Here is a 57,148-nt window from a genome sequence, read left to right on the forward strand (position 1 = left end):
ATCATGGGCCTGGCCTCGCCCGAGTCCGCGATCCTGTCCGCCGTCATCTTCAACGCGCTGATCATCGTGGCCCTGGTGCCGCTCGCCCTCAAGGGAGTGCGCTACCGGCCCTCCAGCGCCGACTCGATGCTCCGCCGCAACCTCGGGCTGTACGGACTGGGCGGCCTGATCGCCCCGTTCATCGGCATCAAGATCATCGACATCGTCCTCTCCCTCATCCCCGGAATCGGCTGACCACGATGAACAACTCCGTAGGAAACACGGGCCGCGTGCTCTGGGCCGGTCTGCGCGCCCTGCTCGTCCTGACCGTGATCACCGGCGTGCTCTATCCGCTCGCCGTCACCGGCATCGCCCAGGTGGCGTTCCCGGGCCAGGCGAACGGCTCCGAGGTCAAGGACGCGAGCGGCAAGGTCGTCGGCTCCGAGCTCATCGGCCAGACCTACAACCTTCCGCTGAAGGACGGCGAGGAGACCCCGAGCGCGGACCTGAAGTGGTTCCAGCCCCGCCCCTCCAACGGTCTGGGCGCCAACAGCGTCAACACCCAGTACAAGCTGATCCTCTCCGGCGCCACCAACCGCTCCGGCGACAACGCGGACCTGATCAAGTGGGTCACGGACGCCAAGGCGGCCGTCGTCAAGGACAACTCGGTCGGCGACTACCAGGTGAAGCCCTCCGACGTCCCCGCCGACGCCGTCACCTCCTCCGGCTCCGGCCTGGACCCGCACATCTCCCCGGAGTACGCCAGGCTCCAGGTCCACCGGGTCGCGGAGAAGAACCACCTCACCGTCGCCCAGGTCGACGCGCTCGTCGCCGACCACACCGACGACCGCATCCTCGGCTTCATCGGCGAACCCCGCGTCAACGTCCTCGAACTCAACATCGCGCTCAAGGAAGTGGCCAAGGGTCAGTAGGGCAGGACCCGGGACTCGACCGTCGGAAGCCCCTTGACCCACCAGTGGTCGTAGCGGCGGTAGACGTGCGGGTCCCGGGCCGCGATCAGGCGCCCGAGCGACTCGGCCTCGGCGGCGAGGGCCTCCCACGCCCCGGCCGGGAGCGGGTGGAACGCCGAGGCCTCGATCCCGCGCTCGACCGGCCGCCAGACCCCGGCCACGTACCCGTCGACCAGGAGCGTCGGGAGCGTGTCGCCGTTCACGCGGATGACGTGCTTGCGGTACTCGGGCGGGATGACCCGGCTGCGGTCCGCGTAGGCCAGCAGGACGCTGTCCCACATCGCCATCAGCCGGGGCGGCGCCGGGACGTCCTCGTCGGGCCGCTCCGCTCCCGGTACGTCGTAAAGGACGGTCCCGTCGGGCCCCTCCAGGCGGTCGAGCTCGCCCTCCAGTGCCTTCACCGCCGCCCGTATCAGGCCGCGCGGGGCCGTCGTGAACTGCGCCATGTCCGGTACGGACGCGGGCCCGAAGCCCTCCAGATAGCGCCGGAGCAGGGCCGTCAGGCCGGCGGCGGACGCCTCCGGGTCGCGGAGCACCGGCAGTTCGCTCGCCGTGACGAAGGCCTGCGCGGTGCCGAACGACCACGGCGGACCGGTCGGCGCGTGCCACAGCGGGGCGTACTGCCGGACCATCCGCCAGACGACGTTCTCCACGGGTCCGCCCCGGCCGGCCTCGATGTGCTCCTTCAGCTCGGCCCCGGTCCGCGTGCTCCCGGCGTACGCCAGGAGGCCCGGCAGCAGCGCGTCGGCGTCGGCCGCCGTGAACCCCGCCTTCGTGAACCGGGGATCGTGCAGCCGCGAACCGCGCAGCGTCGGCTCCATGCCCTCCCGGAAGGCCCGGTAGTCCTCGGCGTGCACCAGGTGCAGCGTGAGCCGCATCAGCGTCGACCTGACCAACTCGAAGCCGCTCACGGCCCCGTCGAGACGGTCCGGGTCGAAGCCGGCGACCCTGTTCCACAGGGCCACGTACGGCGAGCCGGGATGCTGCGCCTGGAGGCCCACCACCCGCCGCACCGCGTCCGCGACGCCGACCGGCGCCCGCTCCAGGAGCAACTGCCGGTGGAGGGTGGAGCGGTTGAGGGCGCGCGCGGTGATGACCATGGCGCGATTCTGCCTCCCCGCCCGGAGGACGGGGGAGGGAGCCTCCTGTCGCGGGTCGGGAGCCCGCCGAGGAGCAGGGGGACAATCGTGGTCATGTGGAGACGGAGCAAGCGGCACCAGGCCCAGCAGCCCACCCCGGCCGCGCGGTTCACCGCCGCGCTCGTCGAGAACATGCCGAACGCCGGGGACTTCGGCCACGAGGCGATTCAGCAGATGGGGAACCCCGTCCCCCTCCTGGTGCAGAACGACGGCGACGAACTCCTCGAACTGTGGCTGGAGCCCTTCGGGCAGGACTACTGGCTGCGCCCCGGGGAGGCCGTCAGGGTGACCTCGTACGGGCGCTGGGACGACCACCCCTTCGAGACCGCGCACGAGCCGGGGCGCATCACGGTCTGGGCCACGTCCTTCTTCGCCACGGTCACGGACGCCGACGGCAACGAGGTCCCCGGCGCCCATCAGCGGCCCGAGGGGAAGTACGTGACGTAACGGGGGTCCGGTCCACGGACGCCGCCGGTTCACCCGGATTCCCGACGCCGCCGGTTCACCCGGGTTTCCCGACGCCGCCGGTTCACCCGGCCCACGTCCGCGGGTCACGCGGTCCTCACCCGCGCTCGTGACCATCGGCGCATGACCTTCCTGCCTCGGGCCACGCGCCCGGCCGCCGTCGGTTCCGCCGTCGCCCTCGCCGTCGCCGCCGCACTGCTCGCCCCGACCTCGCCGGCGTACGCCGCGGCCAACGCCGTCCCGACGTACGAGGTGAAGATCAACCTCACCGCGGCGGCGCTCGACGCGAGCTTCGCCCCGAGCACGGCGGTCAGGTCGGCCTTCGGCATCACCGGTTCGGCCAAGGCCCGCTCGTACAGCTACTACGACACCGACGCGCTCGCCCTCGACGCCCAGGGCTGGAGCGTCCGCCTGCGCCACAAGAGCGGTTCGTCGTTCGAGGAGACGTACAAGAAGCGCTTCCCGGTGACGAACGGCGACATCGACGCCGCCCTCACCACGGCCAACGCCGCCGGCTTCGACAGCGGCGACACCAACTACGACGCCGAGGTCGACTGGGGCTACGCCAAGCAGACCCTCAGCTTCTCCAACGAGAAGTCCCACAGCTCCAGCGGCTACTCGGGCACCGCCATGCCGACGAGCACCACCGGCCGCACCTGGCTCGTCAACGACATCCCCGGCAAGCTGGAGAACTGGAACAGCACCGGCTGGGGCAAGACCACCCTCCAGGCCTCCCGCGCCCACGGACCGGTCACCGCCAAGGTGTACGGGGGCACCTGGGGCCCCTCCGACGACGCGAGCATCGAGGTGCTGCCGGTCGTCGGCGCGGGCGGGACGGGCACGGAGTACGTCGTCGAACTGTCCTTCAAGACCGACTCGTACGCCGACGCGGCCGACCTGCACGCGGACGCCATCGCCGTCGCCGAGGCCAACGGCTGGCTGTACCACGGCGACATCCTCAAGACCCAGCTCATCCTCGACCGTTACTGAGCCGGGTGTGCGCGGAGGCGCGCGTTCACCGAGGACTCCCCGTGCCGTCGCGGACACGTCGCCCCGTGTTGCGCGAAGGACTGGACCATGAGGCCGCCCTCACCGGCGACTTTCCATGTCATCCAGGGAGTTCAGATGAATCCGCGCCTCCTGCGCCGGCCCGCCCTCGTCGTCCTGCCGCTGTCCGCCGCGCTCGCGTGCTCGGTGGTCGTGGGGACGGCCGACGCCACGCCGGCGCACCACGGCGACCCCGACGCCCGGGTCGTCTCCACCTCGACCCTCCCCGACATCCCGCTGGCCGCCTTCAGCAACGGCCTGCTGCCGGGCAGCGTCGCCGACGACCGGGGCGTCGACCTCGGCGGCATCGGCAGCGACCTCTCCCCGGCCGGCCGGCGCGGCGAGTACTGGACCGTCACCGACCGCGGCCCCAACGGCCAGATAGCCGTCGGCAAGGACAAGCGGCGCACCTTCCCCGTGCCCGGCTTCGACCCGGCCATCGTGAAGATCCGCACCGTCGGCGACCGGATCCAGGTCCTGAAGTCCCTCCCGCTCACCACCGCCTCCGGCGCTCCCGTCACGGGCCTGCCGAACCAGCCGGGCCGCGACGAGGCCCCGTACACCTACGACGCCTCCACCCCGCTCCCGTACAACCCGAACGGCCTGGACACCGAGGGCCTCGTCCGGGACCGGGACGGCAGCTTCTGGCTGGTCGACGAGTACGGGCCCTCGCTCGTGCACGTCTCCGCGAAGGGCCGGGTCCTCGCCCGCCACGTCCCCCAGGGGCTCCACCTGACCGGCACCGACTACCCGGTCGTCGAGTCGCTCCCGGCGATCTTCCTCCAGCGCAAGACCAACCGCGGCTTCGAGGGCCTCGCGCTGCTCCCCGACGGCGACCTCGTCCTCGGCCTGCAGAGCCCCCTCCTCAACCCCGACAAGGTCTCCGGGGAGAACTCCCGCACCACCCGGCTGCTGCGCTTCTCGCCCCGCGAGAACCGCGTCACCGCCGAGTACGCCTACCGCTTCGACGCCGTCGACGTCGTCGAGCCCGGCCAGACGAAGACCTCCGAGCTGAAGCTCTCCGCGCTCGTCGCCGTCGGCGGCGACCGGCTCCTCGTGCAGGAGCGCACCGACAAGGCCGCCCGCCTCTACGAGGTCCGCCTCCGCCGAGGCTCCGACATCCTCGGCTCGACCTGGGACACGGCGGCCGGACCCACCCTGGAGCAGCTCGACGACGCGGCGGCCGCCGAGGTGCCGGTGCTCGACAAGCGGCTCGTGATCGACCTCAACACCGTCGAGGGCGTCCCCGGCAAGATCGAGGGCGTCGCCGTCGAAGGCTCCTCGACCCTCGTCCTCCTGAACGACAACGACTTCGGGATGACGGACGGCCCGGCGGCCTTCGACGCGGACGGCCGGCTCGTCGACAGCGGCGTGGAGACCACCCTCGTACGGGTCAGGCTGGACCACCCGGTCCGCTGACGGCCGTCCTCAGCGGATTGGCCATGGGTACGTAGCGGGCGTCGGCGCCGTCCACGTCGAGCCAGCGCAGGAGCAGGTTGGTCTTGGCGGGCACGTGGGGCGAGCCGAGCAGCCCGGTGATCTCCGCCGGGCCGCCGTGCTCCGCCGCGTACCCGCCGAACACCGCCCGCGCCCGGGGCCACAGCTCGCCCGCGAGCTCCGGGTGGCGGTCGGTGAGGGCGCCGGCGATCTCCGAGAGGTTGTTCGTCACCAGGCAGTACACGAGCCGCTCCCAGCCGTGCGCGGCGTCCAGGACCGGTGCGGGCCCGCGGGACGCGTACCGCTCCAGGAGCGCGCGGTGCCGCTCGGCGACGATCCGTATCCCCTCGTGGTCCCGGAAGACCACCTGCGCGGGAAGGCCGTCGGCGTCCACGCCGACCAGGACGTTCTGCAGGTGGCACTCCACGACCAGGCCGTGCGCCCGCCAGGCGTGCAGCACCGGCGGCACCAGCTGGTCGAGGTAGCGCCGCCACCACAGGAGCGCCCGCTCGGGGGTGAGGCCGTCGAGCGGGTTGCCGGGGAAGCCCTCGCCGATGCCCGCCGCGAGCAGCGGGGTCACCCCGGGCAGCAGATGCGGCCGCAGACCCTCCCGGGCGATCACCGCGAGGCCCTCGTAGGCGTGCTGCCCGCCGAGGTCGGCGGTGCGATAGCCCCGGTCGGCGAGGAAGCTCGCGGTCGGGAGCGGCTCGAAGGCGGGCGCCAGGAGTTCGCCGACCGTCCGCAGCCAGAGGAGGTCGCGCAGCTCGAGGCGGCGGTTTCCGTTGGTGATCTGCACGTCGAGGCTGAACTTGCAGAACGTGTCGATCTCCGGCAGGTACACCGTCCGCACGGAGGAGGTCGCGACGGCGTGCCCCGCGCGCGGGGCGCCGGGACCGAGCCGGAGCAGCCGCCCGTCCCGGAAGGCGGGCAGGTCGCCCAGGAGATCGAGCTCCCAGGGGTGGACGGGAAGAGGGACGTAACCGTCGGGGGACGCGGCCAGGAGCGGGTCGAGGAGCGACAGATCACCGTCCTCCGCGACGACGTCCGCACGGACGCCGAGGAGCTCCAGCGGGAAGCGGGCGTACGCCTCCGGCGCGTAGGGCAGCCAGCTCTCCGGAGCGCCGGTGCCGCGGGCCTTGGGGGCGGGGTGGTACCGGTGCCCGGCGAGCAGCGCCTGCTCGGACCGCAGATACGGGTCCTCCGGGGGACGGGCCGACGCGCGCGCGTGCTGGAGCGCGGCGACGACGTCCCGGCTGTCGGTCATCTCGCGGAGGACGGTCCTGTTGGTGACGCCCGTGCGGCGGCCGAGCTCGTCGGCGGTCAGCGCCACGAGGGCGTCGAAGGTCAGCGGCAGCCAGCCGCCGTCGGTCCGGACGCAGGGCTCGGTGGGCCGGCGGCCGGCCCGCACCCGCAGCAGCCGGCCGGTCGCGGGGAGCCGGTGGACGACGTGGTCGGCGCCAGGGTGCGGCCCGGTCTCGGCGACCTCCCGGATCAGGCAGTTGAGGAGGGCGGTGGCCGACAGGGCGTCCGCCCGACCCTTGGCTTCGCTCACGACAGCGCCTTCCACCCGTGCCCCGGCGGGTCGTCCACCGGTACGGACATCCTGCGCAGGGTAGTGAGCCTTCATGCACTCCGCTCCGGATCACGATACGAGCGCCCGCGACGAACCGCGCGCGGTCTCGGGCGCGGGCCGCGCCCCCGAGGCGGCCCTCGGTTCCGCCCCCGGCGCGGGGCTCGGCCTCGACGAGACCTCCGGTCCCGAGACCGCCTTCGCCGCCGAGCTCGCGGACGTCGCTCCCCGGCTCCTCACCGCCTGGCGGCGGGAGCGGGCCCCGGCCCGGGCGGCGGTCCTCGGGCGGCTCTGGCGTGCCCTGCTCCACGAGCCGCTGCCCGGGGTCGCGGCGCGCGACGCGGACACCGGGCGCGTGGAGCTCGCCGACGGCCGGGTCCTGAGTGGGCCGCCCCGGCTCCCGTACGACCTGGTGGTCCCCGGCGAGGACCTGACCGTACGGCTCGACGGCCGCGCCCACGACCACCCGGCCGCCCTCCTCGCCGCCCTCGGTCTGCCGGGCGCCGAGCCCCTCGTCGCGGAACTCGCCCACGGCGTCGCCTCGCTGGCACTGTCGCGGGCGGGGGCGGGGGGAACGGCCGCTGGGTCACTCCTGGGCGACTCTCTTGCCTCCGGCGCCCCTCGCGTCTCCGGCGCCCCTCGCGTCTCCGGCGACCCTCGCGTCTCCGGCGACTCTCTTGCCTCCGGCGACCCTCTTGCCTCCGTCGACCCTCTCGCCTTCATCGAGCAGAGCGTCGTCGACGGGCACCCGTACCACCCCTGCTGCCGCAGCCGCCCCGGCCTCTCCGTCGCCGAGCAGTTGGCGTACGTGCCCGAGCACCGCCCCGTCGTCCGCCTCGACCTCGTGGCCGTGCCTGCCGACCGGTGCCGGGTCGCGGGGGAGTGGCCGGACCGGCTGCGGGACGGCGACCGGCTGCTGCTGCCCGTGCACCCCTGGCAGACCGCGCACGTCCTGCCAGGCCTCGGACACGAGCCGTACGTCACCGGAGCGATCCCCGCCCGGCCGCTGATGAGCGTACGGACCCTCGCCCCGCTCGCCGGCGGCCCGCACCTGAAGACGGCGCTGAGCACGCGGATGACCAGCGCGATCCGCGACATCTCGGCGAGCGGCGTGGAGAACAGCGCGCCGCTCTCGGCCCTCCTGGCGAGCGTCGTGGCCGACCTCGCCGACAGCCTGCGCATCACCCGCAACCTCGCCGGGGCCTCCGCGCTCGTCCGCGGGAAGCCCAGCGCCGACCTCGCCGTCCTGCTCCGCGAGTCACCGGCCGCCGCGGCGCGCCCGCGCAAGGGGGAGACGGTCCTCCCGGTGGCCGCGCTGGCCGCCCGCCCCGCCGGGGACGGACCGCCCCTGATCCGGACCCTCTTGGACTCCGTCGGCGCGTCCGACGCCGACTGGCTGGCCGCCTTCGCCGACCTCGCCGTCCCGCCCCTCGTCCGCCTCCTGAGCCGGGGCGTCGCGCCCGCCGCCCACGGCCAGAACCTCCTGGTCGTCCTTGACGCGCACGCCCGCCCCCGCCGGCTCGTCTACCGGGACCTCGCCGACGTGCGGCTGAGCCCGAGCCGCCTCGCCCGGCACGGTTTCGACGCCGCGCCCGTCGGCGGGAAGGTGATCGACGACGACCCGGACCTCCTCCGCACGATGCTTTTCGGCCACCTCTTCGGTACGACCTTCGGCACCCTCGTCTCCGCCCTCGCCGACCGCGACCGGGCGACCGGGACCCACCTCTGGTCGCTCGTCGCGGCGGCCGCCGACCGGGCGTACGACGCCCTTCCCGCCACTCCCGAGAACCGGGCCGACCGCGCGGCCCTCTTCGCCCCGGAACTCCGGGTCAAGGCGCTCACCCTGATGCGCCTGCGGGGAGTGGACCGTGACGCGTGGATCCCGCTCCCGAACCCCCTGACCCGTACGCCTCACAGGAAGTGCACGTCGTAGCGGTCCTGTTCGGACGCGGGCAGCAGCTCGCCGAAGGTCCCCAGGCCGTGCTGGATGCGCCCGAGCGCCCGGAAGTAGCCGAAGCGGTCGACGCCCGGGGTCAGGACCACGAGCAGCTCCGCCGCCGAGCCGGGGGCCGCGCCGAAGGAGTGCGGCATCCCGGGCGGCACGGAGACCAGGCCGCCGGCGGCCACGGTCGACGTCACGCCGTCCAGGGTGAACCGCATGACCCCGTCCAGTACGTAGAACAGCTCGGTCGACAGCGCGTGGAAGTGCGAACGGGCCCCGGCCGCGCCCTCCCCGAGCGAGAGCCGGTTGGCCCCGAGCGCGCCGCCGGTGTCGCGGCCGTCGGCGAGCAGGCGGAACCCGCCGCCGTGGGGGAGGCCGATCCGCTCGGCCTCCTCGGCGTGCACGACCAGCGCCTTCTGGATCTCGGACATCGTCGGTCCTTCCTTCTCGGGAGTCGGCATCCATTCGATCCGGGGAAGCGAGCCCGTACCACAGGCGGTTGAGGACGACAGAGATCACCGTTCGTGATGAATGACAGACCAAGGGGGGCCGTGATGGAGCTGCGGCAGCTGCGCTACTTCGTGGCCGTCGCCGAGGAGGGCGGTTTCGGCCGGGCCGCCGAGCGGCTCGGCATCGTGCAGTCGGCGGTCAGCCAGCAGATCCGCCGGCTCGAACGCGCCTGGGGCGTCGAGCTCTTCGAGCGCACCACCCGGCACGTGCGGCTCTCCGGCGCCGGCGAGCGGCTGCTCCCCGAGGCCCGCGCCGTCCTCGTGGCAGCCGACCACACCGCGCGCGTGGCCGCCGACATCGCGGCCGGCGCCGACGGAGTGCTCCGCCTGGGCGGCATCCACGGCCCGGGAGACCGCGTCAACCGCGTCCTCGCCGAACTCGCCTCCGCGGCACCCCGGTTGCAGGTGCGCCTGCACCGGCTGCCGGTCGCCCGCCGACTGGAGGCCGTACGCACCGGAGAGCTCGACGCGGCTCTCGTACGGGCGCTGCCGGACGAGCCGGGGGCCGCTCCCGGACTCGCACTGCTCCCGCTGTGGAGCGACCCGCTGTACGCCGCCCTGCCCGAGCACCACCCCCTCTCCGCCGCACCGGAGCCGCGCCTAGAGCAACTGGCCCGGCTCCCGCTGCGGCTCGCGCCCCGGGAGGCGAATCCGCCCTTCCACGCCCTGGTCACCGGGGCGTTCCGGGCGGCCGGGCTCCAGCTGGTCCAAGGCCCGGAGTTCACCGACCTCCAGGCCACGCTGACCGAGATCGGCACGGCCCCGGAGCCCTCGTGGACCCTCTTCTACGAGGTGCGCGGACTGCCGACGGTCCCCCGGGTCGCGGTGCGCCCGCTCGCCGGCCTCACGGTCGCCACCTCGCTGGCCGTACGACCGGGCCCGCCGGGCCCGGCCCTGCGGCACCTGCTGGGGTCCCTGCACGCGGTCGCGCCGGATCAGCTCCCGGGGAAGGGTGCCGCCCAGGTCTCCTCCTCCAGGAGCAGCCCGTTGGCGAGGTAGCTGATGGTCCGGTACCAGCCGGCCAGGACGAGGAGTTCGAGGAGCTGCTCGTCCTCGTAGTGGCCGCGCAGGGCGGTCCAGGCGGACTCGGAGAGGCGGGCGGTGTCGTGCAGCTCGTCGACGGCGGCGAGGAGCGCGGCCTGGCGCTCGGACACCAGGGGGGTCGGGTCCGTGGCGGCGGTGGCCCGGAGCAGCTCGGGGCCGAGCCCGGCCCGCGGGGCGAGGGTCGCGGCGTGGACGCCCCACTCGTACGCGCAGCCGCTGCGGGCGGTGACGCGGGCGATGACGAGCTCACGGTCGGCGGCCGGCAGCAGCCCGTGGCCGAGGAGCCCGGCACCCAGCGCGAACATGCGGGAGGCGAGCTCGGGGCTGCGGTGGAGGACCCGGAAGAGCAGGAGCGGTTCGTGGGGGACGCCGGGCGGCATCCAGCGGCGGAGGGCCTGGTCGACGGCGGGGGAGTACGGGGGGACGAGCGGTTCGATGCGCGGCATGGGCGACACCTCCTGCTTCGTTTTCAGAAGCGCCACTATGCTGCTTCTGAAAACGAAGCGCAAGGAGGGGGAGAGGCATGGGGACGGGATCGACACCACGCCCCGGCCGTCCGGTACGGGGATCGGCCTCGGGCCGTCCGGTCATGGCCGCACTCGACCTGCTGGGACGCCGCTGGGCCCTGCGCGTCCTGTGGGAGCTGAGCCAGGCGCCGGCCGGCTTCCGTGAACTCCAGCGCCGCTGCGAGCGGATGTCGTCCAGCGTGCTCAGCACCCGCCTGGACGAACTGACGGAGGCCCGTCTGCTCGCCCGCCGGGACGACGAGTACCGGCTCACCCCCCTGGGGGCGGAACTCGTCAAGGCGCTGGCCCCCTTGGAGGCCTGGAGCGAACGATGGGCGGAGGAGACGGAAGGCGCTACGGAAGGCCCTACGGAGAGGGACGCGTGACGACGACGTCCCCGCCCAGCTGCAGCACCCCCGCGTCGGACACCCCGGCCCGGATGGTGGCGGGGCTGCCGAGGGAGTCCCCCATGTCGACGGCGATGCGGTGGAAACCGTGACCGGCCAGGTGGGCGGCGAGACAGGCGGTGCTGTTGGCGTTGGCGATGTCCTCGGGGACGCCGATCGACGGGGCGAACATACGGGCGGAGGCCCGCCCCGAGGGCGACGGCGCGGAGTACACGTAACAGCCAAGGAGTCCGAGGCGGTCGCATGCCTCGCGAAGCCGCTCCATGTCCGGGGCGAGGGCGGCGAGTTCGGCGCCTGAGGCGACCGGAACGAGCAGTCGGGGTCGCCCGACGGAGGCGACCCGGACCCCCGGCCCGAGGGCGTCGGGGCGGATACCGAGCGCGGGCAGGACGAGTTCGGACTCGCCCGGGGCCGGCTCGCGCAGCTCCACGGACCCGTAGGCGAAGCCGGCTTCGACGTACGGCCCCCTCCGTACGGCCCAGGCGGGGAAGGTGCGGCCCGCGACCCGGAGGGACACCCGGGAGGAGTCGGTGCCGGCGCGTGCGGCGAGGTACCCGAGGGCGGCGATCGTCCCGTGCCCGCAGGAGGGCAACTCCCCGGCGGAGGTGAAGAACCGGAGGGAGAAGAGGGGAAGCCCGTTCTCCTCGGGGCCGGGCGAGACGAAGACGGCGTGGGACGCGCCGGCCTCCCGCGGCAGGCGCCGCCGCTCGTCCTCGCCGAACGGCCCGTCGTCCAGGACGACCGTGGGACTGCCGCCCCGGCCGTCCCGTACACAGGCACGGACGACGGTCGGGGACGGCTCTCCGAAGAACATCACACGACCCTCCGTACCCACTGTCGGACGGATCTCTGCACGAACGCCCTGAGAGGTTCAGAGGCTGCGCGCGGTGATGTCGCCGTAGGAGGTGGTGGCGCGGATGCTGAGCCCGGCGCCGGCGCCTTCGGCGTTCCGGAGGGAGTTGCGGATGCGGCCGTAGGCGGTGCCGGCGTCGAGGGAGGCGGAGACGCCACGGGCGGCGCCGACGCTGATCTCACCGGCCTCTGTGCGCAGCACGACCGTGCCGCGCATGGCCTCGTCGATCCGGAGGTCACCCTTCCGGGTCTGGATCTCGGCGTCGCCGCCGAGGCGCCCGACCGCGATGTCGCCGGCCTGGAGGGTGAGGCGGGCGCTCGCGGTCTCGTCGAGCTTGACGGTGGCCTGGGCGCCCTCGAAGGTGACGTCGCCGAGCCGCCCGACCCCGCGCAGCTCGGCGGCGGCCGCCTTCGCGTCGACCCGGGACCCGGCGGGCAGCTGGACGGTGACCTCGACGGCCCCGGAGGGACCGAAGTACTGGTTCTTCGCCGGGGGGACGGCGATCCGCAGCACCCCGTCCGAGAAGGAGACCCCGGTCTGCTCGGCGGCCTTCACGTCCCGGCTCTTGGAGGCGTCGGCGGGCAGGACCTCGACGGTGGCGTCGTTCCGGTCGGCGGCGATGAAGCGGATGCGGCCGGCGGGGATGTCGAGGACGGCGGAGACGGGGGCGGTGGTGGCGAAGGTCTGCATGGTGCTTCTCCTTGGAGTCGTTGTTTCCGATGAAGGAAAAGCTACGTTGCATTCACGAGTCTGGCAACGCCAATGTTGCGCGAGTAGCCAATAACTGCAGGTTAAGGCAGGGATTTCATTGCAATGGGCCAGCAGCTAATGCAACGCAACCACCTCGCCTCATTGCAATGAATGAAGGTGAACGCTATGGCCGGCAGCTGAAGGGCGGCGAACCGGCCGCCCCGGGTGATCCGGCGGACGCGAACTGGGCCAGGCGGGTCTACGCGGTCGTGGCCCGGCCGCGTCCCTGCCTAGCCTGTGGGCAGGTTCCGTCGGCGTTCGGCAACTCACGTCCCGGGAGGCCCCTTGTGGCGCTGTGGATGCTCAACCACCTGAGTACGTTCGTCCTGGCCCTGCTGATGGTCGGATCGATCGTGCTCGTGGCCGTCGCGGGCAGCGCGCTCGCCCGCCGTAGGTTCCCCCGCCTGGCCGAGGGCGAGCACAACGAGATGGTCGGCGTCGTCCTCGGCATGTTCGGCGCGATCTACGGGATCATCCTCGCGTTCGTGGTCGTCACCCTGTGGACCCAGCTGGACCACACCCAGACGGTGGTCTCCCAGGAGGCCACCGACATCTCCCTGGTCGTCCGCGCCACCCGGTCCTTCCCGCCCGCGGAGCGCGCCCGGGTGGACGAGGCCGTGGGCGCGTACGTACACGCCGTCGTCGAGGTGCAGTGGCCGAAGATGCGCGAGGGCCGGCCGAGCTTCGCGGCCACGTCCGAACAGCTCGGCGCCCTGTACGAAGCACTGCAGGCCTACGACCCGCCCACGCCACGCGACCAGGCGTTCTACGGGGAGGCCGTCAACCGGCTCAACGACGCGGCCGCCATGCGGCGGGAACGGGTCAACATCGCCACGAACGAACTGCCCGTCCTGCTCCAGGTCCTCGTCTACGGCGGGGCGGTGGTCATCATCCTGCTGACCTTCCTCTACGGCCTGCGCAGCCTGAAGATGCAGTTCCTCTTCGTCTCCACCGTCGCCGGCCTGATCGGCTTCAGCCTCCTCCTGGTCCTGGTCCTCGACCGCCCCTTCGCGGGCGACCTCACCGTCAGCTCCCAGCCGTTCAAGGAGTCGTCCCTGTCCCGGTTCTGGCAGGAGGGCACACCCGGCTCACCATGACGACACGACCGGGAACGACGCCTCGGTGGCCTGCGTGTTCATGAGGCGCGCCTGGACCTGCCGCCCCGACCGGGTCCTGCTGGTGGCCGTCTACTACCGCACCAACCTCACCATGCGGCAGCTCGCCGCGCTCTTCGGGATCTCCCCGGCCACGGTCTGCCGGGTCATCCAGCGACTCCGTCCGCTGCTGGTTCTCGAGCGGGCTCCGCGGCCGGTGGCGGACACCGAACGGTTGTGGATCGTGGACGGCACTCTGATCCCGGTCCGCGACCGGACCGTGGGAGCCTCGTCCCGCAACTACCGGTTCTCGGCGAATGTGCAGGTCATCATCGACGCAGACACCCGCCTGGTCATCGCGGCGGCCCGGCCGGGGCCGGGCAACAAGGCCGACGCACATGTCTGGCGCGAGTCGGACCTGCCCGCCCTGGCGGCGAGCACGACCGTGATCGCGGACGGCGCCTACCTCGGCACCGGCCTGATCGTTCCGCACCGCAAGAGAACCGGTCGCCCCCTCCTGCGCGGGCAGGAGGAGGACAACGGCGAACACCGACGCGTCCGTGCCCGCGTCGAGCAGACCTTCGCCCGGATGAAGAACTGGAAGATCCTTCGCGACTGCCGCCAGCGAGGAGACGGCCTCCACCGTGACGTCCAGGCCGTCGCCGCCATGCACAACCTCGCCATGAGACGGTGAAACACCAGGTCAGACGCCACTTCAGCCTGACCCAGCCGGACCTTCTGCAACACCCTTCAGGTGCGCGTTTCGGCGGTCATTCCCGTGAGGACCTGGTGGTTCACCTTCCGCAGGGTGATGACGGGGGCGACGAGGACGGAGGTCCAGGATGACGACGGAGGCCAGCGGGGGGAGCCGGAGGGTGACGGCGCCGGCGAGGGCCAGGGCCAGGCGGGCGAGGAGGCGGGTGCCCCAGGCTTGTCCGGTGGAGGCGTGGTACCACCAGGCTTGGGTGACGATGTAGAGGATCGGGCCGCCGAAGAGGAGCAGGCTGCGGGTGGTGCTGCCGTGGCCGGTGGGGTGGCTGATGGCGAGTTCGGCGCCGACCGCGAGGGCGAGGTCGGCAAGCAGTGGACGAGCACGGGCGAGGTCCGCGAGCAGCGCGGGCTCAAGGGGCGGGCCGCCGACGACACGCGCACGGTTCCCTGCCGTCCTGCTCTGACGCGTGCTCACTTCGTACGAATTCGGGACCCCGCTCGGTCGCCGCGTGTACGACCTCCGGCGCACGTGCCTGACGAACTGGCTCAACGCCGGCGTCCCGGCCGCGACCGTGGTCGAGTGGGCGGGCAACAGCGTGCACGTGCTCCTGACCACGTACGCCCGGTGCACCGACGGGCAGCTCGACGACCTGAAGCGCCGGATCGAGAAGGCGGGGGGCTCCCGGGCCCCGCCTCGGCGGGGGTCTGAAAACTCCACCGCGTATTCACCGCAGCCACCCGCAGAAAGCCGGAATCAGCCGGATATCGCCAGACGCGCCTCGACCCCGTCAAGGGGTGCGTCCGGCACCTCCGCCGTTCAACCGAAACCGCCCCTGACCAGCAAAAAGGACCCTCCCGAAGGAGGGTCCCGGTGTTGCGCCCCCGGCAGGACTCGAACCTGCGGCCAAGTGCTTAGAAGGCACCTGCTCTATCCACTGAGCTACGGGGGCCGGGTGGTGGCCGTGTGGCCAGGAGCCCCTGGTGGGTGGGGTGTGCCTGCCGGGGACAAGGATAGGGCTCCGATCGCCTTGACCCGGTTGCTTCACCTGCGTGGCACGATGTGGAGGTTCGGTGAAGCGAACCGATAATCGCAGGCAGGTGCGATTCGCGCAGCGCTTTTCGCGCCGCTCGCGGCGGGTGTTGTGCACTCGTTATGCCCGACCTTCCGGTCGCCACCCTTCTCTTCGGCGCGCAGGGTCGCAATAGGCTTCAAAAACACTCATAAATTGGGCATTCTTCGCATGTGGTGACCTTGGACGAACGGCCTCAGCTGATCGACGCACTCTCCGCCCTGCGCGACCGAGTCGCCGCCGTGCGTCTCCCACTGCCCCTCCCCGACACGCCCCGCGCCCGCCAGACCCGGGCCGAGTTGCTCGCCCAGCTCGACGACTACCTGGTGCCCCGGCTGAAGGACCCCGACGCCCCGCTCCTCGCCGTCGTCGGCGGATCCACCGGGGCCGGGAAGTCCACCCTCGTCAACTCCCTTGTCGGGCGCCGCGTCAGCGAGTCCGGGGTGCTCAGGCCCACCACCCGTACCCCCGTGCTCGTCTGCCACCCCGAGGACCACCACTGGTTCGCCGGCATGCGCGTCCTCCCGCAGCTCACCCGCGTCTGGCTGCCCCAGGCCGACGAGGACCACCCCGTCGACGAGCCCGCCCCCGAGGAGAACGCGCTCCGCGTCGAGACCGCCGCCTCCCTGCCCCGCGGGCTCGCCCTCCTCGACGCCCCCGACATCGACTCCCTCGTCGTCGAGAACCGGCTCCTCGCCGCCGAGTTGATCTGCGCCGCCGACATCTGGGTGATGGTCACCACCGCCTCGCGGTACGCCGACGCCGTGCCCTGGCACCTGCTCCGTACCGCCAAGGAGTACGACGCCACCCTCGTCACCGTCCTCGACCGCGTCCCCCACCAGGTCATCGGCGAGGTCTCCCGGCAGTACGAGGCCCTGCTCGACAAGGCCGGCCTCGGCGACGTCCCCCGCTTCACCATCCCCGAGCTGCCCGAGTCCGCCGGCGTCGGCAGCGGACTCCTGCCCGACAGCGCCGTCGCCGCCCTGCGCGGCTGGCTCGCCCACCGCGCCGAGGACCCCGCCGCCCGCCAGCAGGCCGCCGACCGCACCGCCTCCGGCGTCATCGACTCCCTCGACGCCCGGCTGCCCGAGCTGGCCGGCGCCGTCGCCGCCCAGTACGCCACCGCCGTCCGCCTCGGCGGCGTCGTCGAAGCCGCGTACGGCGAGCAGGGCAAGCGGGTGCGCAAGGAGCTCGGCCGTGGCGCCGTCCTCGCCGGCGACGCCCGCACCCGCTGGCGCGGCTACCCCCGCGACAGCACCGCCGACGAGCTCCTGGACGCCCTCACCGAGTCCCTCGCCGCCCTCCTGCACTGCGCGGTCTCCGCCGCCGAGGAGCGCGTCCGGGACACCTGGCGCCGCGAACCCGCCTCCGAGGCCCTCGGCCCGCTCCGTACCGGCGGCGACCGGGAGACCGTCGAACGCATCGGCGTGGAGGTACGCCGCTGGCGCCGCGTCCTCGAAGAGCTCGCCGAGGAGGAAGTACGGAACGTCGAGCGCCCCTCGGGCTCCCGCACCGCCGTCCCCGAGCCCGACACCGTCGCCGCGCTCCTCGCCGCCTCCCTCCTCGGCGGCCGCCGCGCCCGCGCCGCCGGCGAACGCCTCGCCGAACTCCTCGGCGCCCAGGCCGCCCTGCGGCTGCGCGACAAGGGCGGCGAACTCGTCCTCTCGTACGTCGACCGCGTCCTGCACGCCGAGCGCGACCGCCGCCTCGCGCCCCTCGACGCCCTCGACGTCACCCCCGAGCCGCAGGCGGAGCTGATCGCCGCGCTCTCCGTACTGCAGAAGGAGAAGTGACGTGGTGGACGACGTTCGAGACCGGGACCGGGGCCGAGACCGGGACCAGGACCGGGGCCGCGGGCCGGCCTCGGAGCGTAGTTCTGAGCCGGGCCCGGTGCGCGGCCGGGAGGGCAGCCCTGTGCTCAGCCCTGCGCGCGGTCCCGAGGGCAGCCCCGCGCTCGGTCGTGAGCGTGGCACCGACGCCGGACTCGCGTTCGGTTCCGAGCGGGGGCGCGAGCCCGGGCAGGCGGACGGCCGGCAGCGTTGGGACGACGGGCTCATCGCTCGGCGGGTGGCCGAGCGGGCCGCCGCTGCCGTCGCCGAGGAGAAGCCGCGTCAGCCGCAGGAGCAGGACACCCTGCCGCCCCTCGGCGGCAGCTTCGGCGGGCCGTTGCGCAGCCGCCTCGACGCCCTTCACGAGCTCGTCGGGCTCTCCCGTACCCGCGTCGAGAGCGAGGCCCTCGCCGAGGCCGGGCGCGTTCTCGACGAGGCCGCCGCCCGCCAGCGGCTCTCCTCCCGGCACACCGTGATCGCCCTCGCCGGAGCCACCGGAAGCGGCAAGTCCACGCTCTTCAACGCCCTCGCCGGCGTCCCCGTCTCCGAGACGGGACTGCGCCGCCCCACCACCTCCGCGCCCATCGCGCTCAGTTGGTCCGAGGGCGCCGCCGGGCTGCTCGACCGGCTCGCGGTCCCCAGCCGGCTGCGCCGCCGCCCCCTCGCGGGCGGCGCCGGCGACACCGAGCTCCAGGGGCTCGTCCTCGTCGACCTGCCCGACCACGACTCCGCGGTCACCGCCCACCGCGACCAGGTCGACCGGGTCCTCGGCCTCGTCGACGCGGTGATCTGGGTCGTCGACCCCGAGAAGTACGCGGACGCCGCCCTCCACGAGCGCTACCTGCGCCCGCTCGCCGGGCACGCCGAGGTGACCTTCGTCGTCCTCAACCAGATCGACCGGCTCGGCACCGAGGCCGCCGACCTCGTCCTCGACGACCTGCGCCGCCTCCTCGACGAGGACGGCGTGGCGCTCGGCGAGCACGGCGAGCCCGGCGCGACCGTCCTCGCCGTCTCCGCGCTGACCGGCGAGGGCGTGCCCGAACTCCGCGAACTCGTCGCCCGGTTCGTCCAGGAACGCACCGCTCCCGAACGCCGTCTCGCCGCCGACGTCGACGCCGCCGCCGCCCGGCTGCGCCAGGCGTACGTCGCCGACGGGCGGCCCGGCCTCGACGAGCGGGCCCGGGACGCCTTCACCGACCGGCTCGCCGTCGCCGTCGGCGCCCAGGCCGCGGGCGAGGCCGCCGAACGGGTCTGGCGCCGGGGCGCCATCCGCGCCTGCGGCACCCCCTGGCTGCGGCTCTACCGCTGGTACGAGCGGCTGCGCGCGCACGGCTCCACCGACCCGCACCTCGCCAGCCCCGTCGAGGACGAACTGACGGCCCGCCAGCGCGTCGAGCAGGCCGTACGGATCGTCGCCGACGAGGCCTCTCGCGGACTCCCGGCGCCCTGGGCGCAGGCGGTGCGCGAGGCGGCGGCGCGCGGGGCCGAGGGGCTGCCGGAGGCCCTGGACGAGCTGACGGTCTCCATGGGGGACCCGGCGGCCCGGCCGCCCCGGCCCGCCTGGTGGCCCGCGGCCGTCCTCGCCCAGGCGGTCATGACGCTCCTGCAGATCTTCGGCGCCCTCTGGCTGGTGGCGCAGATCGTCGGGGTCGTCCAGCCGGGCCTGCTGCCTCCGGTCCTGGTGATGCTCGGCGGGATCATCGGCGGCCCGCTCGTCGAATGGGCCTGCGAGAGCGCCGTGAAGGGCCCGGCCCGCCGGTACGGGCAGGAGGCCGAACGCCGCCTCCGGGAGGCGACCGCCGCCTGCGGCCGGGCCCGGGTCCTCGACCCGGTGGCGGCGGAGCTCGTGCGCTACCGGGAGGTCCGCGAGCAGTACGCGACGGTGGTCGGCTCCCGGCCGTCGGCGGCGGCCCGGGTGGTGGGCGGCAGCCGCGTGGGGACGACGCGTCTGGGTGCGACGAGGGCGGGGGTACGGGGGAGGTAGGGGCCCTTCCGAGGTCCCGGTTTCACCCTTCCGGGTGAGGGAGTTGTCCCCAGGCCCCGGCCCCTCCACAAGCCCGAGCGAGATTCTCGCGACCGCCCGAGCATGGTCCCCACGGGGTGTCCACACCGGGGACACCGGAACAGCAGGACAACAGGGACAGTGGGGGCGGAACCATGAACGACACGACCGTGACGCTCGTCGGCAACGTGGCGACGGCGGTGGAGTACCGGGAGACCGTGGCGGGCGGCGTGGCCCGCTTCCGGTTCGCCGTGACCGCGCGGCGCTGGGACCGGGAGCGGGGCCTCTGGTCCGACGGGAACACCAGCTTCTACACGGTGTCGGCCTGGCGCTCGCTCGGCGCCAATCTCGCGGCCTCGGTCTCGGTCGGGGAACCGCTCGTGGTGCACGGGCGCTTGAAGGTCCGCGAGGAGGACCGCGACGGGCAGCGCAAGACCTTCGTGGACGTCGACGCGGTCGCCGTGGGGCACGATCTGAGCCGGGGCACGGCGGCCTTCCGGCGGGCCCCGAAGGCGGAGCGGACGGAGCTCAAGCCGCCGCCGGAGCAGGACCCGTGGACGGTCGCGGCGGACGAGGGGACGGCGGTGACCCCGCAGCTGGTAACCGCGTCCTGACCATGCGTCATGGCGATTTGTCGACCAACTCGCGCGGGTGATAACGATTCCGAGTCGGAATGGTTATCTGACCGTACGGCAGGGCACGGCGGCGTTCCGCGTCCCTAGGATTCCCGGTACTCGTGTGGCACATGAGCCCATCGAGTCTGTGAGTTCTGCTGGCGTGCGCTCCCCCCACGCGAATCGACCAAGTTCGCGGAGCGTCTCGCCCGGAGGGGAATCCAATGTTTTCAGTTCGTGGGCGTGGCGTTGCCCGCCTGGCAGCCACGATCCTGGTGTCCGGCCTCGTCGCGACCGGTGCGATAGCGACCGCCGGTCCGGCCCTCGCCGATGACGCCCCGGGCGTCGGCGGCGTCACCGCGAAGTTCGGCGGCATGACCGACGACGCCGGTGCCGTCGAGATCACCGAGAAGGACGGCACCAAGTGGCCGGTCAACGGTGGTCTGTTCAAGATGGAGGTCGAGGGCGGGGGCACCCTCTTCACCTACTGCATCGACCTGCGCACCGGGGCGAAGCGGGACTACGACTACAAGGAAGTCGGCTGGGACGAGTCCTCCCTCCACAACAACGGCAACGCGGGCAAGATCCTCTGGATCCTGGAGCACTCCTACCCGAAGCTGTCCGCCGAGACCCTCGGCGGCACCGTGGGCGCCGACCTCTCCAAGCAGGAGGCCGCGGCCGGCACCCAGGCCGCCATCTGGACCCTCTCCGACAACGTCGTCGCGACGCCGAAGGACGAGGACGCCGAGAAGCTGAAGGAGTACCTGCTGGAGAAGGCGGTCGAGCTCGACGAGCCGACGGCCTCCCTCAGCCTCTCCCCGTCCACCGTGGCCGGCAAGGCCGGTGACAAGCTCGGCCCGATCACCGTCACCACCAACGCCACCGCCAAGCTCGCGGCCGCCGCAGGCGCCCCGGCCGGCGTCCAGATCGTCGACGGCGCCGGCAAGCCGGTCACCGAGGCCAAGAACGGCGACAAGATCTACTTCGACGTTCCCGCCGGCACCGCCGACGGCAGCGCCGAGCTGACCGCCGAGGCCACCACCAAGGTCTCGCTCGGCCGCGCCTTCGTCTCGATCGACGGCCCCTCGCAGACCCTGATCCTGGCCGGCTCCAGCGACTCCACCGTGACCGCCAAGGCCTCCGCCACCTGGGCGAAGAAGGGTGCCGTCCCGGCCGTCACGGTCGCCAAGGACTGCGCCAAGGGCGGCCTGGAGGTCATCGCCTCCAACAAGGGCGACGAGGCCTGGACCTTCGACCTGAAGGGCACCTCGTACACGATCGCCGCCGGTGAGACGAAGAACATCGCCGTCCCGCTCGCCGAGGACGAGGCGTACAAGTTCACGATCACCGGCCCGAACGGCTTCGAGGAGACCTTCGAGGGCGTCCTGGACTGCAAGACGGCCACCCCCGGCCCGAAGCCGTCGGAGACCCCCTCCACGACCCCCTCGGCCACGCCTTCCACCCCGTCCACCACGGGCGGCACCACCGGTGACACCACCGGCGGCACCACGACCGGTGGCGGCGACCTCGCCGAGACCGGCAGCTCCAACGCCACCCCGATGATCGCCGGCATCGCCGCCGCGCTCGTCGTGATCGGCGGCGGCGCGGTGTTCTTCCTCCGCAAGAAGAAGACCGCCGGCCAGTGAGCCGCAGGCAGTGAGCATGGAGTGAGCCGCTGACTCCGCGGAGTGATCCGCGTCACACGCGCCCCACCCCATGACCCCGCACGACCCCGGACCGCACCCGCGTCCGGGGTCGTCGCACGTCCACGCCCCGAAACGGCCCCGTTCCGCCCCCGCCGCCCCCGCCGCGCCCCCGCCCGGCGCCTTACCGGTTTCCGCCTGAGGGTGGCGGTCAGGCAAGATGGGGTGTATCTGCCCACTCACTCTTTGCCGGACGGTTTCTCTTGGCTGAGTACATCTACACGATGCGCAAGGCGCGCAAGGCGCACGGCGACAAGGTCATCCTGGATGACGTGACGCTGAGCTTCCTGCCGGGCGCGAAGATCGGTGTGGTCGGCCCGAACGGTGCCGGTAAGTCCACCGTTCTGAAGATCATGGCGGGCCTGGAGCAGCCGTCCAACGGTGACGCCTTCCTGTCGCCCGGCTTCTCCGTCGGCATCCTCATGCAGGAGCCGAAGCTCGACGAGACGAAGACCGTCCTGGAGAACGTCGAGGACGGCGTCGCCGAGATCAAGGGCAAGCTCAACCGGTTCAACGCGATCGCCGAGGAGATGGCGACCAACTACACCGATGAGCTCATGGAGGAGATGGGCAAGCTCCAGGACGACCTGGACCACTCCAACGCCTGGGACCTCGACGCCCAGCTGGAGCAGGCCATGGACGCGCTGGGCTGCCCGCCCGGCGACTGGCCGGTCAACAACCTCTCCGGTGGCGAGAAGCGCCGTGTCGCGCTCTGCAAGCTGCTCCTGGAGGCCCCCGACCTGCTGCTCCTCGACGAGCCCACCAACCACCTCGACGCCGAGTCGGTGAACTGGCTGGAGCAGCACCTCGCCCAGTACAAGGGCACCGTCGTGGCCATCACCCACGACCGGTACTTCCTCGACAACGTCGCCGAGTGGATCCTGGAGCTCGACCGCGGTCGCGCCCACCCCTACGAGGGCAACTACTCCACCTACCTGACCAAGAAGTCCGAGCGGCTCAAGGTCGAGGGCCAGAAGGACGCCAAGCGCGCCAAGCGGCTCAAGGAAGAGCTCGAGTGGGTGCGGTCCAACGCCAAGGGCCGTCAGGCCAAGTCCAAGGCCCGTCTCGCGCGCTACGAGGAGATGGCGGCCGAGGCCGACAAGATGCGGAAGCTGGACTTCGAGGAGATCCAGATCCCGCCGGGCCCGCGCCTGGGCTCCATCGTCGTCGAGGTCGAGAACCTCTCGAAGGCCTTCGGCGACAAGGTCCTCATCGACGACCTGAGCTTCACCCTGCCCCGTAACGGCATCGTCGGTGTCATCGGCCCGAACGGCGCCGGCAAGACCACGCTCTTCAAGATGCTCCAGGGTCTGGAGACCCCGGACTCCGGCTCCGTCAAGGTCGGCGAGACCGTCAAGATCTCGTACGTCGACCAGAGCCGCGCCAACATCGACCCGAAGAAGACGCTGTGGGCCGTCGTCTCCGACGAGCTCGACTACATCAACGTCGGCCACGTCGAGATGCCCTCCCGCGCCTACGTCTCCGCGTTCGGCTTCAAGGGCCCGGACCAGCAGAAGCCGGCCGGCGTGCTCTCCGGCGGTGAGCGCAACCGCCTGAACCTCGCGCTCACCCTCAAGCAGGGCGGCAACCTGCTGCTCCTCGACGAGCCCACCAACGACCTCGACGTCGAGACCCTGTCCTCCCTGGAGAACGCGCTCCTCGAGTTCCCGGGTGCGGCCGTGGTCATCTCCCACGACCGTTGGTTCCTGGACCGAGTGGCCACCCACATCCTCGCGTACGAGGGTGAGTCGAAGTGGTTCTGGTTCGAGGGCAACTTCGAGTCGTACGAGAAGAACAAGATCGAGCGCCTCGGCCCGGACGCGGCCCGTCCGCACCGTGCCACCTACAAGAAGCTGACCCGAGGCTGAGGTCAGTGACCAGGCACATCTACAGCTGTCCCCTGCGCTGGTCGGACATGGACGCCTTCGGGCACGTCAACAACGTCGTCTTCCTGCGGTACCTGGAAGAGGCGCGGATCGACTTCATGTTCCGGCTGGCGCCGGGGGACGGTTCCCCCTCGTTCTCCGGCGGGTCCGTCGTGGCCCGGCACGAGATCGACTACAAGCGGCCGCTGGTCCACCGGCACGAGCCGGTGACCATCGAGTCGTGGGTCACGAAGATAGGCGCGGCGTCGCTGACGATCGCGTACGAGGTCAAGGACGCCGACGTCGTGTACGTCCGCGCGTCCACGGTCGTCGTGCCCTTCGACCTGGAGGCGCAGCGTCCGCGGCGGATCACCGCCGAGGAGCGCGAGTTCCTGCAGGAGTACGTCGACGACGGGATGTCGTCCGCCGCATGACCCTGCTCGCTCCCCTGCACTTCGCCGACCCCAGGGAGGCGGCGGCCCTCGCCGCCTTCCTGGGCCGGCTGGTGCACTACGACCGCGCCGCCGCCGTCCGCCTCCAGGCCGCCGGCGGGGCGCTGGCCGTCTTCGGGCGGCCGCCGTCGTTCGAGGTGCTCGCGATCCGCACGGCCCGGCTCGTGGACGCCGTCGAACTCGACGTCACCGTCTCCGCCGGTGAACTCCTCGACGGCATCGAGGAGTCGGCCGGCAAGGCCGTCGTCCCGGACTCCGTGACCGGCCCGCCGTGGGCCGGGGTCCTCCCGCCGCGCGGCGGCTGGCAGCCGGTCCCCGGCCTCCCCGACGTCGCCGGGATGCGGGGCGCCGTCGCGGCCGCCGTCCGTGAGTTCCGCGCGCGGGACGAGGCGCTGCCGGAGGAACGGCGCACCCGCACCGAGCGCGACGCCCTCGGCCGCGAGATCTGGTCCCGGACCCTCGGCACCACCGGGCTCCCGCTGCGCGCCGTGCACGCCGCGCAGTCGCTCGGCTTCCTGCCGCCGGGGGACGCGCCGGTGACCCTGTTCGCCTCCGGGCCGTGGCTGCGGCTGCGTACCCCGTACGGCTCGATCGCGCTGCGCACCGGATCCTCGATCTCGCTCGGCGTCGCCCCCCGATGAGCCCCGCCGAGCACGGTGACCAGCCGATCGTCCACGCCGAGCCCGGTGACCGACCCCCGCTCGACCTCAAGGTCGACGCGCCCCTCTCCGGTGACGAGCTCAACGGGCTCTTCCGGGACGCCTGGCCCGGGCATCGGGACATCGACTTCGGGCCCGTCCTCGCCCGCAGTCTCCTCCGCGTCACCGCCCGTCGGGCCGGGCGGCTCGTCGGGTACGTGAACGTCGTCGGCGACGGCGGCGTCCACGCGTTCCTCCTCGACACCACCGTCCACCCCGACGAGCGCCGCCGGGGCCTCGGTGTCACCCTCGTACGGACCGCCGCCGAGGCCGCCCGCGCGCGCGGCGCGCACTGGCTGCACGTGGACTACGAGCCGCACCTCACCGCCTTCCACGAGCGGTGCGGCTTCCGTCCCACCGCGGCCGGGCTCATGGCGCTCGGCGGCCCCACCGGCTGAACCGCCGCGCGCCCGCCGTGGCGGCGGCCAGCAGGAGTACGGCGAGGGCCGCCTGCCGCCACGGCGAGGTGGAACCCTCCAGGGCCGGGGCCACCCGCCGCCGCGGATCGTAGGCCACCCGGACCTCCCCGCCGTCCGGCGCGGCCCGGTGGTCCTCCGTGACCGTCGACGGATAGCCGCCCGGGCAGCGCAGGGTGTGGTGGTACAGCACCCTGGTGGCGCCGCCCTCGCCGACCGAGGTCTGCTCCTCCTCGCGGACCTTCACCACGACGCACGCGGCGACCGACCCGCGCGCGGCCGCACGGTCGGCGGCGGCCACCGTGAGGAGCAGCGCGCCGACCAGCGCGAGCGCGCCGAAGAAGCCCATGACGCCGTCGACGAGCAGGAAGTACGCCACTGCCGCCGCCAGGATCGCCGCCCCGCCGACCGAGACCGCGACGGTGGTGGACGGCGCGGAGGCGCCGCCGAAGCACCAGGCCGACCACGCGTACACCGCGAGCGCGCAGACCGCGGGCAGGGCCGCGGTCGCCCAACTCCCCAGGCCCGCCGCCGACTCCGCCGACGCATCCGTCGATGACATGGACATCACCCCCGAGGGAGGGACGCCCAGCCGCCGGGGAAGGGTTCCTCAGCCCTCCGCGTCGTCCGGCCACACCCCGATGTGGTCCTGCTCAAGCTCGAGCGCCACCCGGTGCTCCATGCCGAGGGCCTGGGTGTACTCGGCCGGGAGCTGGAGCCGGCCCGCGCGGTCGAGCATCGCGTACTCCCGCGCCACCAGCGACTCCTGGCCCTGCTCGTCGACCTCGGTGCGGCGCAGCACCTCCGAGGAGGTCCGGCCGTCGCGGATGGCGACCGTGCGGCGCACCTCGGAGGCGACCGCCTGGTCGTGGGTGACGATCACGATCGTCGTGCCCAGCTCCTCGTTGGCGCGGCGGAAGGCCGCGAAGACCTGCTCGCCGGTGGCCGAGTCCAGCTCGCCCGTCGGCTCGTCGGCGAGGAGCACGGCCGGGTTGTTGGCGAGGGCGACCGCGATGGCCACCCGCTGCTGCTGGCCGCCGGAGAGCTGGTGCGGGCGCCGGTCGCGGATCTCCGAGATGCCCAGCATGGCGAGCAGCTCCTCGGCCCGCTCCGCCTTCTGCTTCGAGCGGCCCCGCAACTGCATGGGCAGCGCCACGTTCTGGGCGGCCGTCAGGTACGGCAGGAGGTTGCGGGCGGTCTGCTGCCAGACGAAGCCGACGACCTCGCGGCGGTAGCGCAGCCGCGCCTTGCCGTCCATGCCGAGCAGGTCGCAGCCGGCGACCCGGGCGGCGCCCGCGGTCGGCACGTCCAGGCCCGCCAGGATGTTCATCAGGGTCGACTTGCCGGAACCCGAGGCGCCCACCAGGGCCATCAACTCGCCCTCCTTCACCAGGAGGTCGAGCCCCTGGAGCGCCTGCACCTCCACCCCGTCCGTGGTGAAGATGCGGACGAGCCGGTCGCAGGCGATGAGCGCGTCATGGCCGTACGAAGGCCGGTCGCGGCGCGCCGTGGCCCGCCGCTCCAGCTCTTCCAGGCTGGTGTCGGACAAGGCCGTGTCGGTGTTCGTCATCGTGCGTCTCCTGCCCTGAGTTCCTTGATCGAGCCCCTGCGTCCCGCCCACCACGCCTGTCCGACCGCCGCGAGCGCCGTGAGGACGACGACGGCGAGCGCGGGCAGGACGAGCGACCAGGGGTCCGCCCGCAGCGGGGCGCTGTCCAGCGGGGCGAAGCCCGGTGCCGCCGCGAGCGCCAGCCGGAACAGGTCGATGCCCGGGGCGAGCAGCGGCACCGTCGCCCAGCCGACCAGGATGCCGCCGAGCGCGGCGAGCACCGCCTGCGGCAGCGCCTCCAGGGCGAGCAGCCGCCGCCCCTGCTTCCGGGTGAGGCCCATGGTCCGCAGCCGGGCCAGGAGCGTGTTCCGCTCGGGTGCGCTCTGCATGAGGGAGAGCAGCAGGGCCACCACGGCGAAGGCGGCGCCCGCGCCGATCGCGCCCAGGTAGATCCGCTCGGCACCGGACTGGAGCGGCGAGTCCACGTACGTGGCCCGTTCCTCGCTGCGGAGCTTCACGTCGAGCCGGGAGGACTTCGCCTTCACGGCGGCGCGCAGCGCGGCGCCGTCCACCGGCCCTGTGACGAGCAGCTGGGTGGCGGCCCGGTGGGTGAGGTCGGCGCCGTTGACGAGGAGGAAGTCGGCGTCGTCGAGGGCCGGGGTGGTGGAGCGGACCGCGACCACCTGCACGCGGAAGACGCCGGCGGCCGCGATGATGTCCATCGGCTGCTTGCCGAGCCGTTCGGCGAGCTTCGGCGAGGCGATCGCGGGCAGCACCCGCTGGGTGTCGCCGACGGCGCCCTCGCCGCCCTTCCCCGTCGAGGCGAGCAGCCCGGCGGGGAACGGGCCGAAGCCGGTCCGGTTCGCGAGCCGGGTGTACGAGTCGGGCTCGACGCCCACGATCGGCGCGCTCATCGGCTCGGCGGTGGTCCCCTCGTGGGACGGCACGTCGACCCCGTACTCGATCTGCACCGCCGCCACGTCCCGTACCCCCGGCAGTCCGCGCACCGACTCGGTGAGTCCGGCGGGCAGCGGGGTCCATTCGACGTAGCCGCCGATCCGGGCGTCCGCGCCGGTCGCCAGGAGCGCCGCCCGGTCGCGGGCGTCGGCGACGCCGGCGAGGACGGAGCCGCCGAAGGCCGCGGTGGTCAGCGCGAGGACGAGGGCGAGCAGCGGAAGGGTGCCGGAGGAGGAGGCGCGTCCGGCGCGGGCGAGGGCCAGCGGTCCGACGGCCCCGCGCAGCCGGCGGGCCGGGCGGGCCAGCCAGCGCAGCGGCAGCGGGTAGATCCGTACGAGCACGGAGGCGGCGATCAGGCCGACGAGCACGGGCGCGGCGCTCACCAGAGGGTCGCCGGAGCCGGAGCCGGAGCCGGAGCCGGAGCCGGAGCTGGAGCCGGAGCCGGTGCCGCGCAGCCGCAGTGAGGCGACGGCGCCCACGGCGAGGACGAGCAGGGTGAGTTCGAGGACCGTGCGGCGCCGGGAGGGGCGGGCGGTGACCACGTCGTCGCGTGCGCCGTGCAGGCGGACGCGCCGGTGGCGGACGACGGCGCGCACGGGCAGGACGAGCGTCGAGATCAGGGCGACGAGGACGGCGGCCAGGACGGAGGGGGCGAGGGGGATCCCGGCGGAGTCTCCGCCGGGCGGCGGGACGGTAGCCACGGCGAGGCCGAGGGCGAGCGCGGCGGCCGGTACGGCGACGGCCGAGGTCTCGCCGAGCAGCCGCAGTCCGACGCCGGTGAGCGAGGCGCCGCGGGAGCGGAGCAGGGCGAGTTCGCTGTCGCGGCGGGCGACGAAGAGGCCGCCGGTCATCCCGAGGACGACCGCGGCGACGGCGCCGATCCCGAAGACGGCGACGGCCACGACCGGGTTGATGGCCTCGCGCATCGAGCGGTAGGAGTCGACGATCGTGTCGAGCTCGGTGGTGAGGGCGGCGTTGCCGCCGACGGCCCGGCGGAGTTTGACGAGGTCGGGGCCGCTCGCGGTCGCGTCGAGGGCGGCGGCGAGCCGGTCGGTGTCCCGGCCGGTGAGGTGGCCGACCGTGGGCATGTACCGGAAGAAGAGCTCCGGTTCGCTGTTGGTGGAGAGGACCACGGGCGCGGAGGCGGGGGAGAGGAGCAGCGCCCCCTGCCAGTAGTACTTCACCTCGTCGCCGACCATCGGGGCGAGCGCCGGGGTGCGCAGCAGCGGCTCGACGGCCCAGTACGGGGATTCCGGGGCGCGGGGTTCCACGATCCCGGTGATCGTGACGGCGAGCGGTTCCGGGCTGGTCTTGCTCGGCACGTGCACGACGGAGCCGGGCTTCAGGTGCAGGGACTCGGCGGTCTGCACGGTCACGACGGCTTCGGGGGCGGCGGCCGTGCCCGCGGCGGGCCGGCCCTTCCGCAGCGTCGCGTGTTCGGCGAGCCGGGACGGGGAGGACAGGACGAACTCGGGCGGGAGCCCGTCGGGCCGGGGCAGCCACGGGTCGGTTCCCTCGACGCGCTTGACCGTACGGACGCCGTGGACGGTCTGCTCCGGGTCGGCGACGATCGGTGCGGACAGCAGCTTGCGTGCGGTGTCGCTCTTCTTCTGGAGCGCGCCAGGGTTCAGGCCAGGCCCGCGTTCGTCGATGGGGATCGGGGTCGTCAGTTCGAGGACGGAGTTGCGCGGCTCGGCGGTCCGGATGTCGTGCCGCAGGCCCTCCGTCTCGTACCGGTCGACGGCCCGCGGCAGCGCGGCCGCGAGGTACGCGGTGACGAGGACGAGCAGGGCGAGGGCGGCGGCGGCCCAGGGCGCGGTCCGCAGCCGGGTCCGCACCCAGGGCGCCACCGCGCGGGCGGGCTTGTCGGACCGGGACCGGGGCATGGCGGGGGCCTTCCTGCGTACGGCGGGCATGTCGGTGCTGTCCCTGTCCTCGTCAGGGGCCGTCGGCGGCATCAGTTCTCCGCCTGGTGGCGCAGGGTCACGGCCGGGTCGGCGCGGCGCAGGGCGATCGCGGCGACGATGGCGAGCGGCAGCGCGGCCACGCCGGCGAGCAGCAGCGCCACCTGGCCGAGGGGCAGTTCGACGAGGACCGGCGGGATGGGCCGGGCGGCCTGGCCGGTGAGGACGACGAGCGGGACGACGGCCCGGGCCAGGACGGTGCCGAGCCCGATGCCGACGAGCAGGCCGATGCCGATGAGCAGGCCCTGTTCGGCGGCGACGAGCCGGGCGAGCTTGCGGCGGGGTGCGCCGAGTGCCCGCAGGACGCCGAACTCGGCGGAGCGTTCCCGCATGGCGCCGGCCGAGCCGACGGCGAAGCCGACCGCGGCGAGCGCGGCGGCGGCCGCGGCGACCGCCATCAGGGCGGCGTTGGGACCGGCGCCGAGCGGGTCGCCGAGGAGTTCCTCGGCGGCCTCGTCCCGTACGAGGACCTGGGCCGGGTCGGTGTCGGCGCGGGCGCGCAGGGCGGCGGCGACCTCGTCCGTGTGGCCGGGGGCGGTGGTCAGCCACCACTCGGTGGGCGGCAGGGTCGCGAGGCCGGCGGAGTGGGCCGCCAGGTAGCGGTTGACCGCGCCCAGGTCGAGGAGGATCGCGCCGCCCTCGTCGGGGGTGGCGACGGTGGTGGTGGCGGAGGCGGTCCGCGCGCCCGGTCCGGTGCTGGGCAGCTCCTTGACCACCTGGTCGACGGTGACGTCGAGCTGCCGGCCGGCGATGCCGATCTGGATCAGGTCGCCGGTCCTGGCGCCGGCGGCCGCCATGAAGGCGTCGGTGGCGACGGCGGTGAGCCGCTTGGGGGCCTTCGGGGCGGGGGAGTTCATCCGCAGGGTGAACTCCGGGGCCTCCACGGGGAGGCCGATCGTCGCGCCGATGACGGGGAACGCGAAGGAGTACGGGGCGGGGCGGCCGCCGGTCCCGGCGGACCCGGCGCGGGCGGTGGCCCTGCCGTCGGTCGTGCTGTCCCCGGCCATGGTCTGCTCGTAGCCGGCGGCCCAGTCGGCGAGGACCTGGGCGGGGGAGTGCGTCGTGGTGCCGCCGGTTCCGACGGTGGTGAAGGCCTCGACGTGGAGGGTCTGCGTGCCGTTCGCGCCGTCGGGGACGGTGCCGGTGAGTTCGAGGCCGGTGAGGGTGAGCGGGCCGCCGGTGCCGGGGCTGCCCTCGGCGCCGGGTGCGGCACCCTCGGTGCCGAGGTCGAGGCTCAGCCGGTGGGTGCGGCCGTCGGAGGGCAGCGCTCCCAGGTCCCGCCGGTACGGGACGCCGTTCGGGTCCTCCACGACGGCGCCGACCCGGGTCTCGGGCGTGCCGGCGGGCGTGGAGGTCCGCAGGTCGACGGTGAGCGTGCGGGTCCCGGTGGGCAGCGCGAGACCGGCGCGGGTGACGGTCTCGGGGGTCAGCGGGGCGAGCAGGGCGGGGGCCGGGGTGCCGGAGAGGTCGGAGCGGAGGAACATGCCGCCCGCGTAGCGGGTGTCGACGGCGAGGACGGTGGCGTTCTTCCCGGCCATGTCCAGCGAGGTGCGGTGCACGGGGGCGACGGCCTCGACGCCCGGCACGGCGGCGAGGCGCTGGGTCTGCGTCGGCTCGCCGGGGCCCGCGCCGAGGACGCGGACGTCCGTGCCGACCCGGAAGTCGGCCTGGTCGCGCTGCGAGCGTTCCCACGAGCCGCTCTGCGCGATGGCCAGCATGCCCATCGCGACGGCGAGGACGAGGAGGAGGACGGGGCCCGCGCCGCGCAGCGGCCTGCGGCTGAACTGCCAGCCCGCGAGGGCGGCGGAGAGCCCGCGCCCGCCGGCCGCGCGCCGCTCGGCCAGCTTGGCGGCGGGCGGCAGCAGACGCAGCGTCAGGACGGTGCCGGCGAGCAGGGCGAGGGCGGGCGCGGCGACGAGCACCGGGTCGACGGAGCCGCCGCCGGCCTCGTCCGCGCCGAGGGTGCCGCCCGCGGCGGCCGGCCGCTGGAGCTGCCAGTACGCCACGGCCGCGATCGCGAGGAGGCCGAGGTCGGCCCCGGCCCGTACCGGAGCGGGCAGCGCCGCCGAGCGGGCCTTGCGCAGCGAGACGACGGAGCCGTCCCCGGCGGCGAGCGCGGGGGCCACGACGGCCCCGGCGCAGCACAGCGCGACCACGGCGGCGACCAGCCACACCTGCGGCGAGGGCGAGGTGTCCAGGCGCACCCCGAGCTCGGAGAGCGCGGACCGCTCGGCGAAGAGCCGGGTCAGCGGGCCGGAGAGCAGCGGGGCGGCGAGCGCGGCGGGCAGGGCCAGCAGCAGCGCCTCGGTGGCGGCGAGCCCGGCGATCCGGCGCCGCGAACCGCCGCGGGCCCGCAGCAGGGCCGTCTCGCCGGACCGCTCGGTGCTGAGGAGCCGGGCGACGAGCAGCAGCGCGTACGCGGCGAGGAGCACCAGCTGGACGGCGACGATCAGCAGCGTGGAGCGGGAGACGAGCAGGGCCCGCTCGGTCTGGTCGAGGACGGTGGGGAGCGCGGTCGACGCGGAGATCGTCGTCCCGAAGGCCTGCGTGGAGGCGGCCAGCTTCTTGGGGCCCTCGGTGGCCGCGGCGCTCAGGGCGTCCATCCGGTCCGTGGTGAAGCCGGTAAAGTCGGCGGAGCCGAGCCAGGTGGTGTCGCCGGAGCTCAGCGCCCCGGAGGTGAGGACGGCCGGGTCGACGAGCAGCGGCCCGTACGTGGTGAACGCGACGGTCCGCACGCCGCGGCCGCCCGCCTGGTCCAGCTGCCAGTAGAGGTCGGCGGTGTCGACGGGCTTGTAGACGGCGGTGATCCGGGCCTTCACCGGGCGGTTCGTGAGCCGGTCGGTGAGGTCGAGCAGGGTGCCGGGGCCGACCTTGAGACGCCGGGCGGCTTCCTCGGGGAGCGCCGTCTCGACCACGCCCCCGGCGCGGGCGGGCGAGGGCCAGGAGCCCTTGACGAGCGAGAGCCGGGAGCGGTCGAGCGCGGCGAAGTGTGTCAGATCGGGGTCGCCCGTGCGGGCGGCGGGCGGCTGGAGGCTCCGGGGCAGCGCGTACGGCCCCGAGCGTTCGAGCCGCCACACGGTCACCGGCAGTCCGTCGAAGGTCCTCCGCACGCCGTCCTCGACGGCGGCCTCGGCGCCGGCCCGCTTGGCGGCCGGCACCTGGCCGCTGACGAGCAGCGAGGCGGCGGCCGCGGACCGGCCCCGCAGCCCTGCCTGGAGCGCGGCGTCCCCGATCGCGCCGGAGAAGGCGGAGAGGGTGGCGAGCACCGAGGTCGTCAGGAGCACCGCGAGGAGTGCCGCGGCGAGCAGCAGCCGGTGTGCCCTGACGCGCAGGAATACGAACCCCGTCACCCATCCCCCTGGATCCGCTGAAGTTTCCTCGGATGCTTTCAGAGGGCACGTGTCGCGGGTAACCGCTTCCACACGGACCTTGATGGGATCGTGACCGTTATTCGGCGTTCCGTGTCCGGAACGTTTCAGTCCGTGGAGGGGGTGAGGGGATCCCTCAGCTCGCGGTGTTCACCATCGACGCCGCCGCGTACGTCAGATAGCGCCACAGTTCCTTCTCGTGCTCCGGCGCGAGGCCGAGCGAGTCGAGGGCGTCGCGCATGTGGCGGAGCCAGGCGTCGTGCGCGGCCTGGTCCACGGTGAACGGGGCGTGGCGCATCCGGAGGCGGGGGTGGCCGCGGTGGTCGCTGTAGGTGCGGGGGCCGCCCCAGTACTGCATCAGGAAGAGGGCCAGGCGCTCCTCGGCCGGGCCGAGGTCCTCCTCGGGGTACATCGGGCGCAGCAGCGGGTCGGCCGCGACGCCCTCGTAGAAGCGGTGGACCAGGCGGCGGAACGTCTCCTCGCCGCCGACCTGCTCGTAGAAGGTCTGCTCCTGCACTGTTTCCCCGGGAATCTCGTTCACCGTTCCATCGTCTCAGATGCCCCGACGGAGGACCGGAGGCTTAGGACCACCTGTACGGCCGGTAGCCCGGGGGACGACCACCTGTACGGGCGGTCGCCCCGGGGGCCCGGAGGGCGGGAGAGTGGACCCATGGACGAGTTCGCCGGGGCCGGGGCGCGGCAGCGGCGCGCCCTCGTGCGGGAGCTGGAGGCGGACGGCCTGCTGACCGACCCCGCCTGGCGGGCCGCCTTCGCCGACGTGCCGCGCCATCTCTTCGTCCCGTACTACTACGTCTCCGCGCCCGGCGGCTACGAGCGGCTCTGGGCCGGCGACCCCGAGCCGGAGCGGCGGGACCGCTGGCTGCGCGGGGCGTACGACGACACGGCGATCGCCACCCGGGTACGGGACGGGGACCTGGTCTCCTCCGCCAGCCAGCCCTCCCTGATGGCGCTGATGCTCGACGCCCTGGAGGTACGCGACGGGGACGACGTCCTGGAGATCGGCGCCGGCAGCGGCTACCATGCGGCCCTGCTCTGCCACCGCCTCGGCGCGGAACACGTCACCACCGTCGACCTGGACGAGGAGATCGCCGAGTCCGCCCGCAGCCACCTCGCCGCCGCCGGGTACCGCCCCGCGGTGCTCGCCGCCGACGGAGCCCGGGGCTGCCCCGAGCACGCCCCGTACGACCGGATCGTGGCGACCTGCGAGGTGCCCGCCGTGCCCTATCCCTGGCTCGCCCAGTGCCGGCCCGGCGCGCTCGTCCTCGCCCCGCTCTCCACGGGGCTGATCCTGCTGCGGGTGCGCGACGCCGCGCACGCCGAGGGCCGCTTCCTCGCGACCTCCGCGTACTTCGTGGCGCTGCGGGGCGTCGCCGCCCAGGCCGTGTCCCCGGCCGTCCCGCCCCATGGACCCGCCGGGGACGAGCGCTTCCTCTTCCTGTGGGGGCTGGTCGCGGGGAGCCTCGACAGACGCGAAGCGCTCTCGCTCTGGCTGCGCGAGCGGCGGCCGGAGCGGGAGCGCTTCGGGGTGACGGTCAGCGGCGACCGTCAGTGGGCCTGGCTGGACGACCCGGCGGGGCCGTACGCCTGGCCCCTGCACTGAGGTGCCCCGTCAGACGTCAGACGTCAGGCGTCAGACGCAGCGGATCGTGATCGTGGTCCAGGCGCCGACGTGCACCCGGTCGCCGTCCTGGAGCTGGACGGGGACGTAGGGCTGGATCGGCTCCTCGCCGCCGTTGACCGTGGTGCCGTTGGTGGAGTTCTGGTCCACCACCGCCCACGAGCCGTCCGGCTGCTGCACGAGCACGGCGTGCTGGTGCGAGACGCCCGGGTCCTCCGGCGGCACCGACAGGTCGATGTCGGGGGACTCCCCGGTGGAGTGCCGGCGGCGGCCGATGGACACCTGGTTGCCCTGCAGCGGCACGTGCTTGTCCGGCGAGTACGCGGGCAGGTTCAGGCCCGTGGCCTCCGGACCGCTGCGCTGCATCATCGCCATGAAGTACTCGCGGTCGGGACCGATGACCGCGGTCCAGGCGAGGGGCTGCTGCGGCCGCGGCGGCTGGAACTGCTGCGGAGGCTGCGGCGCCTGGTGCTGCGGGGGCCCCTGGTGCTGCGGAGACTGCGGCGGCTGGTGCTGCTGCGGGGGCGGCGGGGGCGCCTGGTGGGGCGGTCCCTGCGGGGCCTGGTGCTGCGGCGGGGCCGGCGGGGCCTGCGGCGGCTGGTGCTGCGACGGCGGCGACAGGACCCAGTCGTCGTCCGCGCGCGGCTGCGGCGGCGCCGGCGGGGCCGGAGCCTGGGCCGGGGCCTGGAGGTACGCGGGCGGCGCGGGCGGCTGCTGCCCCTGCGGGCGCTGCGGCGGGGCCTGGTGGTGCGTGGGCTCGGCGCCCAGCGGCTCGGCCGGCCGGTTCACCTGCGAGGGCCGCGAGCCCTGGTAGCCGAAGGGGTCCGGCTGCTGCGGGGGCTGCTGCTGCGGCGGCGCGGGCGGCGGGGACTGGAAGCCCGGCGGCAGGTTGAGGCCGGGCGGCGGCCCGGGCTGCTGCGGCGGGGCGCTCGGCGGGGCGTTGTGCGGGGCGTTATGCGGGGCCAGCGGCGTGTACGAGGTCGCCGTGTTCGTGAGGAAGTTCCAGCGGCACTCCTCGCAGAACGGCGCCATGTGCTCGCGCGGCGTCCGGCACTGCGGGCACAGCTCCGCCTGGGCCGTCGCGTTCGGGTCGCCACCGGGGCCGAAGCCACCGGGGGCCGCGGGGGCACCGGGACCGCCCGGGCCGAAGCCGCCGGGAGCGCCCGGACCGCCGGGGGCGCCGGGCGGCGGGCCCATCGGGGGCTGGCCGGGGCCGCCGGGGCCCGGGTATCCGTACGCGGGGGGCGGCGGCGGGGGAGGCGGCGGTACGGCACCCGTCGGCGCACCCGCCCCGGCCATGCGATGGCCGCAGACCTCGCACCAGTCGTCGGAGACCGACTGGTGTCCGTTCGGGCAGGTCGGCATGTCGGTGCTTCCCCCTCTCGTCGTCCGGCCCGGTGGCCGGGCTACCTCTTCACGCGAACGGTCTTGGTGGAGCGGGTCTCGAGTGTCATCTCGTCCGCTTCCGCGACCTTCGCCTTCAAACGCACAGTACCGGTCGCCGCGTCGACGACGTCGACCACCTTCGAAAGCAGTTTCGCCGTATCCGCGTTGCCGGAGGCCGCCGCGAGCTGCACGGCACGGCCCAGCTTGGCCGTCGCGCCGTCACGATCGCCCGATTTGCGGGCATCGAGGCCCTGCTGGATGACGTCCGCCAGCTCGGCCTGGCCCGTGTAGTGCGCGACCTGCGGGTTGATCGACGTCGACATCGCGAGGTCGTCCGTCCACACCGCCCGTACCAGTCCTTGAGACAGCGGGCGCGGATCGCCGCCCGCCGGGTCCGGGGCGAGCAGGGAGACCCGGGCGGCGAGCATCTCCTGGCCGACCGCCGCGCGCGGGACCCGCACGCTCACGTGGTAGTCGCGGGACTCGTCGCCCCACGAGCCCGTCGGGTAGTCCCCGGCGCGCGGCCCCGCCTCGGTGCGCCGCCCGGTGAGGTCCTCGACGGCGGGCGCGACCTGCTTCACGAACATGATCTCGACCCCCACCGGGGTCCACAGGCGCAGGGCGACGTCCGCGACGCCCTTGCCCATCGCGTGCTCCATCATCGCCGTGAAGTCGGCGGCGAGTCCGGCCGGGTCGGCGACGATGTCGGCGGTGCCGAGGAGCGCCGAGGCGATCCCGGTGACCTCCTTGACCTCCCAGTCGGTGCCGACCCCGCGCGCGTCGCAGGTGAACCGGCCCGCGCAGGCGTCGAGCGCGTCCCGCAGCTCGGCCGGCGCCTCGTGCTCGTTGCGGCCGTCGGTGAGCAGGATGCCGTGCCGGATGGTGAGTTCGGCGGAGGAGAGCAGCCGGTCCGCGAGGCGGAGCCAGGTGCCGATCGCGGTGCCGCCGCTCGCGGAGAGCCGGCGCAGCGAGTCCTTGGCCTCGGCGCGGGTCCGGGCGTCGGCGACGGCGAGGCCGCCGTCGGCCGGGTAGACCTCCTTCGCCACGTGCGTCCCGGCGACGACGGCGAAGCGGGTGCCGTCGCGCAGGGTGTCGATGGCGGCGGCGGTCGCCTCGCGCGCGCCGCGCATCTTGGTGGCGGGGTAGTCCATGGAGCCGGAGCAGTCGAGCATGATCACGACGCCGGTCGCGGCCGGGTCGCCGCCCGCGAAGCCTCCGGTCGTGCCGCCGCCGGTCGAGGTGACGGTGACGATCGCGCTGACGTCCCGGCCGCCCTCGGGCAGGAACTCGTTCTGGTAGACGTCCACCGAGAACTGGGGCGCGGTCGGCTTGGAGAAGTTCGCCATGTGTTTCGGCTCCTCGGGCAACAACGGTGAAGGGGACGGGGATCGGCGACCGCTCTCAGGCGGATCCTGCCCCTCGGGGTCCGACGGTGAACGGGACGAGGGCGACCGTGATGTTGTCGTGGCCTCCGCCGTCGAGGGCGTGGCCGACGAGGACCTGGGCGCTGTGCAGCGGGCGGTCCGCGGCGTCGGCCGGGACGACCCGGGCCATGTCCTCGGCGGCCTCCGCGTAGTTCCACAGGCCGTCGGTGCAGACCACCACCACGCCGGAGCGGTCCGGCTTGAACGCGGCTGTGTGCGGGTCGAGTTCGTACGAGTCGGCGCCGAGCCAGCCGGTGATCGCGTGGGCGCGCTCGTCCGCGTACGCCTCGGCCTCGTTCATCAGGCCCGCCGCGACCATCTGCGCGGCCCACGAGTCGTCCTCGGTGAGCCGGGCGGGCGGGGTGCTGCGGTCGTCCGGCACCCAGTAGGCGCGGCTGTCGCCGACCCAGCCCACGACGAGCAGGCCCGCGGCGACGACGGAGCCGACGATGGTGCAGGCCGGGGCGTTGCGGTGGCGGTGCGGGTCGTGCTCCGAGCCGCCCTGACCCGGCTCCTCCGCGAGGGAGTTGACGGCCTCGGCGGCGGCCACGATCGCCTCGTGCATCGCCTGCTGCGGGTGCGTGCCCCGGGGGAGCGCGGCGAGCAGCGAGGCGCCGGCCGCCTCCGCGGCGGCGGCGGAGGCCTCGTCGGGGCGGGTCGCCGAGGAGACGCCGTCGCAGACGATCGCGAGGGTGGCCGGGGAGCCGTCGGGCAGGGTGGTCGCCGAGACGGCGAACGCGTCCTCGTTGCGGTGGTGGCGCAGCCCGCGGTCGCTCACGGCGGCGACGCCGGTGAGCTCCCGCTCCATGTGGTCGCGCTCGCGCGGCTGGGCGTGCCCGCAGTTCTCGCAGTACCCGTCGGTGTCCACCCGACCGGCCCGGCAGGCCACGCAGAGGGTGGCGGCGGGTGCCGCGGCGGGAGTCGTGGCAGCCGCGGCCGCCGGGGCCGGGTCCGCTCGTACGGCGGTACGGGGGTCGGGCGCGGCCAGCTCGAAGTCACCGTCGGACGTGGGGGATCCGACGGAGCGGGAGGCGGGCCGGGACACGGGCGCGGCGCTACCGGCGGGCGCCGGAGCTCCACCGGGCACGGCAGCACCGGGCGCGGCGGGACCGGGCACGGCGGGACCGGGCACGGCGGTACCGGGCACGGCAGCACCGGGCGCGGCGGGACCAGGCACGGCGGAGCCCGCCGTCGGGCCGTCCGTGCGGACCTCCATCGTCGGGAGGTCGCGGCCGCCGGAGTCGGTGCCCGGCAGGTCGCCCGGGTGCTGGGTCATGGTCGAGAGCGAACCGGGTTCGCGCGGCGGGGCCTCCGGCCAGGTCACGGGGGCGCCGATCGCCACGGTCGGGCGGTCCGGCTCGGCCTCGGCGGCCGGCGCGGCCGACAGGTCGTAGCCGCACGCCCCGCAGAACCGGTCACCCGAGTCCAGCGGCTCCGCGCAGCCCGGGCAGGCGGCGAGTCCGTGCGACGGCTTCGGCTTCTGGGACATCTTCACACCCACGTCCGGGGGCGGAAGCGGTTGGCCCGCTCCACCAGTTCGATCCTCTCCTCGCCCCGCTGGGCGAGCCGGGCCAGCACCCGGTACGAGCGTTCGAGGCCGAAGCGCAGTCCGCGCTCGTCCAGTTCACTGCCGAGCAGCAGCGCGCCGCCGCCCGGTGCCGCACCGGGACTCCCGGAGAGTACCCAGTCGAGCGCCGTCCCGAGCACCTCCGTCGACAGGTGCTCCCGGCGCACCGCGTCGAGCCCGAAGCCCTGGAGCGCGGAGACCTGCGCCGCGGCGGCCGTCAGATCGGCGCCGAGCGGCTCGTGCGCCGGACGCCGCCGCAGCCGCGCCCGCACGGCCGCGACCCGCGCCGCCGTGTAGTGGATCGACGCCTCCGGTACGGACTCCAGCGCCTGTACGGCTCCGATGCGGTCGCCCGCCGCGAGCCGCACCCGGGACAGCCCGAAGGCGGCGCTGACGAAGCTGGGGTCCGTGGCCCACACCAGGCGGTAGTACTCGGCGGCGTTGTCCAGCTGCCCCAGGACCTCGGCGCAGATCCCGAGGGCCAGCTTCGGCGCGGGCTCGCCCGGGAAGGCGTCGTACACCGCGTCGAAGGCGAGCGCCGCGTGCTCGTGGTCCCCGGTCACCAGGGAGGCGACGCCCCGGTACCAGACGACCCGCCAGTCGTCCGGGTCCCGCTCCTCCAGAGCGGCGAGGGTCCGCGCTGCGGAGGGCAGGTCGCCCAGCTCCAGCTGGGCCCGCAGGGTCCGCAGCCGCAGCTCGGTGGAGGGCGCGGGCGCGCCCTGGAGCGCCCCGAGGAGCTCGGCGGGGGCGGCGGCCGCGAGACCGGCGAGGAACCCGGCGTTGGGGTCGCTCGTGTCGACGCGCGGCACGGGCAGCGCGAGCGCGGTGGCCGGCGCGTCGAGCGGCGCGAGCAGCTCCGCGAGCCCGGAGCCCGCGCCGGAGCCGGCCGGCCCGGCGGGGCCGGTCTGCTGCGGAACCCCGGCCGCCGGCGGGAGTTCGGCCCGCTTGCGCCCGCCCTTCCGCGCGCCGAGCAGCGACACGTCCTCCGTCAGTTCGGCGAACAGCGCGGTGTCCGTGACCCGCACCTCCGTGCCGAACAGCGTCGACAGGGCCGGCCGGGGCCGCCCCGACTGGAGCGCCACGACCTCGCGGAGCACGCCCGTCAGCTGCTCGGCCATCTCCTGCGCGGAGGCGAACCGGCGGGCCGGGTCCGGGTCGGTGGCGCGGACCAGGAAGCGGTAGTACGACTCGTACGTCCGGAAGACGTCGATGTGCTCCGGGTCGGGCAGCGAGTCCACGAAGACGTTCGTGTAGCCCTGGAAGTCGAAGGTCATCACGGCGAGCGTGCGGGCCACCGTGTACAGGTCGCTGGCCACCGAGGGGCCGACCTCGGCCACCTCCGGCGCCTGGTAGCCGACCGTGCCGTAGATCGCGGACTCGTCGTCGTCCATCCGGCGGACCGCGCCCATGTCGATGAGCTTCAGCTGGTCCTCGGTCTGGATGGCGTTGTCGACCTTGAAGTCGCAGTACAGCAGGTTGCGGCTGTGCAGGTGTCCGAGCGCCTCCAGGGCCTCGATGCCGTACGCGCAGGCCTGCTCCACCGGCAGCGGGTCACGCCGGCCGTCGGGGGTGCGCCGGTCGTTGGCGATCTCCTTGAGCGACTTGCCGCCGACGTACTCCATGACGATGTAGCCGTCCATGGAGCCGGTGCGCGGGTCGAGGTGCTCGACGAAGTTGTAGATGCGGACGATGTTGGAGTGCTCGATCTCGGCGAGGAAGCGGCGCTCGGAGATCGCCGCGGCCATGGCGTCCTGGTCGCCGGTGTCGAGGAGGCCCTTGAGGACCACCCACCGGTCGGAGACGGCCCGGTCGACGGCGAGGTAGATCCAGCCGAGCCCGCCGTGCGCGAGGCAGCCCGCGACCTCGTACTGGCCGTGCACGATGTCCCCGGCGCGCAGCTTCGGCACGAAGGAGTACGGGTGCCCGCACTTGGTGCAGAAGCCCTCGGTGCGGCCCGGCCGGTCGCCGCGCGCGCGGCCCACCGGAGCCCCGCAGTCCGAACGGGAGCAGAAACGCTTCCGCTCGGGAACCTCGGCGTTCTCCATCACCGCAGCCCGCGGATCCGGGCGCGGCACCTCGGGGATCGTCACCAGGCCCGCGCCCAGCCGGTTCCGGGCGGACTGCCCGCTCGACGAGCCCGAGCTGCGCACCGACACCGAGCGGCCCGTCGAGGTCCCGGAGGCCCCGGAGAGCGAACGCGAGAGCCGCCCGGAGACCGAACGGCGCGAGGTCGAGGACCGGGACGAAGCGCGCGAGGACGCGCGCGAACTGCTCCGCGAGGAGGCCGAGTCACGCCCCCCGACGCCCGTCCCCTTCCCCGGCACGGCCATCCCGGTCGGCGTCGACCCGATCAGGCCCCCGGGCGCGACGACCGGCGCGAGCCCGCAGGTGTCGCAGTACAGCTCGCCGCCTCCCATGTCCTCGTACGAACCCTCGCACGAAGGACGCTGACAGCTCCCCACGCCCGTCTCCCCGCTCACCACTGTCGTCCTCCCGCGTCCCTCGTGTCCCGCGGACCGGTCAGCACGTCCGCCACCGCCTGCTGATAGCGCAGCACCGCCTGCTCCGCGACCCGCAGATCGCAGGGCGCGCTCCACAGCATCCGGCGCGCCGCGTCGTACCGCTCGACGAGCAGCGGATCCTCTGCCCCGCCGAGCCGCGCCGCCTTCGCCTTGTACGCGTCGAGCCGGCCGCGCAGCTCCGCCCGGACCGCGAGCGGCGCGGTGACCGCCGTCAACGACTCGCGGGCCCGCAGCAGTTCGTCCTCCGCCTCCCGCTCCAGGGACTCCAGGAGCGGGGAGAGCCGGTGCCACTGGGCGTGCCTGCGGTACTCGGCGGCGGCCGCGAGCCGCTCCTGCAGCACGATCGGCGGCCCGCTGACCGCCGGCACCTCGGAGGCGGCGATCTTCGCGAGGACCTCGCCGCGCGCCGACCGCGCCTCGGCGAGCGTCCGGTCCGCCCGCGAGAGCACGTCCCGCAGCCGCAGCAGCCGGTCCTCGGAGTCCTGCCGGACCGCGAGCACCGCCTCGATCTCCCGCCGCACGTCCTCCAGGGCCAGGGCCGCCCGGTCGTACCGCTCGGTGTCGGGACGGCCGCCGCCGGGCGCCGAACTCCCCGCCGCCGGCCGCCAGAACGCCAGCGGGTCGGTCACCACCTGGGAACGCAGCGCGGTCAGCTCGGCCGTGATCGCCTCCAGCTCGTCGCCCGCCGGATGCTCCCCGGGCCGCACGCCGACCGAGTGCGCGAGCGAACGCGTCCGGCCCAGCTCGGCGGCGAGCAGGTCTATCCGGGCCGGCAGCGCCGACCAGACCGCGTCGGCGGTGACGACCAGGTCGAGCGAGGAGGCGTACAGCTCGTTCATCCGCCGGACCAGCCCCTCCAGGCTGAACCGCTCGGTGAGCAGGGCGTCCTCGCCGGCCCCGCCCGGGACGAGCACGGTGTCGCCGCGCAGCCGGTCGGTCAGCTCCACGAGCTCCTCCCGGCCGGGCCAGCGGCGCCGCGCGCGCAGCTCACGGGCGTCCCGCAGGGCCCCGGTGTACACGTCGAAGCAGGTCCAGAGCAGGGTGATGGTCCGCTCGGCGGCCGCCCACCGCTCCCGGGTCGTGCCGGTCAGCTCGGCCCCTTCGAGCAGCCTGCGGCCCGCGTGGTCCTGGAGCGCGAGGAGCGAGTCCTCGATCGCCTTGTGCTCGGCGCCGAGCCGCGCCAGCGCACGGTCCACCTCGTCCCGGTCCATCACCGGCCCGGGGGGTCCCGTGACGCCCATCGGTCACCTCTTCCGCTTCGTCGTGTGCAGGGTTACTCCTTCGGGGGCGCGCACCGGGCTACTTGTACAGCGGGGCGGGCGGCCCCGGTATCCCCGGCAGGTCCTTCGCCAGCCACTCCTGGTACGCCTTCTGCCAGGGGCCCTGCCGGTAGCCCACCAGGACCTGGTTGACCCGGCGCACCAGGTCGTCGTTGCCCAGCTTGGCCGCCACCCCGTAGTACTCCTCCGTGAACGGCCGGCCCTTGAGCTCGACCGCCGGGTCCTGCGCGGCCTGGCCGGCCGCCAGGGCGTTGTCCGTGACGACCGCGTCGACCTCGCCCATCTGCAGCCGGGCCAGGCAGTCCAGCTGGTTGGGGACGGTCAGCAGGTCCTTGTCGTCCTTGGTGCCGTCGGCCTCGTCCTTGAAGACCGCGCCGAAGGAGTTCTCCTCCAGGGCGTCGTAGGCCGTGGAGCCCTCGGCGGTGCAGACCCGCTTGCCGCGCAGCGAGGAGTCGTAGCCGGTGATGTCCGTGGCGAGCTTGGGCGCCAGGACCTGCTGTCCGGCCTGGAAGTAGGCGGTGGAGAAGGCGACCTGCCCGATCCGCTTGCAGTTGATCGTCATGGTGCGCACGACGAGGTCGACCTTGCCGCTGTTCAGCGCGGCGATCCGCTGGTTGGTCGGGATCGTCCGGAAGATGATCGCCTGCGGGTCGCCGAGGATGTCCTGGGCGACGGCCCGGGCCAGGTCGATGTCGAAGCCCTCCAGGACGCCCTTCTCCGGGTTCCGGTAGCCCCAGCGGTAGCTGGACTGGTCGACGCCGACGATCAGCTTCCCGCGCTCCTTGATCGCCCGGATCGACGGGCCGTCCGCCGAGGAGGGCGTGAGGGAGGCCTCGGGGTGCTCGCAGGTGTCGGCCTTGACCTGGACGCCGGTGCCCACGCCGGGGCCCGCCGTCAGCGGCGCGGCCGCCGCGCCGCTCCCGTCGTGGGCGAGGGGCAGCAGGGTGAGCGAGGCGGTGAGCCCGCAGGCCAGGGCCATGGCGGCCACCCCGCCCCAGCCGCGCAGCCGCTTCGCCGTCCGCCGCACCAGCGGGTCCGTGCCGCTCGCCGCCCGCCGCACCAGCGGGTCCGTGCCGTTCGGCATCCCGCCCCCTCTCACCGGTACTCCGACAGTCTGCGGTTGATGCCGAGCACGGCGCCCGCCGCACCCAGGATCCCGAGGGCCGCCGCGCCGAGCGGCAGCGCCGTCAGCGCGTCCCTGGCGTCCCCGGCGGAGCGGGTGAACTCGCTCTGCTCGTGCGCGAGGGCCCGCTCCAGGGCCGCGTCGACCTCGTCGAAGGACTGGCCCGTGGACCCCGTGGCGCCGACGACCCGGCCGAGGGCACCCTCGTAGTCACCGGCCTCGTCCTTGGACCGGGCGTCCTTGTGGCGCTCCCGCCACTCGGCGGCGTGCTCGGAGGACTCGTCGACGGGGCCGCGCCCGGCGTCGTCGTCGGCGAGCTCCCGCGCGTCGGCGAGCGCCGTCGTCAGGGTGCCCATGCTGGCCGTGTAGTCCGCCTCGTACTTGTCGCTCTTGCCGTCCTCGGTGAGGACGGCGCCCCGGGCGACCAGGGTCAGGTTCTCGTTGGCGCGGGCCGTGAGCGAGCTGATCCGGGCCGTGTTGAGCACTTGGAGGGACTCCTGCCCGTGCGCCCGCGCGCTGTTCAGCTCGGTCCGGGTCACGGTGTGCGCGGCGAGCAGCCAGAGCAGGACGGCCACGGTGGCGGCGGTGGCCGCGAGCAGCCCGTGGTTGAAGACCCGGTTGGTCCTGAGGTAGTTGCGGCGCTGGGCCCAGCCGAGGAAGCCGAGGGCGAGCAGGCCGAGCGCGAGCGACAGATACGGCCAGGCGCGGGCCGAGTCGTCGTCCCGGTGCAGCCGCTCCGTCTCCGCCGCGTACAGCCGCTCGGCGGCCGGCAGCAGGGCGCTGGACATCTGCTGGTTGGCGTACCGCAGATAGGCGCCGCCGAGCGGCAGGCCCTGCCGGTTGGCGGCCCGGGCGCGCTCGATGAGGCCGGTGTAGCGCGGGAGCTGTTCGTTGAGGGTGGCGATCTCGCGGGCCGAGGCGGACGAACCGTCCGTGTTCGCCGCGGCCTTGACGAGCAGCCGGGAGGCGGTGGTGATGTCCCGGGTGTACCGCGCGCGGGACTCCGCGGGCTCCAGGGTGCCCGCCAGGAATCCGCTCGCGGCGGTGGTGTCGGCGTCCGCGAGGGAGCGGTAGATGGCGGCCGCGTCGGCGCTCAGCGGCTGGCTGCGGCTGACGACGTCGTCGGCGGCGGAGGACCGGCCGGTGACCTCCAGGGCGGTGACGGCACCGAACGCGACGACGAGCAGCGCCAGTACGGCCCCGAGGATCTGGAGCCGGCCGGGCTCGGTCGTCGCGGCCTCCCGCAGCCGCTCCCGGCCCAAGGCCCAGGCGCCGCGCCCCGCGGGCGGGCCGGCGGCGGGCACGGGCTGCGGCTGCGCGGGTACGGTGCCCGGGCGCGCGGGCGCCTGGGCCGTGCCCCGCGCCGCCGATGCGGCGGGCGCGTTCGGCGGGTGTGTCACTTGACCTCCCCCTCGGTCGCTGACGTCGGCCCGTCCGGCCGGCCCCGGTGGGACCGGTTCCGGTGGAGGACCACCCGGCCAGCAGTATGGCCTCAGGAGGCCGTCCGCACACCGGGATTGACTGGATCTTGTCGCCTATGGTGCCCCATGCCTCCCAGGCATCAGCGGGCGAACCCCCTCACTCTGAATACGTCGCCCGGCCGACATCGGTTCCCTCTCGGCCATCGCTCGAACAGGTGAACATGCGTGCGGGGCGCCCCGTCGGCACGACGAGACGCCCCGCATCCCCCACCCCTCAGGCCTCGTACCGCTCCCGCAGCCGGGCCTTCGCCTCCGGACCCGCGGCCACCGCGTCCAGGGCGAGCAGCCCCGCCCCGAGGACCGGCGGAGCCGTCACGAAGCCGATCACTGCCTTCGGCGCCCGCGCCGCCAGGAGTTCACGGATCCGCGCCTCCAGCCGCGGATGGCGGGCGGCGAGCACACTGCCGCCCAGCAGCACCGGGGCCTCCTCGCGGTCGAGCCCCAGCCGGCGCAGCGCGACCGCCGCCATGGCGACGACCTCGTCCGCGAGCCGGTCCACCAGCGACTCCGCCAGCGGATCGCCCTGGGACGCGACGCGGAAGAGCACCGGCGTCAGTTCGAGCCGCCGCCCCATCGGGATCCGGCCCAGGTGCAGCGCCTCGATCAGCGCGGACATCGAGTCCAGGCCGAAGTGCGCGGGCAGCGCGTGGGCGAGGGCGGTGGGCAGGCCGCGCCCGTCCTCGGCGCGCGCCGCGCACCACAGCGCCTCGTCGGCGAGCCCGCCGCCCCCGCCCCAGTCCCCGGAGATCTTCCCGATCGCCGGGAAACGCGCGGTCCGCCCGTCCGGCGTCATCCCGACGCAGTTGATCCCCGCCCCGCACACCACGGCCACGCCCCGCGGCTCGTCCACCCCGGCCCGCAGGATCGCGAAGGTGTCGTTGTGCACCCGTACCGAAGGGCTCCAGCCCCGGCCGAGCAGCTCGGCCCGCAGGGCCTCCTCCTCCACCGGCAGGTCGGCATTGGCGAGACAGGCCGTGACATGCGCGAACCCCACCGGGACACCGGCCTCGGCGCAGGCCCGTCCGACGATCTCCGCGAGCCCGTCGACCGCCGTCTCCACCCCCACCACGGGCGGCTGGAACCCGCCGCCGCGCGCCGACCCCAGGACGGCCCCGTCCTGCGACAGCACCGCGACGTCGGTCTTGCTGTTCCCCGCGTCGATCGCGAGGAGCCCCCCACTCCGCTTCACGCCCACGCCAGGTGCTCCCGGTTGTGCGCGATCAGCCGGTCGGTGAGCCCGTCGGCGTACGCGTACTGCCCGACCAGCGGGTGCGCGAGCAGCGCCTTGAACACCCGGTCGCGGCCGCCGCGCAGCGCCGCCTCCAGGGCCAGGTCCTCGTAGGCCGTCACGTTCGCGATCAGACCGGCGTACAGCGGGTCCACCGGCGTGACCGGCAGCGGCGTGGCCCCGTGCGCGCCGACCGCGGCCTGCGTCTCGATGACGGCGTCGTCCGGCAGGAACGGCAGCGTGCCGTTGTTGTACGTGTTCACCACCTGGTACGGCGAACCGCCTCCGCCCAGCAGCGAGGCCGCCAGGTCCACGGCCGCCTCCGAGTAGAAGGCGCCGCCGCGCCGGGCGAGCAGGGCCGGCTTCTCGTCGAGCGCCGGGTCCCCGTACATCTCCAGGAGCTCCCGCTCCATCGCCGCGACCTCGGCGGCCCGCGAGGGTTTCGTGCCGAGCTCCCGCACCACCTCGTCGTGCGCGTAGAAGTACCGCAGGTAGTACGAGGGGACGACGCCGAGCCGGTCCAGGACCGGGCGCGGCAGCCGGAGGTCGCCGGCGATCGCCGCGCCGTGCTCGGCGAGCAGCCGGGGCAGCACGTCCTCGCCCTCGGGGCCCCCGATCCGTACCGCCCGCTCCCAGGTCAGGTGGTTGAGCCCGACGTGGTCGAGGTGGACCTCGGACGGGGTCACGTCGAGGAGCTTCGCGAACTTCCGCTGGAAGCCGATGGCGACGTTGCACAGGCCGACGGCCTTGTGCCCGGCCTGGAGCAGCGCGCGCGTGACGATGCCGACGGGGTTGGTGAAGTCGATGATCCAGGCGTCGGGGTTGGTGCGGCGGACGCGCTCGGCGATGTCGAGGACGACCGGGACCGTGCGCAGCGCCTTCGCGAGGCCACCGGCACCCGTCGTCTCCTGGCCGACGCAGCCGCACTCCAGCGGCCAGGTCTCGTCCTGCTCGCGGGCGGCCTGCCCGCCGACCCGCAGCTGGAGCAGGACGGCGTCGGCGCCCTCGACCCCGGCGTCGAGGTCGGTGGTGGTGACGACCTTCCCGTCGTGGTCCTGCTTGGCGAAGATCCGCCGGGCCAGACCGCCGACGAGCTCCAGGCGCTCGGCGGCCGGGTCGACGAGGACGAGTTCGGTGATGGGCAGGGTGTCGCGCAGCCGCGCGAATCCGTCGATCAGTTCGGGGGTGTAGGTGGACCCGCCCCCCACGACAGTGAGCTTCATGACTCAGCCCTTCACTCCGGTCAGGGTGACTCCCTCGACGAACGCCTTCTGCGCGAAGAAGAACACGAGGATCACGGGGGCCATGACCAGCACGGTCGCGGCCATGGTCAGGTTCCAGTCGGTGTGGTGCGCGCCCTTGAAGGACTCCAGGCCGTAACTGAGCGTCCAGGCGGCCGGGTTCTCGGAGGCGTAGATCTGCGGCCCGAAGTAGTCGTTCCAGCAGTAGAAGAACTGGAACAGGGCCACGGCGGCGATGCCGGGCTTCGCCATCGGGAGCACGACCCGTATCAGCGTGCGGAATTCGCCGCAGCCGTCGATCCGCGCGGCCTCGACGTACTCGTTCGGGATGGTCAGCAGGAACTGGCGCAGCAGGAAGACGGCGAAGGCGTCGCCGAACGCCATCGGGATGATCAGCGGCCACAGGGTTCCAGAGAGGTCCATCTGCTTGGCCCAGAACAGGTACATCGGGATGATCACGACCTGCGGCGGCAGCATCATCATCGAGATGACGAGCAGCAGCGACAGATGCCGGCCGCGGAAGCGGAACTTCGCGAGCGCGTACGCCACGGGGATCGACGACACCACGACGAGGACGGTGCCGAGCCCCGCGTACAGCAGGGAGTTCTTCCACCAGGTGAGGAAGCCGTCCGTCCGCAGGACCTTGAGGTAGTTGTCCCAGTGCCAGGAGTCCGGCGTCAGGTCCCGGGTGAGCGCCTGCTGGTCGCTCATCAGGGAGGTCAGGAGCACGAAGACGAACGGGAGCACGAAGAACAGCGCGGCGGCGATGCCCAGCGAGTGCACGGCGATCCAGTGCAGCAGCGCCTTGCGCCGGGCGGTCCGCTCGGCGGCCGAGGGCGCGGACGGGGTGGAGGGGGCGGAGCGGACGGAGGTGGACAGTGTCGTCATGGTCAGTCACCCGAGCCGATCAGGCCGCCGCGCCGGCGCATCAGCAGGGCGGTGAAGGCCATGGAGAGTGCGAAGAGCACGAGCGCCACCACGCAGGCCGCGCCGTAGTTGAACTGGTTGAACCCGAGGCTGTAGACGAGCTGCGGGAGGGTCAGCGTGGAGTTGTCCGGATAGCCGGGCTGGAAGGCGGCGCCGGAGCCGCCCATCACCCCCGAGGCGACCTTCGCGGCCACGATCGGCTGGGTGTAGTACTGCATCGCGCCGATGATCCCGGTGACGACCGCGAAGAGCACGATCGGCGAGATGTTCGGCAGGGTGATGTAGCGGAACCGCTGCCACGGGGAGGCGCCGTCGAGTTCGGCGGCCTCGTACTGCTCCTTCGGCACGTCGAGCAGGGCGGCCATGAAGATGACCATGAGGTCGCCGACGCCCCACACGGCGAGGACGGTCAGGGCCGGCTTGGCCCAGTCCGCGTCGTTGAACCAGGAGGGGGCGGGGATGCCGACCGCCTCAAGGAACGAGTTGACCGGTCCGGTGCCGGGGTTGAGCAGGAAGACGAAGGCGAGCGTGGCCGCCACCGGAGGTGCCAGGTACGGCAGGTAGAAGAGGGTGCGGAAGATGCCGGCGCCCGTCTTGATCTTGGTGATGAGCAGGCCGACGCCGAGGCCGAAGACGACCCGGCAGGTCACCATGACGACCGCCAGCCAGAGGGTGTTCTGCATCGCCGGCCAGAACTTCGGCATGTCGGCGAAGACGTACGTCCAGTTCTCCAGGCCCCGCCAGGTCGGCGGGTTGAGGCCGTCGTACCGCATGAACGAGAAGTACAGCGTGGAGATCAGCGGATAGGCGAAGAAGACGCCGAACCCGATCAGCCAGGGTGACATGAACAGCAGGGTCCGCAGCGCGTTGCGCCGGTGCTTCGCCCGCAGGGTGTACGTGGACATGGCCGTCACTTCGCCGCGGCGATGTCGCGGTCGATCTGGGCCGCGGTGTCCGCGAGGCCCTTCTTGAGGTCCGTGACCTGGCCGTTCTCGTACCGGTGGGCGAGGTCGGAGAGGGTCTCCTGGGGGGCGGCGCCGTTCACCGCGCCGTCCGTCGTGGTGGACCCGGGGTGCCGGGCGATGTCCAGGAAGACCTTGAAGCGGTCGTCGAACTTCAGGTTCGGGGACTTCAGCGCCTCGAAGGTGGAGGGGACGTTCCCGATGCCGTTCGCGAACTCCACCACGGCCTCGGTGTCCGTGGTCATGTACTTGACCAGCTCCCAGGCCGCGTTCTGCTTCTTGCTCTGCGGCGCGATGCCCATGATGGTGCCGGAGAGGTAGCCCTTGCCGTAGTCGGCGATCTCGTCGTCCGCGACCGGCAGCGGCGCCACGCCCACGTCGAACTTCACGCCGGCGTTCTTGATGAAGTTGAGCCGCCACTCGCCGTCCAGCTGCATGGCGACCTGTCCGGTGTGGAAGGGGTGCTTGGTGCCCCACTCGTCACCGAAGGTGGTGCGGTACTTGTCGAGCTTCTGGAAGCCGCCGAGGGAGTCCACCAGGGACTTCTGGTACGTCATCATCTCGGCGAAGGCCGGGTCCTTCGCGACCGTCGACTTACCGTCCGCGTCGAAGTAGCCGCCGTGCTTCCACTGCGACATGTAGTGCTCGACGACGGTCTCGTAGCCCAGGTAGTTGGGCATGAAGCCGAGCTGCTCGTACGAGTCGCCCTTGGCCTTCGTCAGCCGCTTGGCGACCTCGGCGAACTGCGACCAGGTCTTCGGCGGGGCCTCGGGGTCGAGGCCGGCCTTCCGGAACGCGTCCTTGTTGTAGTAGAGCCCGTACGCGTCGGACAGCAGCGGCATCGCACAGCGCCTGCCCTCGAACTGGGTGTACTTCTGGAGGACCTTCGGGAAGGTCTTGTCGAGGTCCAGCTTCGACTTCTCGATGAACGGCTTGAGGTCGGCGAGCGCGCCCGAGGAGCAGAACTTGCCGACGTTGGAGGTGGTGAACGAGGAGACCACGTCAGGCCCGTTCGACCCGCCCGCGCGCAGCGCCTGGCCCAGCTTGTCGTCGTTGATGTTGCCGACGACCTTCACCTTGATGTTCGGGTGGGCCTTCTCGAAGCGGGCGACGTTGTCCTCGATCGCCTTGACCTCGGCGGGCGCCGACCAGCCGTGCCAGAAGGTGATGGTGGTCTCGGCCTTGGGGTCGTCGGACGCCGCGTTGTTCGCGGAGCCGGTACAGGCGGAGGCGAACAGGGCGATCGAGGCGGTGGCGGCGAGCGCGGCGGCGGCTCTGCGCGGGCGTACGGGCATGACGGGGTCTCCCTGGGACGGGTTCGGGCGTGGCGAGGGGCGGGGACGGTCAGCGCGAGGTGTCGAAGACCTCGTCGCGCGTGGTGGCGAGGGCGCTTTCGAGTGCCCCGCGCAGGACGGGGCTGCGGCGCACGGCGGAGAGGACGAGCCGCGGCCGGGAGGGGGCGAGGTCGGCGAGTTCGGACTGCACGCGCGCGCGGAGGGGTTCGCCGCCGGGGACGAGGGCGTCTCCGGAGAGCACGATCAGTTCGGGGTCGAGGACGGTCACGAGGGAGGCGAGTCCGACGGCGAGGCGCTCGGCGTAGCGGTCGAGCAGCTCCGCGTACCGGGGGTCCTCGGCGTGCGCCTCGGCGGCGTGCGCGAGGAGGCCGCTCACCACCGGGACGTACGGGTGGTCGGGCGTCTCGATCCCGGCCTCGCGGGCGAGCCGGGGCACCGCCTGGATGCCCGCGAGCTCCTGGAAGCCGCCGGAGTTGGCCTTGGTGACCTGCCGTACGAGCGGGGTGCCGGGCACGGGCAGGAAGCCGAGCTCGCCGGCGCCGCCGGTGAAACCGCGGTGCAGCCGCCCGCCGAGGACGAGGGCGGCGCCGAGGCCGTGCTCGTTCCACAGCAGGGCGAAGTCCTCGTGCCCCCGCGCGGCGCCCAGGCGCTGCTCGGCGAGGGCGACGAGGTTCACGTCGTTCTCGTACTCGAACGGCATGGGCAGGGCGGCGGCCAGCTCCTCCAGGAGGGTGGGGGAGTGCCAGCCGGGCAGGTGGGAGGCGTACCGCAGCCGTCCGGTGGCCGGGTCGAAGGCGCCGGGGGTGCCGATGACCAGGCGTCGTACCTCCGCAAGGGCGATGCCGGCCGCCTTGACGGCCCCGTCGAGGGCGTCGGTGACCTGGCGGACGACGCCGGAGGCGGAGCGGCCGGGGGTGCGGAGCTCGAACTCGCCGATGATCTCGCCGGTGATGTCGGCGACGGCGGCGTGGATGCGGTGCTGGTCGACGTCGAGTCCGGCGGCGTACCCGGCCCGCGCGTCGACCGCGTACAGCTGGGCGTTGGGCCCGGGCAGGCCCTCGGTGGTGCCGGTCGCGACGACGAGCCCGGCCGCTTCGAGGCGGGCGAGCAGCTGGGACGCGGTCGGCTTGGACAGACCGGTGAGCTTGCCGATCCGGGTCCGCGAGAGGGGGCCGTACTCCAGGAGCAGGTCCAGGGCGGCACGGTCGTTCATGGCCCGCAGGACGCGGGGGGTACCGGGGGTTCCCGGAGGCGTACCTGCCATGGGGATCGCACCTGCCCTCGTACGGTGGCTGCAGCACCCGCGAGGGCACTGTTAGGAAAGTTTCCTATTGGGTTGGGAGGAAGGTAAGGCGGCCGTCACCGGGGCGTCAAGACCCGGGAACGCGGCACGCCCCCGAAGGCAACGAAAGCGTTACCCGCGGGGGCGTGAGGGACAGGAGGGACTACTTGGAGAGGTCCGGCTTCGGCAGCGGGGTGGCCGCCGCCGACTGCGGCGAGGTCGTCGAGGCGAACGCCGACGGGGCCGACATGCCGGCCGTCGGGTCGGCCGCCGCCTCCTCGGCCTGCGGCGGGACGCCGCCCACGATCCGGATCCCGGCCTCGTCCAGACCCCGCTTGATGCGCCAGCGCAGCTCGCGCTCCACGCCCAGCTTCTTGCCCGGCATCGTCTTCACCTGGACCCGGACCGTCATGGAGTCGAGCAGCACCTCGCTCAGGCCGAGCACCTCCACCGGCCCCCAGAGGCGCTCGTTCCAGGGCTCCTCCTTCGCCATGGCGTCGCCCGCCTCGGTGACCACCGCCCGCACCTGCTCCAGGTCCTCCGTCGGCCGGACGGTGACGTCCACCCCGGCCGTCGCCCAGCCCTGGCTGAGGTTCCCTATCCGCTTGATCTCGCCGTTGCGCACGTACCAGATCTCGCCGTCGACCCCGCGCAGCTTGGTCACCCGCAGACCCACCTCGACGACCTCGCCGGAGGCCACGCCCGCGTCGACCGAGTCACCGACGCCGTACTGGTCCTCCAGGATCATGAAGACCCCGGACAGGAAGTCCGTCACCAGGTTCCGCGCGCCGAAACCGATCGCCACACCGGCCACACCGGCCGAGGCGAGCAGCGGCGCCAGGTCGATCTTGAACGCGCCCAGGATCATCAGACCGGCCGTGCCCAGGATCAGGAAGGACGTCACGGAGCGGAGCACCGAGCCGATGGCCTCGGAGCGCTGCCGCCGCCGCTCGGCGTTGACCAGCAGACCACCGAGGGCGGTCCCCTCCACCGCCTGGGCGGAGCGGTTCATCCGGTCGATCAGCTTGGTCAGGGCCCGGCGGACGGCCCAGCGCAGCACGAGCGCCACGACCAGGATCAGCAGGATGCGCAGACCCGTGTTCAGCCAGGTGGACCAGTTCTCCTCCACCCAGCTCGCCGCGTTCGTTGCCTTCTCCGCGGCCTCGTCCAGAGTGACCGGCATCGGTTCGGGTTCGGTGGCAGCCGCTAGGGCGGACCAGGACACGGGACAACCTCCAGGCATCGCGTACGCAGGCCATCCACAGTAACGGGGCGTCGGACGTGGTCCCGTAGCCCTGTTCGAGGGAGAGACCGACCTCACCTGGGCACATACCGGGGAGAGATGCCGATGTGGTCGAGAACACTCCGGGCCCGTCACCCCGATATCGATACGTGGTGGCGCCGCGACCAGGCATAAGGAGAGACTGAGAGCAGTTCGTCCCGGCGCGAGCCACGCGCCGCCGGCGTCATAGGAGGCATCCGTGCCGCATGTCCTGGTCCTCAACGCGTCGTACGAGCCGCTCGGCGTCGTACCGCTCCGCCGCGCACTCGTCCTCGTACTGGAGAACAAGGCTCTCTGCCTCGAGGAGTCCGGCGCCTTCCTGCACAGCGAGACCCAAGTCCTCCCCGCTCCCAGTGTGGTGCGACTGAAGCGCTTCGTGCGGGTCCCCTACCGGGGGCCCGTTCCCTTGACCCGCAGAGCGCTCTTCGCGCGCGACGGCGGGCGCTGCGCGTACTGCGGGGCCGTCGCGACCAGCGTCGACCACGTCATCCCGCGCAGCCGAGGGGGCACGCACGCCTGGGAGAACGTCGTGGCGGCCTGCCGCCGCTGCAACCACGTCAAGGCCGACCGGCACCTGCGCGAGCTGGGCTGGCGGCTGCGGCACCAACCCGCCCCGCCGACCGGCCTGGCCTGGCGGATCATCGGGACCGGACACCGGGACCCCCGCTGGCTGCCGTACTTGGAGCCGTACGGCGCCGAGGACGTCATGGCCCGGATCGACTCCGTCGCAGACACCCCCGTGAGGGCGCTGACGACGGGTTGAGCCGGGCCTTTCGCGTACGCGGGGCCTCCGGTACGGAGCGGCACGACCCTCACGGGGCGGGCCGCTCCTCCGGCGTGTCCCCGGCCGGTGCGGCGGGCTTCGACGGCGGGGCCACCGCATAGGTCTCCACCGACCAGAGCGAGTAGCCGAAGCGGGTCGCCCGCGCCTCCCCCTGGACCCGCAGGAAGCGGGTGTCCGCCGCGTCCATCCGGACCGACTCCCGGCCGCCCCTGCCGTCCGCGACGGTCGCCGCCGTCCGCCAGACCCGCCCGTCGGCCGAGACCTGCACCCGGTAGCGGGAGGCGTACGCGTCCTGCCAGTGCAGCACCACCTGCCCTATCCGGGCCGGTTCGGGCAGCTCCATCTGCCACCAGGCGCCGTCCTCCGCCGGGGAGGACCAGCGGGTCGCCGGATCGCCGTCCACCGCCGACGCGGCCGGGAAGTCCGGGGTCTCGTCGCCGGAGGAGGAGGCCGTCGCCGCCCGCGCCAGGTCCGGGCCCGCCGTCCGGGGGAACGCCCGCACCGTCAGGACCCGCTCCTCGCCCGCGAAGGAGACCGGCACCCGGTACGCACCGGACGGCACGCCGGCCGCCACCGACACCTCCAGCGGGACGGTCGTCCGCGCCCCGCGCTCCACCACGGCCTGCCCCGGCAGCCGCACCGCGATGCCCTTCGGAGCCTTCGCCGTCAGCGCCCCGCGCACCTCGCCCGCGCGCCGGCCCGTCAACTCCACGTCCACCCGCTGCGCCGGGCCGCCGATCTCCGCGTCCGTCTCCGTGCGCGCGAGGTCGAGACCGGCGCGCGGCCCGTCCGCGAACCACGGCACGAGCGAGCGCACCTCGGGCGCCGGACCGGCGCCGCTCCACACGACCCGCAGGGCGTCCGCCGTCAGCCCCTTCAGCTCGGTCTGCGTCCACCCGGAGGCGGACAGCGGGCCGAGCGGCCGCCAGCCCTCGCCGGGGACGTACGCCTCCACGCGCGCGTCCCCCTCGCCGCCGGCCCCGCCGGGCTCGGTCATGACCGTCAGGGCCTCCACGGGCCGCGCCCGGTCGAGCCGCACGGTGTACGAGCCGGGGGCACGGTCCGGCCGCGCCGCGGGGGTCCGGTCGGCGCCCGTCCAGGCCGCCGACTCCGTCACCGCGCGCGTGAGGAACGGATCGAGGACCCCGGAGCCGACCGTCACCCGGCCCGCCTTCAGGGCCTTCCGCTGCCGCTCCAGGTCCAGCTGTGCCCGCCAGGCCGCCGCGCCGTCGCCGCGCGCTTGGGCGAGGAGCATGTCGACCGCCGTCTCGCCGGCCCGCCCGTACCGGGAGAGCTGCTCCAGCCAGGGGCCCGTCTCGTCGTCGAAGGCGCCGTCGGCGGTGGCGGTCAGCCGCTCGGGGGCGTGGCGCATCACCGAGAACGCGGCACGCAGCTCGCGCGCCGCCTTCTCCCGGGCGGCCGTGCCGGCCGTGCCGGTGCTCGTGCGGGACGCCCAGAAGGCCGTCAGGAGCGGCTTCAGATAGGCCGATTCGCCGCCCGGGTCGAGGATCGACGAGGAGCCGTTCCCGGCGAGCGCGCGCAGCGCCTCGCGGGCCGCGGGGTCGGGGCCCGCGAGGTCGTCCACGGCCGCCTGCCAGGACTCGCGGGGCCGGTAGCCCCTCGGGTTCCAGGCGTAGTCGGCGGTGGTGAACAGCGGGACGCGGGAGGCCGCGGCCTGCTCCATGGCGTGTGCGAGGAAGGCGGCGGAACCGGCGGCCACGGCCGGCTCCCGGCCGGTGGCGGGGCCGAGGAACAGCCGGTCCTGCGCGTAGTCGTTGACCGGGTAGTTGTCCATGGTGACCAGCGGGTGGCCGCCGAGCGCCTTGCGCGTCCCGGCCAGTTCGCCGCCGGTGATCGTGCGCGGCACGACGCCGACGCCCGTCCATGCCACCCGCACGTCCGTGTCGAGCTCCGCGGCGAGCTTCGTGCGGTAGGCGGTCGCGCCGTCCTGGTAGTACTCCGTCGGCATCACCGTCAGCGGCCCGGCGTCCGGGTGCCGCTCGGCGAGCCGCCGGGCCACGGCGTTCGCCACGCGCGCGTGGGCGGTGGCCGCGGCCTCCGGCCCGCGCCCGAAGGTGTCGGCGTCCTTGTCGCAGTGCCACTCGTCGTAGGAGGAGTCCTGGAACTGGAGCTGGAAGGAGCGCACCCCCAGTTCCCACATCGCGTCCAGCTTCCGCGTCAGCGCCGTCACGTCGCCGGCCGAGGCCAGGCACATGGACTGGGCGGGCGCCACGGCCCAGCCGAGCGTCACGTGGTTGGCGCGGGCCCGCGCGGCGAGCGCCCGGAACTCGTCCTGCTGCGCGGCCGGGTAGGGCTCGCGCCACTGTGCTTGGCGGTACGGGTCGTCCCCGGGCGCGTACAGATAGCGGTTCTGCTTGGTCCGGCCCAGGAAGTCCAGCTGGGTGAGCCGCTGCCGCAGGGTCCAGGGGCGGCCGTAGAAGCCCTCGGTGATGCCGCGCTCGGCCGTGCCGGGCCAGTCGCGGACGACGACGCCGGGGATCTCCCGGCCGCCGCCGAGGAGCTGACGCAGCGTCTGGACCGCGTGGAACAGGCCGTCCTCGCCGACCCCGTCCAGGACGACGGTGTCCCGCCCCCGGAAGCGGCCCGTCGCGAGCCGGTAGCCGCCGCGCGGCAGATCGAGCCGCTCGGGCACGCGCAGGGCGGCCAGGGCCGCCTCGGCGCCGGCGCCGGAGTCCTCACCGGAGGTCCCGGCGGCCCGCAGGACCGGTCCCCGGCCCGGCAGGCCGGTGTGGACGGTCCGTACCCCGGCGGCCCGCAGCAGCTCGCGCAGGGCGGCGAGGGCGTACGGATCGG

Annotated in this window: 45 protein-coding genes, 1 tRNA gene and 2 pseudogenes (1 of these 48 cut by a window edge); 20 read left to right on the forward strand and 28 right to left on the reverse strand. The window is 73.8% G+C overall.

The annotated features are described in order from the left end of the window. Positions 1-234: pseudogene (locus ACWGN5_RS19625) on the forward strand (potassium-transporting ATPase subunit B); the annotation flags it as partial. Between the two features lie 5 nt (positions 235-239). Further along, positions 240-911 (forward strand): potassium-transporting ATPase subunit C, encoded by a 672-nt coding sequence (locus ACWGN5_RS19630; protein WP_453516699.1) that lies wholly within the window; start codon positions 240-242, stop codon positions 909-911. On the opposite strand, the gene ACWGN5_RS19635 is transcribed toward ACWGN5_RS19630, so the two are convergent. Further along, positions 905-2,050 (reverse strand): winged helix DNA-binding domain-containing protein, encoded by a 1,146-nt coding sequence (locus ACWGN5_RS19635; RefSeq protein WP_453516701.1) that lies wholly within the window; start codon positions 2,048-2,050, stop codon positions 905-907. The two genes, ACWGN5_RS19630 and ACWGN5_RS19635, sit on opposite strands and share 7 nt — an antisense overlap. A gap of 93 nt (positions 2,051-2,143) precedes the next feature. Between ACWGN5_RS19635 and ACWGN5_RS19640 the strand changes: the two genes are divergently transcribed. The 3 genes from ACWGN5_RS19640 to ACWGN5_RS19650 all read left to right on the forward strand — a co-directional run bounded on the left by ACWGN5_RS19640 (position 2,144) and on the right by ACWGN5_RS19650 (position 5,020). Continuing rightward, the gene (locus ACWGN5_RS19640; RefSeq protein WP_453516703.1) at positions 2,144-2,536 is read left to right on the forward strand and encodes a hypothetical protein; all 393 of its coding nucleotides are present in this window, start codon (positions 2,144-2,146) and stop codon (positions 2,534-2,536) included. 141 nt (positions 2,537-2,677) lie between these two features. Then, a complete protein-coding gene (locus ACWGN5_RS19645) occupies positions 2,678-3,544 on the forward strand; it encodes a hypothetical protein (RefSeq protein ID WP_453516705.1) in 867 nt (288 codons plus the stop codon). Between the two features lie 135 nt (positions 3,545-3,679). Continuing rightward, positions 3,680-5,020, forward strand: coding sequence for an esterase-like activity of phytase family protein (locus ACWGN5_RS19650; protein WP_453516707.1), 1,341 nt, complete (start codon positions 3,680-3,682; stop codon positions 5,018-5,020). Here ACWGN5_RS19650 and ACWGN5_RS19655 read toward each other — a convergent pair. Beyond that, positions 4,995-6,590 carry an IucA/IucC family protein gene (locus tag ACWGN5_RS19655; RefSeq protein WP_453516709.1) on the reverse strand — a complete coding sequence of 532 codons (1,596 nt, stop codon included), beginning with the start codon at positions 6,588-6,590 and terminating at the stop codon, positions 4,995-4,997. The two genes, ACWGN5_RS19650 and ACWGN5_RS19655, sit on opposite strands and share 26 nt — an antisense overlap. A 73-nt stretch (positions 6,591-6,663) precedes the next feature. On the opposite strand from ACWGN5_RS19655, the gene ACWGN5_RS19660 reads away from it, so the two are divergent. Next, positions 6,664-8,541: an IucA/IucC family protein gene (locus ACWGN5_RS19660; protein ID WP_453516711.1), complete on the forward strand. Its 1,878-nt coding sequence runs from the start codon at positions 6,664-6,666 to the stop codon at positions 8,539-8,541. Here the strand turns inward: ACWGN5_RS19660 and ACWGN5_RS19665 are convergent. Continuing rightward, on the reverse strand, positions 8,520-8,981 hold the full coding sequence (locus tag ACWGN5_RS19665; RefSeq protein ID WP_453516713.1) for a cupin domain-containing protein: 462 nt from the start codon (positions 8,979-8,981) through the stop codon (positions 8,520-8,522). The genes ACWGN5_RS19660 and ACWGN5_RS19665 overlap by 22 nt on opposite strands. 123 nt (positions 8,982-9,104) lie before the next feature. Between ACWGN5_RS19665 and ACWGN5_RS19670 the strand changes: the two genes are divergently transcribed. Continuing rightward, the gene (locus tag ACWGN5_RS19670; protein WP_453516715.1) at positions 9,105-10,058 is read left to right on the forward strand and encodes a LysR family transcriptional regulator; all 954 of its coding nucleotides are present in this window, start codon (positions 9,105-9,107) and stop codon (positions 10,056-10,058) included. On the opposite strand, the gene ACWGN5_RS19675 is transcribed toward ACWGN5_RS19670, so the two are convergent. Then, positions 9,995-10,549 (reverse strand): carboxymuconolactone decarboxylase family protein, encoded by a 555-nt coding sequence (locus ACWGN5_RS19675; protein ID WP_453516716.1) that lies wholly within the window; start codon positions 10,547-10,549, stop codon positions 9,995-9,997. The genes ACWGN5_RS19670 and ACWGN5_RS19675 overlap by 64 nt on opposite strands. A 143-nt stretch (positions 10,550-10,692) precedes the next feature. Between ACWGN5_RS19675 and ACWGN5_RS19680 the strand changes: the two genes are divergently transcribed. After that, a complete protein-coding gene (locus ACWGN5_RS19680; RefSeq protein WP_453516719.1) occupies positions 10,693-10,995 on the forward strand; it encodes a winged helix-turn-helix transcriptional regulator in 303 nt (100 codons plus the stop codon). Here ACWGN5_RS19680 and ACWGN5_RS19685 read toward each other — a convergent pair. After that, complete coding sequence (locus ACWGN5_RS19685) at positions 10,976-11,830, reverse strand: PhzF family phenazine biosynthesis protein (RefSeq protein WP_453516721.1); 855 nt, start codon at positions 11,828-11,830, stop codon at positions 10,976-10,978. The two genes, ACWGN5_RS19680 and ACWGN5_RS19685, sit on opposite strands and share 20 nt — an antisense overlap. A 57-nt stretch (positions 11,831-11,887) precedes the next feature. After that, complete coding sequence (locus tag ACWGN5_RS19690; protein WP_453516723.1) at positions 11,888-12,559, reverse strand: DUF4097 family beta strand repeat-containing protein; 672 nt, start codon at positions 12,557-12,559, stop codon at positions 11,888-11,890. Between the two features lie 347 nt (positions 12,560-12,906). On the opposite strand from ACWGN5_RS19690, the gene ACWGN5_RS19695 reads away from it, so the two are divergent. Both ACWGN5_RS19695 and ACWGN5_RS19700 read left to right on the forward strand, forming a co-directional pair. Further along, positions 12,907-13,716, forward strand: a complete 810-nt coding sequence (locus ACWGN5_RS19695; protein ID WP_453516724.1) for a bestrophin-like domain — start codon at positions 12,907-12,909, stop codon at positions 13,714-13,716. Positions 13,717-13,783: 67 nt separating this feature from the next. Further along, a pseudogene (locus tag ACWGN5_RS19700) lies at positions 13,784-14,407 on the forward strand (transposase); the annotation flags it as partial. A gap of 21 nt (positions 14,408-14,428) precedes the next feature. Here ACWGN5_RS19700 and ACWGN5_RS19705 read toward each other — a convergent pair. After that, a complete protein-coding gene (locus tag ACWGN5_RS19705) occupies positions 14,429-14,899 on the reverse strand; it encodes a hypothetical protein (RefSeq protein WP_453516727.1) in 471 nt (156 codons plus the stop codon). 402 nt (positions 14,900-15,301) lie between these two features. Continuing rightward, positions 15,302-15,374 (reverse strand) — tRNA-Arg (locus tag ACWGN5_RS19710). 302 nt (positions 15,375-15,676) lie between these two features. On the opposite strand from ACWGN5_RS19710, the gene ACWGN5_RS19715 reads away from it, so the two are divergent. From ACWGN5_RS19715 to ACWGN5_RS19750, 8 genes are all read left to right on the forward strand, one after another. Next, positions 15,677-17,287 carry a dynamin family protein gene (locus ACWGN5_RS19715; protein ID WP_453516730.1) on the forward strand — a complete coding sequence of 537 codons (1,611 nt, stop codon included), beginning with the start codon at positions 15,677-15,679 and terminating at the stop codon, positions 17,285-17,287. A gap of 121 nt (positions 17,288-17,408) precedes the next feature. After that, positions 17,409-19,307, forward strand: a complete 1,899-nt coding sequence (locus ACWGN5_RS19720; RefSeq protein WP_453516732.1) for a GTPase — start codon at positions 17,409-17,411, stop codon at positions 19,305-19,307. Positions 19,308-19,480: 173 nt separating this feature from the next. Continuing rightward, a complete protein-coding gene (locus tag ACWGN5_RS19725) occupies positions 19,481-19,939 on the forward strand; it encodes a single-stranded DNA-binding protein (RefSeq protein WP_453516735.1) in 459 nt (152 codons plus the stop codon). A gap of 224 nt (positions 19,940-20,163) precedes the next feature. After that, positions 20,164-21,585: an LAETG motif-containing sortase-dependent surface protein gene (locus ACWGN5_RS19730; protein WP_453516738.1), complete on the forward strand. Its 1,422-nt coding sequence runs from the start codon at positions 20,164-20,166 to the stop codon at positions 21,583-21,585. 260 nt (positions 21,586-21,845) lie between these two features. Continuing rightward, positions 21,846-23,510 carry an energy-dependent translational throttle protein EttA gene (gene ettA / locus ACWGN5_RS19735; RefSeq protein WP_453516741.1) on the forward strand — a complete coding sequence of 555 codons (1,665 nt, stop codon included), beginning with the start codon at positions 21,846-21,848 and terminating at the stop codon, positions 23,508-23,510. A 5-nt stretch (positions 23,511-23,515) separates the two neighbouring features. After that, positions 23,516-23,941 carry an acyl-CoA thioesterase gene (locus tag ACWGN5_RS19740; RefSeq protein WP_189801763.1) on the forward strand — a complete coding sequence of 142 codons (426 nt, stop codon included), beginning with the start codon at positions 23,516-23,518 and terminating at the stop codon, positions 23,939-23,941. Next, the gene (locus ACWGN5_RS19745; protein ID WP_453516744.1) at positions 23,938-24,600 is read left to right on the forward strand and encodes a hypothetical protein; all 663 of its coding nucleotides are present in this window, start codon (positions 23,938-23,940) and stop codon (positions 24,598-24,600) included. Before ACWGN5_RS19740 ends, ACWGN5_RS19745 begins: the two co-directional genes overlap by 4 nt. Then, positions 24,597-25,055: a GNAT family N-acetyltransferase gene (locus ACWGN5_RS19750; RefSeq protein WP_453516746.1), complete on the forward strand. Its 459-nt coding sequence runs from the start codon at positions 24,597-24,599 to the stop codon at positions 25,053-25,055. Before ACWGN5_RS19745 ends, ACWGN5_RS19750 begins: the two co-directional genes overlap by 4 nt. Here ACWGN5_RS19750 and ACWGN5_RS19755 read toward each other — a convergent pair. The 5 genes from ACWGN5_RS19755 to ACWGN5_RS19775 all read right to left on the reverse strand — a co-directional run bounded on the left by ACWGN5_RS19755 (position 25,027) and on the right by ACWGN5_RS19775 (position 33,452). Then, on the reverse strand, positions 25,027-25,635 hold the full coding sequence (locus ACWGN5_RS19755) for a hypothetical protein (RefSeq protein WP_453516748.1): 609 nt from the start codon (positions 25,633-25,635) through the stop codon (positions 25,027-25,029). The two genes, ACWGN5_RS19750 and ACWGN5_RS19755, sit on opposite strands and share 29 nt — an antisense overlap. A gap of 48 nt (positions 25,636-25,683) precedes the next feature. Then, positions 25,684-26,643, reverse strand: a complete 960-nt coding sequence (locus ACWGN5_RS19760) for an ABC transporter ATP-binding protein (RefSeq protein WP_453516750.1) — start codon at positions 26,641-26,643, stop codon at positions 25,684-25,686. Then, positions 26,640-29,465 (reverse strand): FtsX-like permease family protein, encoded by a 2,826-nt coding sequence (locus tag ACWGN5_RS19765; RefSeq protein WP_453516859.1) that lies wholly within the window; start codon positions 29,463-29,465, stop codon positions 26,640-26,642. The genes ACWGN5_RS19760 and ACWGN5_RS19765 overlap by 4 nt, the downstream gene beginning before the upstream one ends. 71 nt (positions 29,466-29,536) lie before the next feature. After that, positions 29,537-32,893 carry an FtsX-like permease family protein gene (locus ACWGN5_RS19770; protein WP_453516752.1) on the reverse strand — a complete coding sequence of 1,119 codons (3,357 nt, stop codon included), beginning with the start codon at positions 32,891-32,893 and terminating at the stop codon, positions 29,537-29,539. A gap of 154 nt (positions 32,894-33,047) precedes the next feature. Next, positions 33,048-33,452 carry a globin gene (locus ACWGN5_RS19775; RefSeq protein ID WP_453516753.1) on the reverse strand — a complete coding sequence of 135 codons (405 nt, stop codon included), beginning with the start codon at positions 33,450-33,452 and terminating at the stop codon, positions 33,048-33,050. Positions 33,453-33,581: 129 nt separating this feature from the next. Here ACWGN5_RS19775 and ACWGN5_RS19780 point away from each other — a divergent pair, with 129 nt between their 5' ends. Then, positions 33,582-34,532, forward strand: coding sequence for a methyltransferase domain-containing protein (locus ACWGN5_RS19780; protein ID WP_453516755.1), 951 nt, complete (start codon positions 33,582-33,584; stop codon positions 34,530-34,532). 30 nt (positions 34,533-34,562) lie between these two features. On the opposite strand, the gene ACWGN5_RS19785 is transcribed toward ACWGN5_RS19780, so the two are convergent. From ACWGN5_RS19785 to ACWGN5_RS19850, 14 genes are all read right to left on the reverse strand, one after another. Beyond that, positions 34,563-35,915, reverse strand: a complete 1,353-nt coding sequence (locus ACWGN5_RS19785) for an FHA domain-containing protein (RefSeq protein WP_453516757.1) — start codon at positions 35,913-35,915, stop codon at positions 34,563-34,565. 41 nt (positions 35,916-35,956) lie between these two features. Continuing rightward, a complete protein-coding gene (locus ACWGN5_RS19790) occupies positions 35,957-37,282 on the reverse strand; it encodes a vWA domain-containing protein (RefSeq protein WP_453516760.1) in 1,326 nt (441 codons plus the stop codon). 55 nt (positions 37,283-37,337) lie between these two features. Then, the gene (locus tag ACWGN5_RS19795; RefSeq protein ID WP_453516761.1) at positions 37,338-38,849 is read right to left on the reverse strand and encodes a PP2C family serine/threonine-protein phosphatase; all 1,512 of its coding nucleotides are present in this window, start codon (positions 38,847-38,849) and stop codon (positions 37,338-37,340) included. Between the two features lie 2 nt (positions 38,850-38,851). Continuing rightward, the gene (locus tag ACWGN5_RS19800) at positions 38,852-41,344 is read right to left on the reverse strand and encodes a tetratricopeptide repeat protein (protein WP_453516861.1); all 2,493 of its coding nucleotides are present in this window, start codon (positions 41,342-41,344) and stop codon (positions 38,852-38,854) included. A gap of 59 nt (positions 41,345-41,403) precedes the next feature. Beyond that, the gene (locus ACWGN5_RS19805) at positions 41,404-42,690 is read right to left on the reverse strand and encodes a hypothetical protein (RefSeq protein WP_453516762.1); all 1,287 of its coding nucleotides are present in this window, start codon (positions 42,688-42,690) and stop codon (positions 41,404-41,406) included. Positions 42,691-42,748: 58 nt separating this feature from the next. After that, entirely contained in the window at positions 42,749-43,813 is a 1,065-nt protein-coding gene (locus tag ACWGN5_RS19810) for a glutamate ABC transporter substrate-binding protein (protein ID WP_453516763.1), read from the reverse strand. Between the two features lie 11 nt (positions 43,814-43,824). Next, on the reverse strand, positions 43,825-45,252 hold the full coding sequence (locus ACWGN5_RS19815; protein WP_453516764.1) for a hypothetical protein: 1,428 nt from the start codon (positions 45,250-45,252) through the stop codon (positions 43,825-43,827). A gap of 295 nt (positions 45,253-45,547) precedes the next feature. After that, positions 45,548-46,528, reverse strand: a complete 981-nt coding sequence (locus ACWGN5_RS19820; RefSeq protein ID WP_453516766.1) for an N-acetylglucosamine kinase — start codon at positions 46,526-46,528, stop codon at positions 45,548-45,550. Then, on the reverse strand, positions 46,519-47,784 hold the full coding sequence (locus tag ACWGN5_RS19825) for a 6-phospho-beta-glucosidase (protein ID WP_453516767.1): 1,266 nt from the start codon (positions 47,782-47,784) through the stop codon (positions 46,519-46,521). Before ACWGN5_RS19825 ends, ACWGN5_RS19820 begins: the two co-directional genes overlap by 10 nt. A 3-nt stretch (positions 47,785-47,787) precedes the next feature. Then, positions 47,788-48,690 (reverse strand): carbohydrate ABC transporter permease, encoded by a 903-nt coding sequence (locus tag ACWGN5_RS19830; protein WP_453516768.1) that lies wholly within the window; start codon positions 48,688-48,690, stop codon positions 47,788-47,790. A gap of 2 nt (positions 48,691-48,692) precedes the next feature. After that, the gene (locus ACWGN5_RS19835) at positions 48,693-49,634 is read right to left on the reverse strand and encodes a carbohydrate ABC transporter permease (protein ID WP_453516769.1); all 942 of its coding nucleotides are present in this window, start codon (positions 49,632-49,634) and stop codon (positions 48,693-48,695) included. A gap of 5 nt (positions 49,635-49,639) precedes the next feature. After that, positions 49,640-50,986: an ABC transporter substrate-binding protein gene (locus ACWGN5_RS19840; protein ID WP_453516770.1), complete on the reverse strand. Its 1,347-nt coding sequence runs from the start codon at positions 50,984-50,986 to the stop codon at positions 49,640-49,642. 49 nt (positions 50,987-51,035) lie between these two features. Continuing rightward, entirely contained in the window at positions 51,036-52,250 is a 1,215-nt protein-coding gene (locus ACWGN5_RS19845; protein WP_453516772.1) for an ROK family transcriptional regulator, read from the reverse strand. A 181-nt stretch (positions 52,251-52,431) separates the two neighbouring features. Next, positions 52,432-53,493, reverse strand: a complete 1,062-nt coding sequence (locus ACWGN5_RS19850) for a mechanosensitive ion channel family protein (RefSeq protein ID WP_453516775.1) — start codon at positions 53,491-53,493, stop codon at positions 52,432-52,434. 256 nt (positions 53,494-53,749) lie between these two features. Here ACWGN5_RS19850 and ACWGN5_RS19855 point away from each other — a divergent pair, with 256 nt between their 5' ends. Beyond that, a complete protein-coding gene (locus ACWGN5_RS19855) occupies positions 53,750-54,313 on the forward strand; it encodes an HNH endonuclease (RefSeq protein WP_041129262.1) in 564 nt (187 codons plus the stop codon). A gap of 49 nt (positions 54,314-54,362) precedes the next feature. On the opposite strand, the gene ACWGN5_RS19860 is transcribed toward ACWGN5_RS19855, so the two are convergent. Then, positions 54,363-57,148, reverse strand: partial view of a beta-N-acetylglucosaminidase domain-containing protein gene (locus ACWGN5_RS19860; RefSeq protein ID WP_453516777.1) — the 3' portion only. The gene runs 310 nt beyond the window's last position; the window shows 2,786 of its 3,096 coding nt (coding positions 311-3,096); the start codon falls outside the window, past its right edge; it ends in the stop codon at positions 54,363-54,365.

It is taken from the genome of Streptomyces sp. NPDC055815 (genome assembly GCF_053616475.1).

What these genes read in the sequence shown, in the direction of transcription:
- ACWGN5_RS19630 (WP_453516699.1), top strand. Translation starts at nt 240, where the DNA reads ATGAACAACTCCGTAGGAAACACGGGCCGCGTGCTCTGGGCCGGTCTG.
- ACWGN5_RS19635 (WP_453516701.1), bottom strand. Translation starts at nt 2,050, where the DNA reads ATGGTCATCACCGCGCGCGCCCTCAACCGCTCCACCCTCCACCGGCAG.
- ACWGN5_RS19640 (WP_453516703.1), top strand. Translation starts at nt 2,144, where the DNA reads ATGTGGAGACGGAGCAAGCGGCACCAGGCCCAGCAGCCCACCCCGGCC.
- ACWGN5_RS19645 (WP_453516705.1), top strand. Translation starts at nt 2,678, where the DNA reads ATGACCTTCCTGCCTCGGGCCACGCGCCCGGCCGCCGTCGGTTCCGCC.
- ACWGN5_RS19650 (WP_453516707.1), top strand. Translation starts at nt 3,680, where the DNA reads ATGAATCCGCGCCTCCTGCGCCGGCCCGCCCTCGTCGTCCTGCCGCTG.
- ACWGN5_RS19660 (WP_453516711.1), top strand. Translation starts at nt 6,664, where the DNA reads ATGCACTCCGCTCCGGATCACGATACGAGCGCCCGCGACGAACCGCGC.
- ACWGN5_RS19665 (WP_453516713.1), bottom strand. Translation starts at nt 8,981, where the DNA reads ATGTCCGAGATCCAGAAGGCGCTGGTCGTGCACGCCGAGGAGGCCGAG.
- ACWGN5_RS19670 (WP_453516715.1), top strand. Translation starts at nt 9,105, where the DNA reads ATGGAGCTGCGGCAGCTGCGCTACTTCGTGGCCGTCGCCGAGGAGGGC.
- ACWGN5_RS19675 (WP_453516716.1), bottom strand. Translation starts at nt 10,549, where the DNA reads ATGCCGCGCATCGAACCGCTCGTCCCCCCGTACTCCCCCGCCGTCGAC.
- ACWGN5_RS19680 (WP_453516719.1), top strand. Translation starts at nt 10,693, where the DNA reads ATGGCCGCACTCGACCTGCTGGGACGCCGCTGGGCCCTGCGCGTCCTG.
- ACWGN5_RS19685 (WP_453516721.1), bottom strand. Translation starts at nt 11,830, where the DNA reads ATGTTCTTCGGAGAGCCGTCCCCGACCGTCGTCCGTGCCTGTGTACGG.
- ACWGN5_RS19690 (WP_453516723.1), bottom strand. Translation starts at nt 12,559, where the DNA reads ATGCAGACCTTCGCCACCACCGCCCCCGTCTCCGCCGTCCTCGACATC.
- ACWGN5_RS19725 (WP_453516735.1), top strand. Translation starts at nt 19,481, where the DNA reads ATGAACGACACGACCGTGACGCTCGTCGGCAACGTGGCGACGGCGGTG.
- ACWGN5_RS19730 (WP_453516738.1), top strand. Translation starts at nt 20,164, where the DNA reads ATGTTTTCAGTTCGTGGGCGTGGCGTTGCCCGCCTGGCAGCCACGATC.
- ACWGN5_RS19745 (WP_453516744.1), top strand. Translation starts at nt 23,938, where the DNA reads ATGACCCTGCTCGCTCCCCTGCACTTCGCCGACCCCAGGGAGGCGGCG.
- ACWGN5_RS19750 (WP_453516746.1), top strand. Translation starts at nt 24,597, where the DNA reads ATGAGCCCCGCCGAGCACGGTGACCAGCCGATCGTCCACGCCGAGCCC.
- ACWGN5_RS19755 (WP_453516748.1), bottom strand. Translation starts at nt 25,635, where the DNA reads ATGTCATCGACGGATGCGTCGGCGGAGTCGGCGGCGGGCCTGGGGAGT.
- ACWGN5_RS19760 (WP_453516750.1), bottom strand. Translation starts at nt 26,643, where the DNA reads ATGACGAACACCGACACGGCCTTGTCCGACACCAGCCTGGAAGAGCTG.
- ACWGN5_RS19765 (WP_453516859.1), bottom strand. Translation starts at nt 29,465, where the DNA reads ATGCCCCGGTCCCGGTCCGACAAGCCCGCCCGCGCGGTGGCGCCCTGG.
- ACWGN5_RS19780 (WP_453516755.1), top strand. Translation starts at nt 33,582, where the DNA reads ATGGACGAGTTCGCCGGGGCCGGGGCGCGGCAGCGGCGCGCCCTCGTG.
- ACWGN5_RS19785 (WP_453516757.1), bottom strand. Translation starts at nt 35,915, where the DNA reads ATGCCGACCTGCCCGAACGGACACCAGTCGGTCTCCGACGACTGGTGC.
- ACWGN5_RS19790 (WP_453516760.1), bottom strand. Translation starts at nt 37,282, where the DNA reads ATGGCGAACTTCTCCAAGCCGACCGCGCCCCAGTTCTCGGTGGACGTC.
- ACWGN5_RS19795 (WP_453516761.1), bottom strand. Translation starts at nt 38,849, where the DNA reads ATGTCCCAGAAGCCGAAGCCGTCGCACGGACTCGCCGCCTGCCCGGGC.
- ACWGN5_RS19800 (WP_453516861.1), bottom strand. Translation starts at nt 41,344, where the DNA reads ATGGGAGGCGGCGAGCTGTACTGCGACACCTGCGGGCTCGCGCCGGTC.
- ACWGN5_RS19805 (WP_453516762.1), bottom strand. Translation starts at nt 42,690, where the DNA reads ATGGGCGTCACGGGACCCCCCGGGCCGGTGATGGACCGGGACGAGGTG.
- ACWGN5_RS19810 (WP_453516763.1), bottom strand. Translation starts at nt 43,813, where the DNA reads ATGCCGAACGGCACGGACCCGCTGGTGCGGCGGGCGGCGAGCGGCACG.
- ACWGN5_RS19825 (WP_453516767.1), bottom strand. Translation starts at nt 47,784, where the DNA reads ATGAAGCTCACTGTCGTGGGGGGCGGGTCCACCTACACCCCCGAACTG.
- ACWGN5_RS19830 (WP_453516768.1), bottom strand. Translation starts at nt 48,690, where the DNA reads ATGACGACACTGTCCACCTCCGTCCGCTCCGCCCCCTCCACCCCGTCC.
- ACWGN5_RS19835 (WP_453516769.1), bottom strand. Translation starts at nt 49,634, where the DNA reads ATGTCCACGTACACCCTGCGGGCGAAGCACCGGCGCAACGCGCTGCGG.
- ACWGN5_RS19840 (WP_453516770.1), bottom strand. Translation starts at nt 50,986, where the DNA reads ATGCCCGTACGCCCGCGCAGAGCCGCCGCCGCGCTCGCCGCCACCGCC.
- ACWGN5_RS19845 (WP_453516772.1), bottom strand. Translation starts at nt 52,250, where the DNA reads ATGGCAGGTACGCCTCCGGGAACCCCCGGTACCCCCCGCGTCCTGCGG.